The sequence below is a fragment of the Streptomyces sp. NPDC056128 genome (assembly GCF_042263835.1).
Taxonomy (GTDB): Bacteria; Actinomycetota; Actinomycetes; order Streptomycetales; family Streptomycetaceae; genus Streptomyces.
Window position 1 is genome coordinate 54,592 of the sequence record NZ_JBHJVQ010000030.1, and the last position, 46,970, is coordinate 101,561.

A 46,970-nucleotide genomic window follows, 5' to 3' on the forward strand; every position below is an offset into this window, starting at 1 on the left:
CCTGGGGTGCGTGACGTTCACGGGGTGTGCTCCTTGGCTCGTGCGGCATTGGCGGTAGTGGTCGGGGAGGAGGGCGAGGACCCGCCGTCGGGCGGGGCCGTGGCGGGCGAACGGCGGCGCAGGCGGGCGCGGGTGCGGCGGGCCAGTCCGTGCAGGCCGTCGGGGGCGTAGAGGAGGATCACGACGATCGCGGCACCGTAGAGGTAGCGGGACGCCTCGGTCGGGCCGATCGATCCGCCGCCGGAGCCCGGGGTCGCCACCAGCGGCAACTGGTCGGCGTAGCGGGTCATCAGCAGCGGCAGCGCGGTGACGAAGACGGCTCCCGCGGTGGCTCCGGCGACCGAGCCGAGTCCGCCGATGACGATCATGGCGAGGTAGTCGACGGAGAGGGCGAGGGAGAAGTAGTCGGGGACGACGCGGCGGAAGGAGAGCGCGAGCAGGACGCCGGCCAGGCCCGCGTACATGGAGGAGACGACGAACGCCGCCGAGCGGTACCGCGCCACGTGCACGCCCATCACGGACGCCGCGGTCTCGCTGTCGCGCAGCGCCACCAGGGCGCGGCCGGGCCGCCCGCGCAGCAGTCCGCGGGCGGTGAACCAGGTGACGGCGAACAGAACCAGGCCCAGGTACCAGAGCCGTTCCTCGGCACCGAACGGCACGCCCAGGAGCGTCAGTTCGGGGTCGGTCTCGGCGAAGGTGAACCCGCCCAGCTCCAGCGGCGGCACGGAGCGCCCGTTGAAGCCGCCGGTGACCGAGTCCGCGGTGAGCAGGACGTGGTGGCCGAGGAAGACCAGGGCGAGGGTGGCCACGCCCAGGTAGATGCCCTTGACCCGGCCGGCGACGGGACTGAACAGGCCGCCGGCCGCCCCGGCAAGGAGTACGGCGAGCAGCGCGGCGAGGGAGGGCGGCAGCCCGGGGCCCGGTTCGCCCGCCAGCCAGACGTATCCGTACGCGCCGACCGCGAGGAAGAAGGCGTGTCCGAGGGAGAGTTGGCCGGCGGTGCCGCTGAGCAGGCCGAGCCCGACGGCGCCGATGGCCGCGGCCATCGAGAACAGGCCGATGCGCAGCCAGAAGGCGTCCAGGTAGAAGGGCAGGGCGCACAGGAGGAGGACGGGCAGCAGCAGGCCGCCGCGTCGGAGGAGACCGGAGAGTCGGTCAGACACGGGCCGCTCCCTTCGCCGCGAAGAGTCCGGCGGGGCGCACCAGCAGGACGAGCACCATCACGGCGTACGGCGCGACGTCGCCGAAGCCCTCGCCGAGGACGTGCAGGTCGGACTGGTAGCCGGCGACGAACGCCTCGGTGAGGCCGATCAGCATGCTGCCGACCAGGGCGCCGACCGGGGAGGCCATGCCGCCGAGGATGGCGGCCGGGAAGGCCTTCAGGGCGATCTGCCCGGTGGTGCGCTCGAGACCGGGTGCCGGGAAGGCGACCAGGAAGACCGCGGCGAGCGCGGCGAGGCCGCCGGCCAGGCACCAGGCGGCGGTGCGTACCCGGGTCAGCCGTACGCCCATCAGGGCGGCGGCCTCCGAGTCCTCGGCGGCGGCGCGCAGCGAGAGACCCCACGAGGTGAACCGGAAGAGGGCGAAGGCGCCGCCGATGGCGAGGGCGGAGACCAGGATCGCGGCGACGCGGCTGTCGGCGACGGTCACCGGGCCGAGGTCGGTCACGGCGTCGCCCCAGGGGTCGCCGAGCGGCAGCAGGTCGCCGCCGATGCGCCGGGCCAGGTCGGTGACCAGGACGATGTCGATGCCGATCGTGACGATGGTCTGGACGTGCGCGGCGTGCGGGTCGCCGCCGCCGACCGGCTGGAGCAGCAGCCGGTCCAGCGCCCCCGCCACGGCCGCCGTCACGAGGACCGCGACGGCCAGCGCCCCGGCGAAGCCTAGGTCGTCGTGGAGGACCGCGACGAGGTAGCCGCCGAGCAGCAGCAGGGAGCCGTGGGCGAAGTTCAGTACGCCGGACGCCTTGAAGATGGTGACGAAGCCGAGCGCGATCAGGGCGTAGACGGAGCCGAGGGCGAGGCCGTTGAGGAGGTTGTCGAGGAAGCCGCTCATGCCGCGTCCTCCCCGGTGGTGCCGGTGCCGAGGTAGGCGCGCAGCACCTCGGGGTCGCGCCGGACCTCGTCGGGGGTGCCGTGGGCGATGGCCTTGCCGAAGTCGAGGACGGTGACCTCGTCGGCGAGCCGCATCACCAGTCCCATGTCGTGTTCGACCAGGACGACGGAGAGGCCGAGTTCGGCGCGGATCTCCCGGACGACCTCGGTCATGCGGGCGCGTTCGGCGGCGTTCATGCCGGCCACGGGTTCGTCGAGCAGCAGGACACGGGGCTCCAGACAGAGGGCGCGGGCGAGTTCGACGCGCTTGCGGTCGCCGTAGGAGAGCAGGGCGACGGGCGATGCGAAGTGGGCTCCGAGGCCGACGAGTTCGGCGATCTCCCGGGCCTTGGCGAGATGATCGCGCTGTTCGCGCACGGCGCGCGGCAGCCGCAGGGCGCTGGCGGCGAAACCGGCGCGGGACAGGGCGTGGCGGCCGAGCATGAGGTTGTCGGCGACGGTGCCCTGGGTGGTGACGATGTTCTGGAAGGTGCGGGCCACGCCGAGCGCCGCGATGCGGTGCGGGGCGAGGCGCGTCAGCTCGGCGTCGCCGAGCCGCACGGTGCCGGCGGTGGGGCGGTACAGGCCCGACAGGACGTTGAAGCAGGTGGACTTGCCGGCGCCGTTGGGGCCGATGACGGCGTGCAGGGTGCCGGGGGCGACGGTGAAGGAGACGTCGTCGAGGGCGACGAGTCCGGCGAAGCGCACGGTCACCCCCCGGACGTGGAGCGCGTCGGGGGCGGTCACGCGGCCCCCTGATCGTCGGTGGTCTCGCCCAGGTAGAGGCGGCGTACGGCGTCGGTCCGGGCGAGTTCCGCGGCGGGGCCGGAGAGCCGGACCTCGCCGACCTCCAGGACGTATGCGTCTTCGGCTAGGGACAGGGCCATGCCGGCGTTCTGTTCGACGAGCAGGACGGCGGTGCCCTGGGTGTTGATCTCGCGGACCACCCCGGCGATGCGGTCCACCATCATCGGGGCGAGGCCGAGGGAGGGTTCGTCCAGGAGGAGCAGGCGGGGCGCGGCCATCAGGGCGCGGCCGATGGCCAGCATCTGCTGCTCCCCGCCGGACAGCAGTCCCGCGGCTTGGCGGGGGCGTTCGGCGAGCCGCGGGAAGAGCGCGAAGACGCGGTCCCTGCCCTCGCGGACCAGGGCCGGGGCGCGTCGGCCGAGGCCGAGCCCGCCGGCCCGCAGGTTCTCGTCGACGGTGAGTCCGGCGAACACCCGCCTGCCCTCGGGCACCTGTACGACTCCGGCGCGTACGGCGGCGACCGGGTCCCGGCCGTCGAGTTCCGTGTCGCCGTAGCGGACACGGCCGGCCGTGATCGCCCCTCGGTGCAGGCGCAGTGTGCCCGAGACGGCCCGCAGCAGCGTCGTCTTGCCGGCGCCGTTGGCACCGAGGAGCGCGACGACGGCGCCGTGCGGGACGGTCAGGGACACGGAGCGGAGGGCGGACAGCGCGCGCCCGTACGTCACGTCGAGGCTCTCGACGTGCAGCGCGGGCGCACCGTCCGGTGGTGCTGCGGGCATCGCGGCTCCTTGGGACCGGCCGAATCGGCACGGTGACGGGTGAATGGGGGGAGCTCACGACAGCACGGACACGGGTGCCCGTACAGGGCACTTGGGCCGGGTCGCTGCGGCGTCCCAGTCCGGGGGCGGAGAGTCTGTGCGGATGCCCAGGCGGGGGGCGCGATGGGGTGCGGGGTGGTGGGGCGGGTGGGGCTGCGGGAGCGGGCGGGAGTGCGGTGGCGGCGGCGAGGCGCGGCCGTCCGCGCGGCGGAAGCCGGGCGGCCCGCGGGGGCCGCGGGAGCGGGCGGGTCCGCGGCGGCGGTACGGCGGCTTGGCCCACCCGTGGGCTGGAGCGGGTCGGGTCGCCGGGGCGGTGAGCGGGCAGGTCCGGCGCGGGGAGGCGGCGTACCCGTTCGCGCGGCGGGGAGCGGGTGTCGCTCCAGACGGCGCGCGGTGGGAGCGGGCGGGGCGGTCGGCATGCCGTGCGCGGGGGCGGGTGGGGGCCGCCTCGGTGGGACGGTGGGGGTGGTGCGTGTTGGGCGCGGGTGGACGCTCAACGTCGCCGCCACGCCCACCGTCCGTCCGTGATGGGTTCGGGCTCGCCCGGGTCAGTCGTGGAGTACCTGTCGTGCCGTCAGCGCCAGGCTGATCTCGACGACGTCGGCCGGGCGGGCCAGGGAGCGGCCGGTCAGTTGTTCGCAGCGGCGGAGGCGGTTGAGGACCGTGTTGCGGTGGCAGTAGAGGCGTTCGCCGGCCCGCTGGGCCGAACCGTCGCAGTCCAGCCACGTGGTGAGGGTGTCCAACAGGACCTCGCGATCGGCGGGCTCCAGGCGGAGGAGGGGGCCGAGCACCCGGTCCGCGAGGGCGCGGCCCAGCTCGGGGCTGGAGACGACCAGGGCGGCGGGAAGCCGGTCGGCCAGCCGCACCGTGCCGCCGGCCGGCGGGCAGATCTCCAGGGCGGTGTCGGCAAGCCTGCGGGCGTCGCCGACGGCGGCGAGCCCGTCGACCGGGCTGCCGACGCCGATACGGAGGCCGGGGAAGGGGCTGTGTGGTTCGGGGAGCCCGTCGTCGGCGCCGGTCAGGACGATGCCGTAGTCGACCTCCGCCCCCGCGTGCCAGTGGACGCGGGTGTCCGGCGGTACGGCGACGGCGCGGGCGGCGTCGGGACGGGCGGACGGTCCTCCGGTGACCGCGACGACGACGTACCGGCCGTGTTCCGGCAGGCCCAGCGCCTGGGCGGCCTCCGGCAGGTCGGCGATGCGGCTGGTGCCGTCGAGCAGGCCGGCCGCCAGCAGCCGGGCCCGGTTCTCGCGGCGCCGGCCGAGCTGCCACTCGGTCTGCCGGTAGGCGTCCGCGACGAGCGTGCAGTGCTCGTCGACGAAGTTCCACACGTCGGCGGCCACGTGCACGAGCAGGCGGACATCCTCCGGCGCGGTCCTGGACGTCTCCTCGACCAGCCGCTGCCACACCAGGGAGCCGCCGAGGCGGAAGGCGTGCAGCAGCGCGTCCAGCGGGAGGCCCTGCTCGGCGCGGGCGGCGCCGATCCGCCAGGTGCAGCGGCGGGCGGCGTCCCGTGCGCCGCGCGGGTCGAGCAGCGAGGCCACGCTGTGCCGCAGGGAACGGTGGACCTCCTGCCAGGTCGCGGAGGGATCCTTGGTGAGGGCCGTGCGGTACGCCGGTTCCTGCTCCTCCAGCAGGGCCACCAGCCGGTCGGTGAGGTCGGGCAGGTCGTCGAGCAGGGCGCGGGCGGCCCGGTGCAGGACGCGTATGGCGTCGGCGTCCATCAACGACGCGACGCTCGGTGTCCGCGGGCGTGGAACGGGCGTCAGCCCGGTGCGGATCGCTGCTCGTGACCGTACGGCGTGTTGCATCGCGGTCCTCCCCAGGGCAGGGCTTGCGGAGGTGCCCCGCGGCGGGCTGTCCCACCCGCGCCGGGCCTGCCCCCTGACTCGTCCTGCCCCGAAGGATGGCATACCGTCCGGTCGGTCCCTAGGGGCGTGCACCGGTCTTTTCGACGGGTTCGGCCTGTTCGGCCTGCTCGACCATGCGGGCCAGCTCCAGTCGGGACCGTACGCCGAGCGCGGCGAAGACCTTGCGGAGGTGGTAGTCGACGGTGCGGGTGCTGACCGCCAGGGTGAGGGCGACCTCCCGGTTGGTGGCGCCCTCGGCGACGTGCCGGGCGATGCGCAGTTGCTGGGGGGTGAGACGGGTGAGTGTCCCGGTGTCCGCGCCGTCCGACAGCGCCCCCAGCGCGCGCAGCTCGCCGCGCGCCTGCGCCGCCCAGACACCGGCGCCGCAGCGGTCGAAGCCGGCCAGCGCGGTGCCGAGCCGGTCGCGGGCCTCGCGGGGTCGGCGGCGGCGCCGCAGCCACTTGCCGTGCAGCAGTGCGGTGCGGGCCCGTTCGAAGTCGCCGCCCGCCTCGTCGTGCCGGGCGAGGGCGTGCCGGTAGAGGCCGTCCGCGCGGTCGGGCGGGGCGAGGAGGGCGTGGCAGCGGGCCAGTTGCGCGGCGGCCTGCGGGTCGGCGCCGAACGCCGCCCAGCCCGCGAAGTCCGTCAGCACCTCGCGGGCGTCCTCGTGGCGTCCGGCGAGGACGGCGGCCTCCACGAAGCAGGGCACCGCGAGCCGCCACACCGCGAAGTGCCCGCGTCCGGGTCCCGGCAGGACGAGGAGGCCGAGCCGGTCGGCGGCGTCGAAGGGGCGTCCCCTGCCGAGGTCGGCCCGGGCGGTCGCCCACTCCGCGAGGGTGGCCACCTGGGCCAGGCCGTGGCGCCGGGCGGTGTTCAGCGCGGCGGTGACGTGCCGGGCGACGACGTCCGGCTCCTCCTCGATCGACGCGGCGAGGGCGAGGATCGCCCGGTGGTGGGCGGCGGTGTTGCGCTGTCCGGCGCGCAGGGCGGTGCGCAGCCCCTCCTCCGCGTGGGTGCGGGCCTGCGGGTGCCGGCCGGCCCGGAGTTCGGCGTAGGCGAGGTACTCCAGCGCCTGCGGCACCAGCGCGTCCGACCCGAGCCGACGGGCGGCGGCCAGCGACCGGGCCCCGCCCCGGCGGGCGGCGTCCACGTCCCCGAGCAGCAGCGCTGCCGCCGCCGATCGCAGCAGCCCTTCGGGGCGGTCGTCGGTCCTCCCCCGCTCCACCACCTGCCCGAGCGGCACGACGGCCCGATCGATCCGCCCTTCGAGCAACGCCCGCATACCGACGCGGTGCTCACGCACGACGGCGGCGAGGTGTCCTGCGGCGCGCAGGGGGGCGGGGTTCAGGTGGACAGGCAGGTCGTGCCGCGGCTCCGGCGCGAGTGCCGCCAGGCACGCCGGCAGGTCGCCCGCCGCCCAGGCCGCGTCGGCGGCGGCCAGGGTGGCGGTCTCGGCGGCGGTGGGGGCGTCGGGGGCGAGGAGGGACGCGGCCAGCAGCAGGGACTGGTGGGCGTCGCCGACGGGGCCGTCCCGCAGTTCCGTCAGTCCCCGCACCAGTTCGGCGCGGCCCCGGACAACGGCGGGAGCGGCGCTGTCGCGGGCGGCGGTGAGCAGCGGGCGGGCCCGCTCGGGGTGGCCGGCGAGCAGGGCCTGCTCGGCCGCGGCCGTGTACCGCTCGGCACGCGTGGCCGCGTCGGCCGTCAGCTCGGCGGCACGGGCGTACGCCGTCGCGCGCAGCCCGTACGGCGCGGACACCGTGCCGTCGGCCGCCGCCGCCAACCGGTCCGCGAGCCAGGGCGCGGGTGCCGGTCCGGCCAGTGCCCAGGACCGGTGCAGCAGCGCGGGGAGCAGGTCGCCGCCCGTCTCCAGTACGTCGGCCAGCGCGCGGTGCGCGGCGTGGCGCCGGTCCGGCGCGGCGGTGGCGAGGACCGTGCGGCGGACCAGCGCGCCGTGGAAGCGCAGCCGGTCTCCGGACAGGGCGAGTTGGTCGGGCAGCGGTGCCGGACGGGGGCCGGGCCCGGGCTCCGGGCGCAGGCGGCGTACGGCGTCGAGGACCAGCCCTGCGTCGGCGTCCGGCCGGTCCGAGGCCCGTACGGCGGCCGCCACCGTCAGCAGCAGGTCCCGCCCGTCGCCGCACGGGCCGGCCGGCGCATCGCCCGCCACCTCGGCGAGGGTCGCCGCGTCGGCCAGGGGGCCGGACAGGGGCAGGTGCCCACGCAGTTCGGCGGGTGACCGCCGGCGGACCAGGGCGTGCAGCAGGGCCGGGTTGCCCTCGGCCTCGGCCAGGAGCCGCTCGCGGACGGCCGGCGCCACGGCGCCGTCGGTCAGGTCGTCGAGCAGGTCGGCGGCCTCCGGCGGGCTCAGCGGGTCCAGGCGGACGACGGGCAGGTGGGCGAAGTCCGGGTCGACGGCCCGGTGTCCGGCGACGGCGAGGAGGATTCCGGTCGGGCCGGAGGGGCGCAGGCACTGCGTCGCGCGGCCCAGCGCGGTCCGGGCCGGGGCGTCCCACAGGTGGGCGTCGTCCACGCACACGAGCACCGGGGCCGGGCCGGGCACCTCCCGCAGGGTGTCGAGCAGTTGCTCAGTGGTGGCGGGGGCGTCCGCTCCGGGGCCGGGCCCGAGGCGCAGGACGGGACCGGCCCGGAAGGAGCGGGCGGCCCACTGGAGCAGGGTGGTCCGGCCCAGTCCGGGTTCGCCGGTCACCACGAGGTGGCCGCCCCGGCCGGGCAGCCCGTCCAACAGCGCGCGCACCGCGTCCTGTTGTGCGCTCCGGCCGTGGATCCGCACGGCCGTACGTACGGTCGTCTCTCCGGTCATCCCCAGGAGGTTACGCGCGCGTAACCTGGTGCGGAAGGCATCGGTCCGCAGTCGGCGGACGGCACATCACCCCTGCCACCTGCACCAGTGTGCCGGCGCCCAACGGGCCGGAGCCGGGGCCGTGCCCCGGCACAGCGGACCGGCGGCGGCCGCGACGTCCCCGCGACCACCGCCGGACGGTACCGGGCGGACCGTCAGGAACCGTGCGGGCAGTTGCCCCGGTACTCCTCGATGGTCAGGCTCGGGCGGGGCAGCGGGCACAGGAACTGCTCGTAGCGGGTGTCGTTGTCGATGAACCGCTTGAGCCAGGAAATGCTGTACTTCGCGATCGTCGTGTTCGACGTGTTCGGCGAGAAGTGCGTGGCGTTGTTCAGCTCCAGGTAGGCGCGGTCCGTCCCGGACGGCAGGCCGGAGTAGAAGGGTTCGGCGTGGGAGGAGACCGGGGCGATCGTGTCGCCGTCGGCGCCGAAGATCAGCGTGGGTGTGCTGACCTCGGGCCAGCTCTTGTCCGTGTTCCAGGGGGTGAGCGGGATCGCCGCCTGGAGCGACGGCCGGGACTTGGCGGCCTCCAGGCTGCCGCCGCCGCCCATCGAGTGGCCCATGACGCCGAGCCGGCTGCTGTCGATCCGGCTGCGGACGGAGCTGCGTTCGGTCAGGTAGTCCAGGGCGGCGAGCAGTTGCCGGCCGCGGGAGTCGGGCTGGTCCAGGGTGGTGTTGGTGTCGATGGTGAAGACGACGAAGCCCTGTGAGGCCAGCCGCGCGCCGAGCCAGGAGATGGAGGACTGGTACGCGGTGAAGCCCGGCGAGATGACGACGGCGCCGAACGTGCCGTCGCTGGTGCTGGTCGGGTAGTAGACGGTGCCGCCGCCGAAGCCGGTGACCGCGAGCGAGGAGACGCTGGTGTCCGCCACGGAGTACGGTCCGCGCTGTGCCTCGATGCTGGACTCGGTGGGGGCCGGGCCGCGCTCGTAGGGGTTGTCGGCGGCCTGGGCGCCGGGCCCGGTGAGGGTGCCGAGCGCGAGGACGGCGGTCACGGCCGCCGTGAGTCCGGCGAGCCGCCGCCGGGTGCTCCGGAACCCGGGCGCGGCGTGGGTGTGGGGGTTCTGCTGCACGAGGGGTGGTCCTCTCTGTCGTGGCGAGCGGCCCGGCCGGTGGTCGCACACGTTCCGGAACACGTGGGGTCGCGTCCCGGGACATCCGCCGGAGGGTGTCGCCGATGAGCTGGCGGTGCCACTGTCGAGGGGTGGTGCGGCCGGGGGGATCGGCAGAATCACCGGTCTCGTGCGACGCGGTGGGGCGGGGCGGGTCCGCCCCGGGCCCTCGCGGGGCGCTACGCCCGGGGTCCGTGGGGACGCTGTCCGCGCGCCCGTCGGTGTGACACGCTCGGCATCGGCCGGGGGACTGTGGCACGCCGGTCGACATCGAGGAACGTCGGCCGGGCCGTGGGACGCCGGTCGGCATGGAGGAACGCTGCCGGACCCGTCACCGGGCCCGGCACCGTGGAGAGGCGACGGCATGCGTATCGGACTGCTCGGCACCGGCCCCTGGGCCGACATGGCGCACGCCCCGGCCCTGGGCGGGCACGACGGCCTGGACTTCGTCGGGGTGTGGGGGCGGCGTCCGGACGCCGCCAAGGAGCTGGCGGAGCGGCACGGCACCCGCGCCTACGACGACGTCGACACCCTGCTCGCCGACGTGGAGGCGGTCGCCGTCGCGCTGCCCCCGGGCGTGCAGGCCGAGCTGGCCGTGCGCGCGGCACGGGCCGGGCGCCATCTCCTGCTCGACAAGCCGCTCGCGCCGACGGTGGCGCAGGGGCGGGCGGTGGCGGAGGCGGTACGTGCGGCGGGCGTGGCCTCGGTCGTCTTCTTCACCGCCCGGTTCCAGCCCGAGACCGAGGCGTGGATCACCGAACAGGCCGAGGAGGACGGCTGGTTCACCGCGCGGGCGCAGTGGCTCGGCTCCGTCTTCGGCGGCGACGACAGTCCCTTCGCGCACTCGCCGTGGCGCCGGGAGAAGGGCGCCCTGTGGGACGTGGGTCCGCACGCGCTGTCCGTGCTGCTGCCGGTCCTCGGGGACGCCCGGCGCGTGTCGGCGGCGGTGCCGGGTCCTGGGGACACCGTCCATCTGGTCCTGGACCACTCCGGCGGGGCGTCGAGCACCCTCACGCTGAGCCTGACGGCGCCGCCCGCCGCGGCCGGGGCGACGGTGGAGCTGCGCGGCCGGGCCGGTGTGACGCTGCTTCCGGAAGCGGTGGAGGGGCCGGTGCCCGCGCTGCGGCGGGCCGCGGACGCGCTGCTCGGAGCGGCGGGCGGTGGGCGGCGGGCGCCGTGCGACGCCGCGTTCGGGCTGCGGGTCACGGAGATCCTCGCCGAGGCGGAGGCCCTTCTGACCGGTGGCCGGTGACCCGGCTCAGCCGTCGCCGTCCGTCCGTTCGAACGGTTCGTCGCTCCACCGGAACCACGCCCGGTCGCCCTCGATGTGCAGCAGGAACTCGGCGACCGGGCCGTCCGGCGAGAGCAGCCGCACGCGCCGTTCGATCTCGGCGTAGACCTCTTCCCACTCCGCCCAGTGGCCCGCGTCGTCCCGTTCCGCGAGGGCGAGTTCGCGGGCGAACAGGTCCTGGACCGCGGCGTGGGCCGGTCCGGGCCGGAACCGTCCCGACAGCCAGGGGAAGTCGGCGTCGTCGATCAGGATCTCCCCGACCAGCGCGCCCTCTTCCGCCTCACCGGCGTCGCGGGAGCGCACCTGCCAGATCTCGCCCTCGAACCCCACATCGCCTCCGCCGCGCACGCCCGTGATCACCGTCGCGGACAGCATGCCATCCGAGACCGGCCCGGTCCCGGTGCCTACGCCCGACCGGCCGTCGGCGGACGGAAGTTGATCCGCTCGCGCACCACGGGGTAGCCGGCCTTGGCGAAGTTGGCGGCCATCGGATGGTTCCCCCGGTCCGTCGCGGCGGACACGAATTCCGCCCCCTGCTCGACCAGGACGCGGGTGCACTCGACGAGCAGGTCGTAGGCGTACCCCCGCCCGCGGTGCTCCGGCAGGACGCCGATGAAGGCGACGCACGGGCCGGACGGATTGTGCGCGGGGATGTGGATGCCCGCGAGCTCGCCCTCCGCCGTGTACGCCAGTTGCCACCACGCGCGTGGCGAGGGGCACCAGTGGAAGAAGTCCAGCTCGGCCTGGGCGGCCCGGTCGAGGCCGTGCTCCTCGATCTCCATCAGCGCGTGGGCGTCGAGCGTGACGGAGTGGATGCGGCGCAGCGCGTCGAGGAACACCGCGTCGTCCGGTTCGGGCCGGAAGTCCAGCCGTCCGGGCCGGGCGGGGAGCCCGCACTCGGGCGTCCACCGGCACAGGAAGCGCTCGACCAGGGGCGCGTAGCCGACCGCTTCCGCGGCGGTGAAGCGGGCCTCGGCGGCGGCCCGCAGGGCGGGGTCCTCGCGCCAGGTGCCGGGCGCGTTCAGTTCGAGTTCGACCTGCCAGGGGGCGGTGCGCAGGAGTTCGGCTCCCGCGTCCTCCTCGCCCTCGGCCACGTCGAACCAGTTGACGGTGACGGGCTCGGTGTCGTCGGGGCCGCCCCACCAGGCGGCGCGGGCGACCACGGTGCCGTCGCGCAGGGCGACCCGCTTCCAGTCGGGGCGGTGCCGGGTGAGCCGGTGGGCCTCTCGGGCGCCCAGCGGGTCGGGCATGGCGTCGAAGAGAGCGGCGTCGCTCGCGTCGAGCGCGCGGATGACCGGCTCGGTCACGGAACCTCCGGGGTGCGTCGTGCGGCGGGCGCTCGCATCGCCCGTACGGTACGGGGCACCGGGTGCGTGCGGCCACCGGTTTCCGAGGCCGGATTAAGCCGACCTTAACCACCGGTTAAGCATTCGTCCCCGGCGCCCCGGGGCGCCAAGTCCCATCAGGCACAACGCACTTGAGGGCACGCACAGCCGGTTGGCCGGCCCGTCGCCCGTGCGTACCATCGGCGCACCGCGTGAGAGCGCTCTCAGGAGCCCTGCCGGATCCCCACTCCCACGCCGTCATGTCCCGATCACTCTGGAGACCCCCCACATGACTCCTCGTCACCAGCGTCCGCTCGCCCGTCGCAAGCTGCTCGTCGCCCTCGGTGGAGCGGTCGTGGCCGCGCCCGTCGCGGCGGCCGTCGCCCCGCACGCCCTCGCCGGCGTCGGCTCGGACGACTCCGCGGACTCCCCCGGCACCAAGGCCGCCGGTGCCCTGCCGCTGACGATCGTCAACAGCACCGGCACCTTCGGCAACGCGGACGTCCACGTCTACATCGTCGGCAACCTGGACGGCCGGCAGGTGCGTGTCACCCCCGACGGGACCGTCGCCCCGGTGGCGCTGTCGGACAACGGGGCCGACGGATACACCGACTACGCCATCGGCCTCGCCGGCAGCGGTGAGACGAAGCTGAACCTGCCGCACCTCTCCGGGCGGATCTACGTGTCCCTCGGCGAAAAGCTCAAGTTCAAGGTGGTCGCGGACGGCGCCGGAAACCCCGCCCTGCAGTACCCGGCGGGCTGGGTCGAGTCCGACCCCAACCACGGCGTGCTGCACGACTGCGCCGAGTTCACGTACAACTCCTCCGGGATGTTCTGCAACACCACCATGGTCGACATGTTCAGCGTGCCGCTCGCCATCCGGCTGACCGGCGCCAAGGACCAGACCACCGGGACCGTGCGCCCGGGCGGACGGGCGGCGGTGTTCGACGCGCTGCGCCGGGTCGAGGAGTTCGCGCCGCTGGTCGTGGACGACACCCGGGTGATCGCCCCGGGGCACGGGCTGGACGGCGGTCTGTTCGCGAAGGACTACCTCGCCCCGTACATCGACGAGGTGTGGAGCACCTACACCGGCAAGGACCTGCGGATCACCACCAACGCGGGGACCTTCACCGGCCGGGTGCGCGGCGGGCGGCTGACCTTCGACGGTCCCGCCCAGGTGTCCTTCGCCAAGCCGTCCACCCGGGACGTGCTGTTCTGCGACGGCGCCCTCGCCGCACCCAACGACGGCACGACCGGCCCCGTCGCCGCGGTCCTCGGCGCCGGTTTCAACCGCTCCACGCTGGTGTCCTCCGCCGAGCAGCCCACGACCGACCCGGCGACGTTCTACGGGACCGGCCTGACCAACCACTACTCCAAGGCGGTGCACGCGGCCACCGAGGACGGCAGGGCGTACGGCTTCGCCTTCGACGACGTGGCCGACTTCGCCTCCTACATCCAGGACACGGCACCGACCGGCTTCCGGCTCACGCTGACCGCGTTCTAGCCACGCGCCGCGCGCCGCGGCCCGCGCGGTTCGGCGTGCGGGCGGCGGGGTGGCGTAGGAGCGTGGTGGTGTGCGAAAGGTGTCCGGCCCGCCGCTGCGCCCGGGCGAGGACCGGCGGAGCTGGCTGAGCGGGGCCCCGCCGCCCCGCTGGGTGCGGGTGCTGCCGCCGGCCCTCATCCTGCTGATCTGCCTGGCGACGCTGCTCAGCGACGACCGCCTGGACATCGGTTTCCTGCTGGGCGCCATCCCGCCGCTGGCCGTGCTGTCGTACAGCCCGCTGGCGACGGCCGCGCTGTGCGGTGCCGTGATCGCGCTGCTGACCGTGCCGGTCTTCCAGCTCGACCGGCCGGGCGACGCCGACCTGCTGACCGTCGTCTTCGTCGCGGTGCTGAGCGTGTTCGTGTCCTTCGTCCGCAGCCGGCGCGATGCCCAGCTGGGGCTGGAGCGCACGGTCGCCGAGGCCGCGCAGCGTGCGGTGGTGCCCCCGCTGCCCGAGCGGGTGGGGGCGGTGCGCTGCGCCGGGCTGTACCGGGCGGCGCAGCGCGGGACGCTGGTCGGGGGCGACTTCTTCGACGTGCGGGACGGCCCGTTCGGCGTGCGGGTGGTGACGGGGGACGTGCAGGGGCACGGGCTGTCGGCGGTGTCGACGGTCGCCTCGCTGCTGGGCGCGTTCCGGGAGGCGGTGCTGGACCGGCCGGACCTCGCGTCGGTGGCGGGGCGGCTGGACCGCAGGCTGCTGGTGGACTCGGCGGACGCGCGGCACGCGGAGCTGTTCGCGACGGCCGCGCTGCTGGAGTTCTCCGCCGACGGCCTGGAGGTGCGCGTCGTGGTCTGCGGCAACCCGCCGCCGCTGCTGCTGCGGGACGGGCGGGCCACGGAGCTGGAGGTCGCCCCGTGGACGCCGCTCGGGCTCGGGCTGGCGGACGCGGGAGCCATCGAGGTGTGCACGGTGCCGCTGCGCCCCGGTGACCGCCTCTTCCTGGCCTCCGACGGCGTGGTCGAGGCCCGCGGCGACGGCGGCGCCTTCTACCCGCTGGCCGAACGGCTGGCCGCGCTCGCGGGCGCCGATCCGTCCGCGCTCCCGGGGCTGGTCTGGGCCGACCTGCTGCGGTTCTGTCCGGACGTGCAGGACGACGTCACGATGCTCGTCCTCACCCCTTCGCCGCCCGCCCGGGACTGACGCCCACCTCGTGCTCGCCCTCCGCGTCGATGTGCGGCAGGATCCGGTCGAGCCACCGGGGCGTCCACCAGGCGTGCCGTCCGAGCAGCGTCATCACGGCGGGCACCAGGAGCAGGCGGACGATCGTGGCGTCGATGAGCACGCTCACGGCGAGGCCGAGGCCGAGCATCTTGACCACGATGTTGTCGCTGATGATGAACGCGGCGAAGACGCTCACCATGATCAGGGCCGCGCAGGTGATGACCCGCGCGGTGATCTCCAGGGCGTGGGCCACCGAGTCCTTCGCGTTCCCGGTGCGCAGCCAGGCCTCGTGGACCCGGGAGAGCAGGAAGATCTCGTAGTCCATGCTGAGTCCGAAGATGATCGCGAACATCATCATCGGGACGTAGCTCTCGATGGGCACCGTGCCGGAGACCCCGAGCGCGGGTCCGCCCCACCCCCACTGGAAGACGGCCACCACTACGCCGTAGGAGGCGGCGATCGACAGCACGTTGAGGACGGCGGCCTTGAGGGCGACCAGCGGGCCGCGGAAGACCGCCAGGATGATCAGGAAGGCCAGCGCGACCACGACGCCGATGATCAGCGGCAGGCGTTCGGCGACGATGTCGCGGAAGTCCACCTGCGAGGCGGTGGCGCCGGTGACGTAGCCCTCGGCGTCCGTGCCGGCGACGGCGTCGGGCAGGGTGCTGTCGACCAGGCGGTTGGCCAGGTCGGTGGTGGCGGCGCTCTGCGGGGCCTCCTTCGGGTACACCGTGGCGAGCAGGACGTCGCCGTCCTGGGTCGGGGTCACCGGTGTCACCGCGGCCGTGCCGGAGACGCCGTCGAGGCTCTTGGTGACCTGCGAGGAGAGGTCCGAGCGCTGCGACTGGGGTACGCCGCTCTGGTCGACGACGACGGTCAGCGGGCCGTTGGAGCCGGGCCCGAAGGCGTCGGACATCAGGTCGTAGGCCCGCCGGTCGGTGAAGGACGTGGGGTCGGCGCCGTCGTCGATGTGGCCGAGCTGGAGGGAGAACACGGGGACGGCCAGCACGACGAGGGCCGCCACGCCCGCGGCCAGGAAGCGCCACGGCCGCCGCTCCACCCGCCGTGCGTAGCGGTGCCATGTGCCGTGGGGTTCGGTGCCGGGCTCGGCGTCGGTCTCGGCGACCGGGCGGCGTACCCGCAGCCGGTCGATGTGCCGGCCGACGAGCCCGAGCAGGGCGGGCACCAGGGTCAGGGCGCCGAGGACGGCCGAGACGACGGTCACCGCGGCGGCGATGCCGAGCTTGCCGATGAAGGACACCCCGGACGCGTACAGGCCGAGCAGCGCGACGATCACCGTGCAGCCGGAGACGAGGACCGCCCGGCCGCTGGTGCCGGTGGCGTGACCGGCGGCCCGCACCGGGTCGGCGCCGTTCATGAGGTTCTGCCGGTGCCGGGTGATCAGGAACAGGGCGTAGTCGATGCCGACGCCCAGGCCGATCATGGTCGCCAGGGTCGGGGACACGGTGGCGAAGGTGAACGCCGCCGCGAGCAGGCCGAGGCAGGCCAGCCCGCCGACCACTCCGATCAGCGCGGTGACCAGGGGCGCGACCGCGGCGAGCACGCTGCCGAAGCCGATCAGCAGGACGACGATGGCGACGCCGAAGCCGATGAGTTCACTCACCCGGTCGTCGGCCGCCGGACGGGCCAGCTCACCGAGCGATCCGCCGTACTCGACCTCGGCGCCCGCCGAGCGCAGCGGGGCGACGGCGTCGTCCACGCCGTCGAGGTAGCCGTCGCCCAGCTGGGCGGGCTGGATGTCGAAGCGGACGGTGATGTACCCGGTGCGGCCGTCCGTGGAGACGGGGCCCACGTTCTGCTGGGAGGAACCGGACTGCGGGGTGGCGGTGAGCGGGTTCTGGGCGGACAGGACGTGCGGGAGCCTGCCCAGATCGCTCACGGTGGTGGACATCTGGGAGCCGAACGAGGTCAGCGCCTTGTCGTCGTCGTGCACGACGATCTGGCTGCTGTAGCCGCCGGCCGCCGGATCGTGCCGCTCCAGGACGTCCAGGCCCTGCTGGGACTGGGCGGAGGGCAGGTTGAAGTCGTCGGCGTAGTCGCCGCCGAAGGAGCGGTTCGTCAGGGTCAGCGCGACCAGTGCGGCCAGCCAGGCGACGACGACGATCACGCCGTGCCGGGCGCACCACTCGCCCCATCGCCGCAGTCCTCCCCCGCCGCCTGTCCCCCGTCCTCCGGCGCCGGTGCGCCTTCGTGCCATGGCCGTGGTCCTTCTGCCGGGCGACAGGTTCGATCGGTCCGATGTCGCGTGCCCTCCATTACACGCCGGGGTGCCCCGGGCGGCACGTCGGATCGTCCGGCACTCCGGATGCGCGGGCGGAATCCGCATTGAATGGTGTTATCGGGATATTCGGGACCGACAACAGCACGGCACCGAAGCAGCGATCCGGATCCGAGGAGCACTGATCATGTCGACGTCACAGCCCGACGCCTCCCGACCGTCCGAAGCCCGTACCGGCGACGACCGCGCCACGCCGGACGACCTGCTCCACGCGCGCACCGGCACGGAGGTGTCCCCGGAGGACGTCGTCCTGGCGGCCGGCCGGGACGTCACGCCGAAGAACCTGGAATGGGCCAGGCGGAAGCTGGCCGACGAGGGCCCCGCGGCCCTCGACAAGCTGCTGCCCTGATCACAGGGGCCCGGGCCGGCCGGGCCCCGGCGGGTCAGCCCGTCCGGCCGGGGCCCGTCCCGTCGTCCTCGGGGTCCGCGGGCTCCGTCTCGTCCGGTACGACGTGCATGGCGGCCTCCTCGGCGCCGGCGGCTCCGCCGTCGATGCCCACGTCCTCGGCGACCGTCTCCTTGGTGGTGTCGGCGCGTACGCCCTCGTCGGGGGCGACCAGGCGTCCGGACCGTTCCGTGCCCGCCTCCGGGTCGACCGGTTCTCCGTCGCCGCCGGGCTGATCGCCCACGCCGTCGCCGTCCGGTACCGCGACGTCGGGCACTTCCTCGGCGAGCCGCTCGTCGAGGCTCTCGCCGTCGTGCTGCTCGGCGGCCGTGGTGCCGTGCCGGTTCACGCCGAGGGGTTTCTCCGGCGGGGAGTAGCCCTCGTCGAGCGTGTCGTCGTAGGTCCGCTCGTCGACGGCGTCCTGGAGGTCGAGGGGCGCGGCGTCGGCCTGCTCCTCGTTGGTTCCGGTGGGCTGGTAGGCGTCGTCGGCCATGGGGTCGGTGCCCATCGCTGCCTCCCTCTCGCGCTGCGTCGGCCAGGTCGTCTCGTTGCCCGGTTCGCGTTTCCCGATACGCGATCTCTAACCCGGGGGTGCGACGCGGACGCTCAGGTCGGTGATGCGGTGCGGGGTCCAGTCGCGGGCGTAGCCGGGCGCGGTGCCGCCCGGGCCGGTGATCGCGGCGACCGGAATCCTGGAGGCGGTGTCCACGATCTCGGCGGCGGTGGTGTTCCCGTTGTTGCCGCTGGTCTCGCCGGAGGAGCAGCCGGTGTAGTAGCCGATGGGGATCGACTCGTGGCCGGTGATCAGGCAGGGCGGGCGCACGCCGAGCCGGTGCAGCTCGTCGGCGACGCGGGTCCAGTCCTGGCGGCTGTCGACGTTGCGGTTCACGGTGCCCATGAGGACGGCCGTCTGGACCGCGAGATGCCCGGCCAGGGCGAGCGCCACCAGCGGCGCGAGCATCGGCCGCCACCGGCCGCGCCCGTTCCTGACCAGGTGCCACAGCGCGTCGGCGACGGGGATGGCCAGCAGGGCGTAGGCGGGCTGGAGGAAGCGGGGCGCCGCGTACCCGATCATGAACAGGTACGGCAGCGCGGACGTCACGGCGCAGGCGAAGGGGACCAGGGCCGCTTCGGTCCGCCGGGCCCGGACCGCGACGGCGACGCCGAGGGCGGCGACCAGCGGGAGCGCCAGCCACCAGAGGGTGACCAGCGGGTGAGGCATCGCTCCGGTGCACGGGCGGCACAGTCCGCGTCCGCCCAGGCTGCGCATCTGGTCGTCGACGGCGAAGTTCCAGCCGAGGCCGCCCTGGATCTCGGAGGCCCTCGACAGCCGCTCGCCGAGGCCGCCGTACCAGGCGTACGCCTCGATCACCCACTCCAGTCCCCCGGCCGCCAGGCCCCCCGCCAGCGCGAGCAGCAGCATCCAGTGGCGGCGTAGGAGGACGAGCAGCAGCAGGGGTACGGCCACCCAGACGGCGTCGGTCGGCCGCATCAGCGCCATCAGGAGGCCGCCGGCCGCCACGCCCCAGAGCGCACGCCGCCCGGACTCGCCCCGCAGGACCCGGAGGAAGGAGCCCACGCAGATCAGGGCGCCGATGGCGACCCAGTAGTTGGGCATGGCCTGCGGACCGTAGAAGAGGGTCACCCACAGGGTGGCGAAGAAGGCTCCGGCCGTGGCCAGGACGTGGGACGGGAACAGGCCGCGCCAGGCGCGCATTGCGAGATACAGGCCCAGGCCGGAGAGCACGGCCAGGTAGACGCGCAGCAGTTCGGTGGAGGCCGACCAGGAGGCGACGGGCGCCACCAGCAGGGGGACGCCCCGGGAACGCGGCGCGCTGAAGAAGGCGGCGGGGTGATGGGTGGTGACCTGGCTGACGTACACCGTCTCGTCCCAGCCAAGACCCATCGAGGGGTGGACCAGGACCAGTTGGGCGACGGTGAAGACGGCGGCCACTGCCGCGAGCAGGAGGTCCACGGGCAGGCGTCGGGGAGTGCCGGACATCGCCGTCTCGCCCCGCCGTCTGCCCACGAGAATGGCGTTCGCGCCGTCGGCCATCGTGCACCCCTCACCCCCGCACCTCGCGGGGCCGCTCGGTCCTCACCTCCTGCCGCCCGTGGCGGGAGCCCCGGAAACCCGGAAATCAAGGTCAAACTAACCCGCGGCCCAGCGAAGTGCAGGGTGGAACTCGGCCAGTCGGGCAGTGTCGTGCGTCACGGTGTCCGGGGGCCCGCCGCCATCCGGTCAGAGTTCGTTGGGGCGCCGGTGCGGGGGCTGTTCGGGGGTCGGGCGCCGCTTCGGCGCCGGGACGGGGAGGGTGACGGGGCCGTCCCCGTTCACGTGCGCCTCCGTCCCGTGGTGACGGATCGTCAGGGGATCGCCGGTCAGCAGCTTGTACGTCGCCCGGTCGGAGTCGATCTCCACGCTCAGGCACCGGCCGCGGAACTGGAGCCGGAAGGCGAGGCGGCTGAACTTCTCGGGCAGGCGCGGTGTGAACCGGAGGCTGTCACCGTCCCGGCGGGTGCCGCCGAACCCGGCGACCAGGGCCATCCACGTACCGGCCAGCGAGGCGATGTGGAGTCCGTCGCGGGTGTTGTGCTCCAGGTCCGCCAGGTCCATCAGGGCGGCCTCGGCGGCGTAGTCGTAGGCCAGGCGCAGGTGCCCGGTCTGGGCGGCGACGACGGCCTGGCAGCACGCGGACAGCGAGGAGTCCCGCACGGTCAGCGGCTCGTAGTAGGCGAAGTTCGCGGCGATCTGGTCCTCGTCGCAGTGGTCGTCGAACCAGCTGCCGCAGGTGTACATCGCCAGCACCAGGTCGGACTGCTTGATCACCTGCTTGCGGTACAGGTCGAAGTAGGGGAAGTGCAGCATCAGCGGGTACTGGTCGGCGGCGGTGGCGGCGAAGTCCCAGCGCTGGTGACGGGTGAAGCCCGCGTGCTGCTCGTGGACGCCGATCTCGTCGTTGTAGGAGATGTGCACGGACTCGGCGGCGTCCCGCCAGGCGGCGCTCTCCTCGTCGTCGACGCCGAGGTGGGTCGCCTCGTCCGGGTGGCGTTCGCAGGCGTCGGCCGCGGCGAGGAGGTTCGAGCGGGCCATGAGGTTGGTGTAGGTGTTGTCGTCGGCGATGGCGCTGTACTCGTCCGGGCCGGTGACGCCGTCGATGTGGAAGACGCCGTGGTGGTCGTGGTGGCCCAGGGAGCGCCACAGGCGTGCCGTCTCCACCAGGAGTTCCAGGGCGGTGTCGCGTTCGAAGTCGGTGTCGCCGGTCGCCGCCGTGTAGCGCACCGCGGCGTGCGCGATGTCGGCGGCCACGTGGAAGGCGGCGGTGCCGGCCGGCCAGTACGCGGAGCCCTCCGACCCGTCGATCGTCCGCCACGGGAACGCGGCGCCGCGCAGTCCGAGCTGGGTGGCGCGGTCCCGGGCGGCGGGCAGGGTGTCCTGGCGCCAGCGCAGCGCCTCGGCGACGGCCTTGGGGGCGGTGTAGGTGAGCACGGGCAGCACGAACATCTCGGTGTCCCAGAACGCGTGTCCGTCATATCCGGAACCAGTGAGTCCCTTGGCCGGAATCGCTCGTTGCTCGGCGCGGGCCCCGGCCTGGAGGACGTGGAACAGGGCGAAGCGCACGGCCTGCTGGATCTCCTCGTCGCCGTGCACCTCGACGTCCGCGCTGGCCCAGAAGTCGTCGAGGTAGGCGCGCTGTTCGGCGACCAGGCCGTTCCAGCCGCCGTGCGCGGCGGCGGCCAGCGCCGCCTCGACCTGGTCGCTCATCGCGGGCCGGGAGCGGGCGCCCGACCAGCCGTGGGCGACGGTCTTCTGCACCCGCAGCCGCTGTCCCGGTTCCAGGACGGAGGTGATGGTCAGCCGGGCCACGTCGTCGTTGCTCTCCACACTGGTGTCGGTCTCCCCGGGGGCGTCCACCACGTGGTCGGCGGCGACGGCGACCCTGAGCCCGCTGCGCCGGGTGCGGTGGACCAGGCGCAGCCGGGACCCCTGGGCCAGGTGCTCCTCCGGCTCCAGCGGGGACTGGAGCGCCTTGGCCGCCCTGGGGTCGCCGTCGGGGTCGGGCAGGCTCTCGTTGGTGACGAGTTCGGACTGGATGACCACCCGGGTCCGGCTGTCGAGCGGCTCGACCTCGTACTCCACGGCGGCGATGGCGCGCTGGGTGAGGGAGACCAGCCGGGTGGAGCGCACCCGGATGGTCGTACCGGCCGGGGAGGTCCATTCGCAGGTCCGCTCCAGGACGCCGCGCCTGAGGTCCAGGGTGCGTTCGTGCTTGCGGAGCCGCCCGTAGCGCAGGTCGAAGGGCTCGTCGTCGACGAGCAGCCGCAGCAGTTTGCCGTTGGTGACGTTGATGACGGTCTGGCCGGCCTCGGGGTAGCCGTAGCCCGCTTCGGCGTACGGCAGCGGGTGCAGTTCGTACACACCGTTGAGGTAGCTGCCGGGCAGGCCGTTGGGTTCGCCCTCGTCGAGGTTGCCGCGCCAGCCGACGTGTCCGTTGGACAGGGCGAAGACGGACTCGCTCTGGGCCAGGAGGTCGAGGTTGAGGGAGGTCTCGCGCACGCTCCACGGTTCGACGGTGTACGTCCGGTTGGTGATCACGCGCGGCCTCCCAGCTCGGCGAGGTCCTTGACGACGCGGTCGGCGCCGTGGGCGTAGAGGGCGTCGGTCTGGCCGACGCGGTCGACGCCGACGACGAAGCCGAAGTGTCCGGAGCGGCCCGCGTCCATGCCGGCCAGCGCGTCCTCGAAGACGGCGGCGCGGGACGGGTCGACGCCGAGGTCGCGGGCGGCGGCGAGGAAGGTGTCGGGGTGGGGCTTGCCCGGCAGTTTCCGTTCCCGGGCCACCACGCCGTCGATCCGCACGTCGAACAGGCCCTCCGCGTCGATGGAGTGGAGCACGTCCCGGGTGTTGGCGCTGGAGGAGACGATCGCGGTGGCGAGGCCGGCGGCGCGGACCGCGTCGATGTAGCGCAGGGTGCCCTCGTACGGCTCCACGCCGTCGGTGCGGATCTTCGCCAGGAGCAGTTCGTTCTTGCGGTTGCCGACGCCGTTGACGGTGGGCGCGTCCGGTGGGTCGTCGGGTCCGCCCTCGGGCAGCTCGACGCCTCGGGAGGCGAGGAAGGAGCGGACGCCGTCGGCGCGGGGGCGGCCGTCGACGTACTCGTCGTAGTCGGAGTCGGTGAAGGGGCGGAAGTCCGCTCCGTCGCGCTCGCGCAGGAAGGCGTCGAACGTCTCCTTCCAGGCGGCGGCGTGCACCACCGCCGTCCTGGTGACGACCCCGTCGAGGTCGAAGAGACAGGCCTGGATGGCGTCGGGAAGTCCCAGCTGCGTACTCATACACCCCACAGTTCCCCGCCGGGGCACGTCCCATCGGGTGACACACTGTGCGGTGTGCCGCTGACCTTCGACGACCTCCTCGCCCGTGCCCGCGCCCTCCCGTCCGGCGGACGGCGCGCGGTCCTGGGCATCGCGGGCTCCCCCGGCGCCGGGAAGTCGACGCTCGCCGAGCGTCTGGTGCGGGAGCTGAACGGCGCGGGCGGCGAACCCTGGGTGGCGCACGTCCCCATGGACGGCTTCCACCTCGCGGACGCCGAACTGGACCGACTGGGCCGCCGGGACCGCAAGGGCGCGCCGGACACCTTCGACGCGGCCGGGTACGCGGCGCTCCTTGGCCGGCTGCGCGAGGAGGACGGCGACGGCGGCATCGTGTACGCGCCCGGCTTCGAGCGGGTACTGGAGCAGCCCGTCGCCGGGGCCGTGCCCGTGCCGCCGTCGGCGCGGCTGGTCGTGACGGAGGGCAACTACCTGCTCCTGGAGACCGGCGCGTGGCAGCGGGTGCGGTCCCGGCTCGACGAGGTGTGGTTCTGCGGGCTCACCGAGGCGGAGCGGGTCCGCCGGCTCGTCGCCCGGCACGAGCGGTTCGGCAAGTCCCCCGAACAGGCGCGCGCCTGGGCCCTCGGCACCGACCAGGCCAACGCGGACCTGGTCGCCGCGAGCGGGCACCGGGCCGACCTGGTGGTACCGGCGGAGGCGATGGGCTAGTCGGCGCCGGTCACCCGGACGTGGCCGGTCACTCGTCGGCGTAGTCGTCGGGGCGGACGTGCGCCTCCTCCAGGGCCTCGCGCAGGGTCCGGCCGGTGCCGCCCGGCGGGCGCGGCGGCTCGTCCTCGCGCCGGTCCGGGGCGGCGTCGGTGGTGTCGGTCTTCGGCCGGTTCTCTTCCGGGACGGTCATGACGGAGGCTCCTCGTCCGTGTCCGCGTGCTGTTCGTGTCCGCGGGCCGCACGGGCCGGCGGGACCTTCCGTGGCGGCGGGTTCCCGGACGGCGCGCCGCTATCCCTCGCCGGGCGGGCTCGTCGGACCGCCGTGCCGACCACGGGGGGTGAGCTATGTTGACCTTCGTGGGAGACATGGGAGACAAAGGAGGCGCACCCGTGCCATCGCCGCAGCAGGCACGCGCACAGGCATCGGCGATCACCTCGGGACGGGCGGCCCCGGAGGCGGCGGCCTCCCCCACCTCCCGGCTCCGGACGCTGTTCGACCGGCCCCGCCTCTCCCCGGGACAGCGGCGCATCGCCCAGTACCTGATCGAGCACCTGCACGAGGCGGCGTTCCTGTCGATCACCGACCTCGCCGACCGGGTCGGGGTGAGCCAGCCCTCGGTCACGCGGTTCGCGTCGGCGGTCGGCTTCAGCGGCTACCCGGCGCTGCGGGAGCGGCTCCAGTCGATCGCGCTGGGCAGCCGGGGCACGGTCGCGGCCGAGGAGAACCGGGGCAACGAACTCCAGGCGGCCGTGGACGCCGAGATCGAGAACCTGGAGAACCTGCGGCGCGACTTCGCCGACGCGGACCGGGTGATCGACGTCGGCCGCAAGCTGGCCGCCTCGGCGCCGCTGACCGTCCTCGGGCTGCGCATCTCCGTCTCGCTCGCCGAGTACTTCGCCTACGCGGCCCGCCGGGTCCATCCCGACGTACGCCTGGTGACCCGGGGCGGCACCGTCGCCTACGACGCCCTGCTCCAGTCCCGGGAGGCGGGCGGCACCTGGGTGCTGGCCTTCTCCATGCCCCGGCACGCCCACGAGACCCTGGGCGCCGTACGCGTGGCACGCGGTGCCGGGCTCAAGGTGGCGCTGATCACCGACCTGGCGCTCGGCCCGGTGGTGGACGAGGCCGACGTCACCTTCGCCACCGGCACCGGTTCGCGGCTGGTCTTCGACTCCTACGCGGCGCCGGGCGTGATGTGCGCGGCGCTGCTCCAGGCCATGACCGACGCCGATCCGGAACGGACGCAGGCGCGGCTGGAGGAGTACGAGCAGGTCGCCGACCAGCACCACTTCTTCCTGCGGGACTGAGCCGCGGGGACCGAGCCGTCGCCTCGACGAGGGGGCGGCGTGGAGATTGGTCGGCGCATACGGGGGCCATCCCCGGCAAAGCAGGCATGAATGTTTTCATACGTCTTGCAAAGCGGATGGCATATATAAATACTGCTCACGGATCGCGACCCGGCCGTCCCGGACCGCGTCCACACCTGCCGCGAACATCTCCGGACGCCGATTCCTACCCGCTCCGGCGCACCGGGATGTTCCGGTCGGGCATCGCTTGAGCGAGCGCCCGCGGCGGTCCCGGTCGTCCCCTGGACCGGGACCGCCCCCACCCGTCGCCCACCCCGTCGACGCCGCACACCCGGAAGCGATGATCATGCCCCTGACGACCACGCGCATCAGCCCGGACTGGCCCTGCCAGGTCAAGGCCCCCGGCAGCTACGACTGGGAACGCTCGGCGGCCAAGTGGCTGCGCGAACTGGTGCCGGCCCGGTACGCCGGGTATCCGGCACTGATCCGGCACCCCGTGCTGCTCGCCCGCCACGCGCAGATCCAGGTGCAGCACGAGATCCGGGTGGCGCGCACCGCTCTGCAGACCGCGCGGGCGGACCTGCCGCGGCTCGGGCTGCACGAGGGGGTCATCGAGCACACCATCAAGCTGTACGCGGCGGAGGTGCTCCAGCTGCAGCACATCGCGCGCAGCGTGCGGGCCGTCACCGAGGCCCTGGCCGAACGGGGCGCCGCCGGGCGCTGACCTCCGCGCCCGGTCAGTTCACCGGGTGGCCGGGGCGGATGGCGCGGGCGCCGTCGAGGCGCAGCAGCGGTCCGGCGGACGTCTCGCGCCCGCCCCACTCGACCGGTTCGAGGACGAAGCCCACGTGGTCGCCCCCGGGTGCCCGCGCCACCACCCGCCCGACGAACCACGCCTCGGCGTCCTCCAGGACGACGGCCCCGCCGTACCCCTCGCGCCGGCGGACCCCCTGGAACTTGTCGACGTCGTCGCCGGTGCGCCCGCCGAACAGCTCGGCGGTCGCGCGCTGGTCGCGGGCGAGGAGATGCACGGCCAGGACGTCGGCGGAGGACGCCACCCGGTAGGTCCGGTTGACCTCGGAGAGCCACACGACGTACCGGACGGGGTCGATGGAGCACTGCGAGGAGAACCCGACCAGGCACCCGGCCCGCTCCCCGCCCGCCGCGGCCGTCACCACGCACATGTCGGGGTCGAGCCGGTGCAGGAAGACGTCCATGGCGGCCATGACCGCCATGCTAGGTCCTGTCGGCCTCGGTGGGCCGGGTCGCCAGGAGGCGTCGCAGGGCGGTGCGCAGGGCGCCGACGAACGCGTCGCGGCCCGGTTCGTCCAGGGCGTCGAGCGACAGGTACGGGTTGAGGTCCTCCAGTTCGACCAGCAGCAGCTCACCGCCGGGCGCCCGGCAGGCGTCCACACGCTGGACGCCGTGGTCGACGCCGTTCCACTCGATGAACCGCCGCGCGAAGTCGAGGTCGGCCACGGTGGCGTCGTACGGCTCCAGTTGCCAGCGGCGTTCGGGACGCGGCGCGTAGAGGGCGTATTGGAAGTCGTGGTCGACGAAGTAGAAGGACACCTCGTACGCGAAGTCCACGCGCGGTTGGACGAGCAGGTCCCCGGCGCCGGTGCCCAGCGCCTCGCGCACCCGGCTCGCGGGCACGATCCGCAGGCCCGCCGAGTCCGCGCCGAGCCTGGGCTTGACGACGTACTCGCCGGCGGCGGGCAGCAGGTGCAGGTCCTCGGCCCGGTCGGCGGTGGGGATGACCGGGAATCCGGCGGCGGTCAGGTCGAGCAGGTACTGCTTGCCGGCCATGTCGGCCCGGCCGGTGAGCTGGTTGTAGACGAGGGTGCCGCGCTCGGCGGCCCGCTCGCGGAAGGCGTCGTACGCGTCCTTGTGGCCCAGCACCGGGCCGCTGTTGCGCACGACGACGGCGTCGAAGGCGTCCATCAGCGCGGCGGCGTCCCGCGGATGGCACAGGGCCAGGTCGAACTCCTCCCGCAGCCGGGAGGTCAGGAAGATGTCCTCGTCGCAGTAGCGCCGTCCGCGTGCCTCGTAGGCCAGGTCGGTGACGTACAGGAGGCGGGGGCGGGCGGACGGCATGCGGACTCCTCGTTGCTGATCGGAAGTGATCGTATTCGACCGGGACTGCCAGGCGGCGAGCGCACTCAGTTCCCTCTCCCGGCTGCACTCAGTGCCATGCGCGTCGGTGAACTGCTACGTTCGCCCTCATGAGCACCAGCAGTGCGGCGCCCCGCCGCGGGGACGGGACGGACACGGCGGGTGCCCGGCCGCCGATGCGGGAGGCGCTGGTCGCGGCGGCCTTCCGGCTGTTCCTGGAGCGCGGCTACGAACAGACCACCGTCGACGACATCGTCGCCCTGGCCGGCGTCGGACGGCGGTCCTTCTTCCGCTACTTCCCGTCCAAGGAGGACGTGGTCTTCCCCGACCACGAGCGGTGCCTGGCCGACATGACGGCCTTCCTGGCGGCCTCGCCCGAGGACGCCGACCCGGTGCGGCGGGTCTGCGACGCCGCCCGCCTGGTGCTGCGCATGTACGCCGAGAACCCGGACTTCTCGGTGCAGCGCTACCACCTCACCAAGCAGGTCGCCGGGCTGCGCGCCTACGAGCTGTCGGTGGTGTGGCGCTACGAGCGGGCCCTCGCCGAGTATCTGCGCGGGCGCCTGGGCGGACGGCCGGACGGCCGCCTGCGCGCCGACGTGATCGCGGCCGCGGTGGTCGCGGCGCACAACAACGCCCTGCGGAGCTGGCTCCGTTCGGACGGGCGGGACGACGCGGGCGCCGCGGTGGACCACGCGCTGGGCTACGCCCAGTCCACGTTCGGCGACGTCCCGGTGGCGCCCCGGGGCGGGTCGCCCGAGGACCTGGTGGTCGTGGCCGCGCGGCGCGGGACGCCCCTGTGGCAGGTGGTCCGGGAGATCGAGACGGCCTTCACGGACGACCGAACGCTCAATTGAGGGTACGGAGTGCCTTTACGTGTGACACTGAGTGCCATACGCTCTGTCGCGTGCACGGTGGCACGGACCAGCCGCGCACACGCGTGCCCGGTGACCGCGCACGCGGGATTCCGGCCCGAGTGCAGGGAGTTGACCAGCGTGTACCACCACTCAGGAAACGTCGCTCAGCGGACAGCCGGCTCCCCGACGGGCGTGCTCGACCCGCAGGCGCCCGACACCGAGGCCGTCTTCTTCCAGCGCTGCACCTGGTGCGGCACCGCGATGTACCACCGGGTGCTGTGCCCGGTCTGTCGCGGCAGTGAGCTGCGCACCGAACGCAGCGAGGGCACGGGCACGGTGCGCCACGCCACGGTGGTGCACCGCAACAGCCCCGCCGCGCGCAACGTGTCCCTGATAGAGATGGCCGAGGGCTTCGTGCTGCGCGGCCGGGTCATGGGCCCGCTCATCGGCATCCACAGCGGCGACCGGGTGCGGCTGTCCACGGCCCAGGACCCGGTGCGGGGCGAGCCGGTCTTCCAACTGGTCGACGAGCCGTACCGGGCCTGGACCTGAGGGCCGGTCAGGGCGCGGGCGGGGTGGGCGTGATGCGGATGCCCAGGGTGCCGTCCAGCCCCCGGCGCAGCCGGCTGCCGAAGAGGGTGAGCCTGCCGAGGACGCCGTACTTGCGGGCGAGCATCTTCCGATAGCGGGCGGTGGTGGCCGCGTCGCAGATCTCCGCCGTCCCCGGCACCTGGTCGCCGGTCGGCCGGCCGCGCACGTCGCAGGGGCCGATCAGCACGTCGGCGCGGTTGCGGACGCGCTTGACCTTCCAGGAGTCGGCGGCGGTCCAGACGCCGAGCGCGTCGCCGTCCCGTACGACCCACACTGGCGTGGCGACCTGGGTGCCGTTCTTCCGGTAGGTGGTGACCAGCAGGTACTTGCCGGCGCCGAGCCGGTCCAGTGACGCGTCGTCCATGGTCCCGAAGTCTAGGCCCAGGTCCCCCGGTTCACACCGTCCACCGTCGCCCCGTCCTTCACTCCAGGGCCGCCCGCATCCGCCGCACCGCCTCCGTGATCACCTCCGGCGAGGTCGCCAGGTTGAGCCGCAGGTGCCCCGCCCCGCCGGTGCCGAAGGGGATGCCGGAGCTGAGGGCCACCCGCCCCCGGTCGAGGAAGACCCGCGCCGGGTCGTCGCCGAGACCGAGCGCGCGGCAGTCGAGCCACGCCAGGTAGGTCGCCTCCCCGGCACGGTGGACGACCCCGGGCAGCTGGTCGGCGAGCAGGCCGGTGAGCAGCCGCCGGTTCTCGTCGAGCCCCGCGAGCACGGCGTCCAGCCAGTCGGTGCCGTCGCGCAGGGCGGCGGTGTGGGCGAGCACACCCACGTGGCTCGGGCCGTGGCCGACCTCCTCCGGCATCCGGGCCAGGTCGTCGGCGGCGCCGGGTCCGGCGAGGGCGAGCGCCGCCTTGAGCCCGGCCAGGTTCCAGCCCTTGGACGCGGACATCAGCGCGAGTCCGCGCCCGGCGCCGGGCACACTCAGGTAGGGCACGAACCGCGCGTCCCCCGTGACGACCGGCGCGTGGATCTCGTCGGCGACGACCCGGACGCCGTGGCGCTCCGCGAGGGCGGCGACGGCGGCCAACTCGTCGGCGGTGTGCATGGTGCCGGTCGGGTTGTGCGGGCTGCACAGCAGGTAGGCGGCCCGTCCACCGCCGGCCACGGCCCGCCGGAACGCCTCCTCCAGCGCCCCGAGGTCGATCCGCAGGTCCGGGCCGAGCGGCGCCTCGACGATCCGCCGGTCCATGTGGCCGACGAACTGGTAGAACGGCGGGTACACGGGCGGATTGAGGATCACGGGGTCGCCGGGCCCCGTGACGAGCCTGAGCATCTCGACGACGCCCAGCATCACGTCGGGCACGATCGCCGTGCGCTCCACCGCCAGGCCGTCCCAGCCCCACCTCTTGCCGGCGAAGTCCGCGAGGGCCTCGGCGTAGGCGGTGCCGGCGGGGTATCCGGTGTCGCCGAGTTCCATGGCCTCGTTGACCGCGCGCACGACGGCGGGGGCGAGCGGCACATCCATCTCGGCCACCCACAGCGGCAGTACGTCCGCGGGGTGGGTGCGCCGCTTCATGCTCGTACGGCGGCGCAGCTGGTCCAGGGTGAGGGCGTGCAGGGGGTTGGGGTCGCCGGGCCGGTCGTGCGGGATGCGGGTCATGGGGCACAAGATAGGCCGCCCCGCCGGAGCGGGGAAACAAGGCCGCCGGCCCGGTGAACACCCGTGTGTCCGTCCCCGTATGGGAGGAGGGCGCTCGACGTCCGGAGGCCCCCGCGGTGGTGACACCGCGTGTCGGGGTTCGGGAGCGCACGCATGAGGCACGCACGACGACGCATGGTCCGGCGAGTGGCACGGCTGGCGGCCGTCGGCGGACTGCTGGTCGGGGGGACCATGGTCACCCGGGCCGTGGCGAGCGAACCGCCCGACGCGTCGGCGGCGCCGCACACCCTGGCGCAGACGGCGTCCGGTGCCGGTGCCGGTCTGGTGTCGGAGCTGGGCACCGAGCGCACGGCGGGCCACTGGGTGGGTGCCGACGGGCGGCCGGTCGTCGCGGTCACCGACGAGGGCACGGCGGAGACCGTGCGGCGGGCCGGTGCCGAGGCGAAGGTCGTGCGGCACAGCATGTCGGAGCTGAGGTCGGCGACCTCGACGCTGCGTTCGGCGCCCCGGGTGCCGGGCACGGCGTGGGCGCTCGACTACCGGTCGAACGAGGTGGTGGTGCGCGGTGACCGCACCGTCTCCACGTCGGACTGGTCGCGGCTGACGGGGGTGGCGGAGGGCATCGGCGGTTTCGTCCGCATGGAGCGCACCGAGGGCGCGTTCACCACGCGTCTGAACGGCGCGGAGCCGATCCTGTCCACCGCGGGGCGCTGTTCGGCGGGGTTCAACGTGACCGACGGGCGCAGCGAGTTCATCCTGACCGCCGGTCACTGCGGGCCGACGGGGTCGGTCTGGTTCCGTGACGGCGGGGGTGACCGGCAGGTCGGCGAGACGGTCGCGGGCAGCTTCCCCGGGGACGACTTCTCCCTGGTGGAGTACGCGAACGGCAAGGCGGGCGACGGCGCCGACGTGGTGGCGGTGGGCGACGGCAAGGGGGTGCGGATCACGGGCACCGGTGAACCGGCCGTCGGGCAGCGGGTGTTCCGCAGCGGCAGCACCAGCGGGCTGCGCGCCGGGCAGGTCACGGCGCTGGACGCGACGGTCAACTACCCGGAGGGCACGGTCACCGGGCTGATCGAGACCGACGTGTGCGCCGAACCCGGGGACAGCGGTGGGCCGATGTTCTCCGAGGGCGTCGCGCTGGGAGTGACCTCGGGCGGCAACGGCGACTGCGCGAAGGGCGGAACCACGTTCTTCCAGCCGCTGCCGGAGGCCATGGAGTCACTCGGCGTCCGCCTGATCGTCGCCGGGCAGGAGGGGTCCGGGCCGGGCGCCGCGCCCTCGGCGCCGGCCGCCGGTGGCGGCGCTCCCGGCGCCGCGGCACCGGGGGCGGCGGCACCCGTGACGGGCGTCGACGGTTCGACGCTGCTCGCCCGGCTGACGGACCGACGCAACGTGGGCCCGGGTCTGCTGGTCGTGGCGGGCAGTCTCATGGCCCTGGTGGCCACGCGGTGGATCCGTGCCGAGGCGGACCGCAAGGCGTACCGGCGGCACTACTCGGCGACGTGGGGCTGAGCCGGGGGCAACGAGAAGGGCGTCCGCGTGGGGCGGATGCCGCGGGCCGGGGCTCCGATGCGCCGAGGAGCCTCAGGCGGCCTTCGCGGCCTCCGGGGCCGCGCTGGCCCACTCCATGACGAGCCGCTGGTACTCCGCGCGCTGCTCGACGCTCAGTGTCCCGCCCGACCGGAGCCAGAGGGCCCGGATCTCCTCGTTGACCTCGGCAGCCGATCGCTCGGAGGAGGGTTCAACAGTGGTGGACATGCTGTGAAGCATACGGCGCCGGACGTGAAGGCGATGTGAGTAATCGCGAGCCAAACGGACATATCGGACCGTGTTGCTGGTCACGTCGTTTTACTCATCTGTCAAGGCCCACCTGCGAGTTCGTTACCGCCGCGTGTGTTCCACCGCACACGGGTGCCGACTTCAGGCCTGCGCGGCCCCCAGCACCAGTACCTGGATGGCCAGTACGGCCGCGCCGCGCGCCCAGTCGTGGAAGTCGGACACCTTGGTCTCCAGGGCGACCGGTGCGGCCTGCGGGTGCCGGTTGTCGCGGACGGTGTCCTCCACCACCTTTCCGGCCACGTCCATCAGCCCCACCCCCTCCCCCGCGAGCAGGATCTTCTGCGGCATCACGAAGTTGGCGATCTGGGCCACCAGGGTGCCCAGGGCGCGTCCGGCCTCCTCGATCACCCGGGCGGCCATGGGCTCCTCGGCGGTGGCGGCCGCGAGGATCTCCTCCCAGGTCAGGTCATGTCCGGTGGCCGCCCGGACCTGGTAGCGGATGTTGGGGATGGTCAGCAGCGACACGGCGCTGCCGCGCCGCCCGTCCGGGGTGAGCGGGCCGTGCGGGTCGACGATCCAGTGGCGCCCGAAGCCCCGGTCCTCGTCCCCCGCGTACGGCACCCGCCTGCCGCCGAGCACCAGCCCGTAGCCGATGCCGGCGCCGATGGTGAGGACGACGAACCGGTCCAGACCGCGCCCCGCCCCGAACCAGGTCTCGGCCTCCACGAAGGCGGCCGTGTCGTTCTCCACGACGACCGGCAGCCCGGTCCGCTCCTCGACGAGTGCGGCGAGCGGCACACCCCGCCAGCCCAGGAAGGGTGACTCGCCGACCACGGCACGGTCCTCGACGAGTCCGCCGACACCGATGCCGATCCCGGCGACCCCGGGGCGCCCGCGCGACAGCTCGTCGGTCATCCGGGCCAGCAGCGCGGCGGCCTCGCCGGGATCGCGGGTGGTCAGCGGCCGGTCGTGCCGGGCGACGATCTCACTGCGGAGGGTGGTGACGACGCCGTACACCATGTCCTGCGTGATCTTGAAGCCGACGAAGTAACGGGAGTCCGCGACCACGTCGAGCGGCTGGGACGGGCGCCCCTGCCGCACCTCGGCCACGCCGCCCGCCTCGGGGACCTCCACCAGCAGTCGCGACTCGATGAGCGGCTTGGTCAGCCGGGTGAGGCTGCCGGGCGACAGACCCAGCCGCCGGGCGATCTCGGTCCGGGACAACGGGCCGTGCACGAGCACCTCGATCGCCACGGAACGCTCACCGGGGCTCAGCGGGGGCCAGCTGGAAGCGGCTGCGGCCATGACGATCGAACCCCTTTTTTCCGTGCCGGAAACAACATGGCCAGACTACGACCGGAGCGCTGGCCCGGAAAAGATGTTTGCACGCCTCTTGACGACTTAATTGTTCCGCACCAAAAGTATGTGACGCCAGGACGAGCCGCCGCCCCTGCGAGGGAGTCCCCCGATGACCGTCGTCTCCAACAGTCCGCCGTCCCGCCCGCGGGGTGACGGACGCCTCGCCGCCCTGTTCGTCGCACCGGCGCTCCTGGGCTTCGTGGTCTTCCTCCTCTGGCCGACCCTGCGCGGCGTCTATCTGAGCTTCACCAGCTTCAACCTGCTGACTCCCGCGGAGTGGGTGGGCCTGGACAACTACGTGCGGATGGTCCACGACCCCATCTTCTGGGACTCGCTGCGGGTGACCGTCGTCTACGTGGTCATCAACATCGGCGTACAGACGGTCTCGGCCCTGGCCATCGCCGTCCTGCTCCAGCGGCTGACGCAGTCCTCGGTGCTGCGCGGGATCGTGCTCACGCCGTACCTGATGTCCAACGTGGTGGCCGGCGTCGTCTGGCTGTGGATCCTGGACACCCAGCTCGGCATCGGCAACGAGATCGTCGCGGGCCTGGGTCTCGACCGCATCCCGTTCCTGGCCGACGAGACCTGGGCGGTCCCGGTCATCGCGCTGATCAACGTGTGGCGGCACGTGGGCTACACGGCGCTGCTGCTGTTCGCGGGGCTCCAGGCCATCCCCAACGACATGTACGAGGCCGCGAAGGTGGACGGCGCGAGCGAGTGGCGGATGTTCTGGCGGATCACGATGCCGCTGCTGCGGCCGGTCCTCGCGGTCGTCCTGATCATGACGGTGATCGGTTCGTTCCAGGTCTTCGACACGGTCGCCGTGACCACGGCCGGCGGCCCGGCGAACGCCACCAACGTGCTCCAGTACTACATCTACGGCGCCGCCTTCGGCCGCTTCCAGTTCGGCTACGCCTCGGCCATGTCCGTAGCGCTGCTCGTCGTGCTGAGCGCCATCACCTTCGTCCAGTACCGGCTCACCCGGGCCGGACAGACCGACCTCGGCTGACGGGGAGGAGACCGAGATGACCGAGACGACCTCCGTGGCCGACAGGCCCCCGGTGGCCCGGACGGCCCCCGCGGCCGGCCCGGCGACGGCACGGCCCGGCGGGCGCCGCCTCTCCCCCGGGCGGATCGCGGCCTGGACGGTGATGGCCGCGATCGTGCTCATCACCGTGCTGCCGTTCTACTGGATCCTGCGCACCGCGCTGTCCACCAACACCGGACTGGCCGCGCACCCGGCCGATCCGCTGCCGGTCGACCCGACCGCCGGCGGCTTCGAACGGGCCCTGGGTCTGCAGTCCGCCGAGGAGGCGATCGCGCAGGGCGGCGCGGGCGGCGGGCTCAAGTTCTGGCGGTACCTGCTCAACTCGGTACTCGTGTCGACCCTGATCACCGTCTGCCAGATCCTCTTCTCCGCGATGGCCGCCTACGCCTTCGCCCGGCTGCGCTGGCGGGGCCGGGACACGGTGTTCGCCCTGTTCCTGGCCGGGCTGATGGTGCCGGCCATCTTCACCCTGCTGCCGAACTTCGTGCTCATCAAGGAACTCGGCCTGGTGGACTCGCTGCTGGGCATCGCCCTGCCGACGATGTTCATGACGCCCTTCGCGGTGTTCTTCCTGCGGCAGTTCTTCATGAACGTCCCCCGGGAGGTGGAGGAGGCGGCCCTGCTGGACGGCGCGGGCAAGGTGCGGGTCTTCTTCCGGGTCCTGCTGCCGATGGCCTCGACACCCGTCCTGACGCTGTCCGTACTGACGTACATCACGTCCTGGAACGACTACTTCTGGCCGCTGATGGTCTCCTACAGCGACGGCTCACGCGTGCTGACCGTGGCGCTGGCCGTCTTCCGCGCCCAGAACCCGCAGAGCGGCACCGACTGGTCGGGGCTGATGGCGGCCACGCTCATCGCGGCACTGCCGATGCTGCTGCTCTTCGGCGTCTTCGCGCGCCGCATCGTCAGCACCATCGGCTTCACCGGCATCAAGTGAGGGGACGGGCATGCGATTTCGTACGGTCGCGGCGCTGACCGGGGCGCTGACACTGTCCCTGGTGAGCGGCTGCGCGCAGGGCGGCTCCACCGGGGGCTCCGGGAACACGGTCACGTACTGGCTGTGGGACGCCAACCAGCTGCCCGCGTACCAGGCGTGCGCGAAGGACTTCGAGCGGCGCAACCCGGGCCTGGACGTGAAGATCACCCAGATGGGCTGGGACGACTACTGGACCAAGCTCACCGCGAGCTTCATCGCCGGCACCCAGCCGGACGTCTTCACCGACCACGTCCAGAAGTTCGGCCAGTTCGCCGACCTGGAGGTGCTGGAACCGCTGGACGGCCTCGGCATCGAGGACGCCGACTACCAGCCGGGCCTGGCCGCCGGCTGGCTCGGCCGGGACGGTCACCGCTACGGCGCCCCGAAGGACTGGGACACCGTCGCCCTCTTCTACAACGAGAGGATGGCGAAGGACGCCGGACTGAGTGCCGACGAGCTGAACGGCCTCTCCTGGAACCCCGAGGACGGCGGCAGCTTCGAGAAGGCCGTCGCGCACCTGACCGTGGACGAGCGGGGCAGGCGAGGCGACGAACCCGGCTTCGACAAGGACAACGTCAAGGTCTACGGCCTCGCCTCGGGCGGCGGCGGGGACGGCGACGGCCAGACCACCTGGAGCACCTTCGCCGCGTCCGCGGGCTGGACCTACACCGACAAGGAGCGGTGGGGCACCGAGTACCGGTACGACGACGCCACCTTCCAGTCGGTCGTCGACTGGTACTTCGGGCTGGCGGACAAGGGCTACATGGCCCCGCTCAGCGACTACAGCTCCAAGTCCAACCCGGCCAACGCGCAGGTGGCCGCGGGCCGGGCGGCGACGGCCTTCGACGGGGCGTGGATGATCTCGACGTACGCCGGTCTCGAGGGCATGGACATCGCCACCGCCGTCAACCCGGCCGGTCCGACCGGCGAGCGGGCCACGATGATGAACGGCCTCGCGGACTCCGTCACCAAGAACGCCCGCAACAAGCCGGGCGCCCTGAAATGGGTGAAGTACCTGGCCTCCGAGGAGTGCCAGCGCACCGTCGGCCGGTACGGCATCGTCTTCCCGGCCACGCCGGAGGGCACCGAGGCGGCCGTCGCGGCGTACGAGAAGAAGGGCGTCGACGTGTCGGCCTTCACGCGGCCCGTCGACGACCCGGAGGACTTCCGGACCTTCACCTACCCGATCACGGACAACGCCGCGGACGTGCTGGCGCTCATGCAACCCGCCATGCAGGACGTCTACGGCGGCAAGCCGGTCGGCAGCCTCGACGCGACCAATGACCAGATCAATCTCATCCTCGACCAGTGAAGGGCACGCCATCCATGACGTTCTCCCTCGGCATCGTCGGTGCCGGCCAGTTCTCCGGCCAGTTCGCCAGGCTGTTCCTGGCCCACCCAGGTGTGCGCGACGTGTACGTCACCGACCTGCTGCCGGAGCGGGCCGAGCGGCTCGCCGCCGCCGAAGGCCTCGCCGGCACCTTCCCCAGCTACGAGGCGATGCTGGAGTCCCCGGCGGTCGACGCCGTCGCGGTCTTCACCCAGCGCTGGACCCACGGCCCGCTGGTCCTCCAGGGCCTGGGCGCGGGCAAGCACGTGTACTCGGCGGTCCCCATGGCGATCAGTACGCAGGAGATCGCGGAGATCATCGACGCGGTCAAGGCGACCGGGCTGACCTACATGATGGGTGAGACCAGCCAGTACAACCCGGCGACCGTGCACGCCCGCAACAAGATCGCCGAGGGAGCCTTCGGACGGCTCTTCTACGCCGAGGGCGACTACGTCCACGACATGGACCTGGGCTTCTACGAGGCGTACCAGTACAGCGGCGGCGAGGGGTGGAAGGCCACCGCCAGCTATCCGCCGCTGCTGTACCCCACGCACTCGGTGGGCGGGGTGCTGGGCGCGTGGGGGACGCACGCGGTGAGCGTCTCGGCGCTCGGTGTGGTGGACGAGCGCGGCGACGGCGTCTTCGACCGGTCGGTCAGCCGGTTCGACAACGACGTCTCCAACGCGACGGCGCTGTTCGAGGTGGCCGGCGGCGGATCGTTCCGCACCAACGAGTTCCGCCGGGTCGGCTATCCCTCGCACATCCGGGAGTCCCGTTTCCGGTTCTTCGGCACGGAGGCGAGCATGGAGCAGCTGGCGACCGTGGCGCTGTGGCAGGACAAGACCGGGGTCGAGGACATCAGCGAGCTGCTGGAGCCCAAGCCGACCATGGCGCCGGACGACCCCTCGCTCCAGCACATCGCGCCGGAGCTGCGGGCCGCCTTCACCTCGGGTTCGGCACCGGTGCACGACCGGGAGCGTCTGCCGCGGGCGCTCGACCACATGCACAACGGCCACGAGGGCAGCCACCACTTCCTGGTGGACGACTTCGTGACCGCCGTGAACTCCCGGACGCTGCCGTCCGTGAACGCGTGGGTCGCCGCCCGCTACACCCTGCCGGGCATCGTCGCGCACGAGTCCGCGCGGCAGGGCGGGGTCAGGCTGGAGATACCGGACTTCGGGGACGCGCCCCAGCCGTGAGGCCGTCGCGCGAGCCGGGTGCCCGTCGGTCTCAGGTGCCCGGCTTGCGGCCGTACACGTAGACGTCGTCGTTCTTCTTCAGCAGCGACCAGTACTTCTTCGCGTCGGTCTTCGTCATGTTGACGCAGCCGTGCGAGCCCGGCGGGCTCCACACGCTGACGCCGACGGAGTGGAAGGCCTGGCCGCCGTCGAAGAACTGGCTGTAGGGCATCGGCACGTCGTAGATGGTCGAGTGGTGGTTGAGGTTGCGCCAGTAGACCTTCTTCAGGCCGGTGCGGGTCTCGTAGCCGTTGCGGCCGGTGCGGACCGGCACCGGGCCGTAGACCAGCTTCTTGCCGTCCTGGATCCAGCTGAGCTGGAGGGTGAGGTCGACGCAGGCGATACGGCCCTTGTTGACCGGGCATTTGCCGGATTTGTTCGGGTTCTTGCCGACGGCCTTCTGCTTCGTCATCAGGTCCATCACGCCCCACGTGATGGGTCCCGCGTAGCCGGCGTTCGGCTTGATGCCGTGCTTGGTCTGGAAGGCGCGGATGGCCTTGCAGTCGGCGGTGGACTGCTTGCCGTCGGCCGTGCGGCCGAGGAACTTCTCCACCTTCTTCTGGTACGGACCCGTCGTCGCGGTGCAGCTCGCGGCCTGGGCCGGCGCGGCCGTGAGCACGAGCGTGAGCGGTGCCACCAGTGCGGTGACCCCGAGTGCGACGACTGCTCGTCTGCGTATGTCCCCCATGGCCGGCCTTTCGCGAAGAAGCGGTGAGGTGGTGGGAGGTCGCCGTGGTGCGCTCCCGGCCTGATAGACAGCCGCCGGGCGGATTCGGTTGCCCTGTCGCGCCCACTCGCCACGAAAGCGTGACAAACACCACCGGGTTTCCGCCATCCCTCAGTCCGTCTCGCCCCACGCGCGCAGGGCCTGCCGGAACCCCGTGTTGACCGCGGTCAGACCGCCGTCGACCGCCAGGGTGGTGCCGGTGATCCACGACGCGTCGCGCGAGGCCAGGAAGGCGACGGCCGCCGCGATGTCCTCCGGCTCGCCGACCCGGCCCAGCGGGTACAGGTCCCGTACCGCGGCCAGTTCCTCGTCCCGGCCCTCCCAGGCCGTGGTGCGCACCGTGCCCGGCGTCACGAGGTTGACGCGGACGCCGCGCGCGGCGGCGTGTCCGGCGAGGGTGCGGGTCAGCGAGCCGAGGCCGGCCTTCGCGGCGCTGTAGGCGTGGTTGCCGAAGTCCTGGACGCCGTTGACCGAGCCGACGCTCACGATCGCGCCCCGTCCGGTGGCCGCGAGGTGGGGCAGCGCGGCCCGGCAGCAGCGGTAGGCGCCGGTGAGGGTGACGTCGAGGTCGCGGGCCCAGACGTCGTCGGGCTCGTCCTCGAAGAGCGGGGCGTCGGGGGTGCAGGCGTAGGCGTTGTTGACCAGGACGTCGAGGGCGCCGAAGGTGTCCACGGCGTGGGCGACGGCCGCCTCGACGGACGCCCGGTCGCCGACGTCGCAGGCGAACGCCTCGGCGGTGAGCCCCTGTTCGGTCAGCGCGTCGGCCGTGCGCCGGGCCGCGGGCAGGTCGACGTCGGTCAGCAGCACCTGCGCCCCCTCGGTGGCGAACCGGCGTGCGGTGGCCGCGCCGATGCCCCGGGCGGCGCCGGTGACGAGTACTCCGTGGTCCGTGAAACGCCTCATGTCCGTCATGGACCGACCGTAGTACCGGAAAGATCAACGGGCGGCTACCGTGCCGCCATGTCCGCATTCCTGCAGCAACTCCCCGCGCTCCTGGGCGTCGTGATCGGCGCGCTCGGGTCGTATCTCGCCGTGGTCCGCAGCGACCGGGCCCGGCTCCGGCGGGAGACCGAGGCCCGCTGGGAGGAGCGCAGGCTGGCGGTGTACGCCGACTACGCACGGGTCCTGAAGACCTCGGTCACGCTGGCCTACCGGATAGCCGCCCACCTCGGCAACGACCCGCACCCGCACCCCCTCGACCCGCGCGACGCCGCCGCCGCGCAGGCGGAGGCGGCGCTGTCGCGGGATCCCGCCGGGGAGGCGCTGCTGCTGCTGGGCAGCAGGCAGGTGGTGGAGAAGGCGCGGGTGTGGGTCGTCGCGGTGCTCGACATGGAGCGGTTCCTGCGCGAGGAGACCCGCGACCCCGCCGCCTGGCAGGCGCTGCTGGAGCGGCACCGGGCCGCGCGGGAGGGCTACTACGCGGCCGTACGCGAGGATCTGGCCCTGCCGCCGGGTCACGGGGCCCGGTGGGCGCTGCCGCCCGTCAGCGATACCCGGTGACGTCGGCGGGACGGCCGGCGTCCTGGACCTCGACGACGTAGCGCCAGGCGTCCGGGCGGCTGCCGTCGAGGTCGGTGAAGCCGTACTCCTGGGCGAGTCCCCCGCTGGAGAGGGAGCGGCCGTTGAACCGCGCCACGTCCGGGTCTGCGGCCAGCGCGGCCACGGCCCGGCCCACGTAGCGGGGCGTCTCGGAGATGGCGAAGTGCGGGACGCGGTCGAGGGCGTCGCGCCAGTTGTCCTCGCGTACGCCGTAGTGGTCGAGCATGATCTCCGAGCGCAGCCAGCCCGGGGTCAGCGCCACGGCGGTGGCCCCTCGCGGTCCGAGCTCGTGGCCCAGGCCGAAGGCCATGCGCACGACGGACGTCTTGGCCAGGTCGTAGAAGAAGGAGTTGCGGTAGTGGTCGCGGTTGTAGTCGTCGGTGCCGTCGGTGACCTCGACGACCAGCCCGCCTGACGCACGCAGCAGCAGCGGCAGGGCGTGGTGGCTGGTGACGGCGTGCGTCTCGACGGCGAGGCGCAGCAGCCGCAGCCCGTTGTCGAGGTCGTGCTCCCACACGGGGCTGTCCCACTCGAAGAGGTTCTCGCCGCCCCAGATGTCGTTGACCAGGATGTCGAGGCGGGCCTGCTCCCGGGCGATGCGGTCGACGAGCCGGGCGACCTGCTCCGGTTCGAGGTGGTCGGCGGGCACCGCGATGCCGTGCCCGCCGGCCTCGGTGACCAGGTCGGCGGTGTCCTCGATGGTCTCGGGGCGGTCGTACTCCGAGCGCCGGGCGCGGGTGCTGCGGCCGGTGACGTAGACGGTGGCGCCGGCCGCGCCCAGTTCGACGGCGATGCCGCGTCCGGCGCCGCGGGTGGCTCCCGCGACGAGTGCGACCTTGCCGGCCAGCGGTTTCTTCGGTGACCCTGCCATGTACTTCCCGTTCCTCTCCCGCACGAGTGCTGTCGTGTTCGAGAGTGCCCGGGAAGCCGGACATCTTCTGTCACCTTTTCCGCGTGTCCCGCACGGGGTCAGTGTCCCCGGTCGATCCACTCCTTCAAGTGCGGGGCCTCGGCGCCGATGGTGGTCGGGTCGCCGTGGCCGGTGCGGACCTCGGTCTCCGGCGGCAGCACCAGCAGCCGGTCGCGGATCGAGTCGATGATGGTCGGGAAGTGGGAGTAGGACCGGCCGGTGGCGCCGGGTCCGCCCTGGAAGAGGGTGTCGCCGGTGAAGACGGTGCCGAGACCCGGGTCGTACAGGCAGACCGCGCCGGGCGCGTGTCCGGGGGTGTGCAGGACGGTCAGGTCGGCGCCGGCGGCCTCGATGACGAGTCCGTCCGTCAGCCAGGCGTCGGGGTCCCGGTCGGGGTGGGTCTGGTGCCACAGCGGCAGGTCGTCACGGTGCAGCCAGATGGTGGCGCCGGTGCGCTCGGCCAGGGCGGGCGCGGCGTTGACGTGGTCGTTGTGGGCGTGGGTGCACACGATGGCCGTCAGCCGGCGGTCCCCGACGGCCTCGGCGATCGCGTCGGCGTCGTGGGCCGCGTCGATGACGACCACCTCGTGGTCGTCGCCGACCAGCCAGACGTTGTTGTCGACGTCCCAGGTGCCGCCGTCGAGCATGAACTGGCCGGAGGTGACGAGGCGTTCGATGCGCGCGGACATCAGAGCACCACCACCGAGCGGAGCACGTCGCCGGCGTGCATCCGGTCGAAGGCCTGCTCGACCTCGTCCAGCCGGATGGTCTCGGTGACGAACTTGTCCAGCGCGAGGCGGCCCTGGAGGTGCAGGTCGATGAGCATCGGGAAGTCGCGGGAGGGCAGGCAGTCGCCGTACCAGGACGACTTCAGCGAACCGCCGCGCCCGAAGACGTCCAGCAGCGGCAGTTCCAGCTTCATCTCGGGCGTCGGCACGCCGACCAGGACGACGGTGCCGGCCAGGTCGCGGGCGTAGAAGGCCTGCCGGTAGGTCTCGGGACGGCCGACCGCCTCGATGACGACGTCGGCGCCGAAGCCGCCGGTCAGTTCGCGAATGGCTTCGACGGGGTCGGTCTCGCGGGAGTTGACGGTGTGGGTGGCGCCCATGGAGCGGGCGGTCTCCAGCTTGCGGTCGTCGATGTCCACGGCGATCACCTTCGCCGCCCCGGCCAGGTGGGAGCCGGCGATCGCCGCGTCGCCGACGCCGCCGCAGCCGATGACGGCGACGGTGTCACCGCGCCCGACGTTGCCGGTGTTGATGGCGGCGCCGATGCCGGCCATCACCCCGCAGCCCAGCAGACCGGCCACCTGTGCGGAGACGGCCGGGTCGACCTTGGTGCACTGTCCGGCGGCGACCAGGGTCTTCTCGGCGAAGGCGCCGATGCCGAGGGCCGGGGACAGCTCCTGCCCGGTCGAGGCGAGGGTCATCCTCTGCTCGGCATTGTGGGTGTCGAAGCAGTACCAGGGGCGTCCGCGCAGACAGGCCCGGCAGGTGCCGCACACGGCACGCCAGTTGAGGATCACGAAGTCGCCGGGGGCCACGTCGGTGACGCCGGCGCCGACCGACTCCACGACACCTGCGGCCTCGTGGCCGAGCAGGAAGGGGTAGTCGTCGCTGATGCCGCCCTGCTTGTAGTGCAGGTCGGTGTGGCACACCCCGCAGGCCTGGACCTTGACCACGGCCTCGCCCGGGCCGGGATCGGGCACGACGATCGTCTCGATCCGGACCGGCTCGTCCTTGCCCGGTGCGATCACGCCGCGTACTTCCTGCGCCATGCTTGTGACCCTTTCCTCGGCCGTTCAGCGTCCCTCCCGACCCTACGCGCAACGGATCGGTGAGGGGCGCTTCGGCGGCGTGCCGGGCCCACGTAGCCTGAGGCGTCGCCCGCCTGCCGAAGGAGTCCCGTGAGCGCCGCCGATCCGGAAGCCGGTCCGCCAGCCTGGCGGCTTCTCCTGTCGTACGTACGGCCGCACCGGCGCGCCCTGTTCGCGGGCGCCCTGCTCTCGCTGGTCACGGGCGGCACGGGGCTGCTGCTGCCGCTGGTGGCGCGGGAGCTGATCGACGACCTGGCCCACGACCGGGCCATCACCGGTGCGCTGCTCGCCATGTCGGGGCTGGTGGTCGCCAACGCGGCGCTCGGGGCGCTCGGTTCGTACGTGCTGCGGCGCACCGCCGAGTCGGTGGTGCTCGGGGCGCGGCGCACCCTGTCGTCGTATCTGCTGCGGCTGCGCGTCTCGGCGGTGGACCGCACCGAGCCCGGCGACCTGATGGCCCGGATCACCTCCGACACCACCCTACTGCGCGAGGTCACCACCGACTCCCTGATCGGCGTGGGCACCGGCGGGCTCACGCTGGTGGCGACGCTGGTGATGATGGGCGTGGTCGACCCGGTGCTCCTCGGGGTGACGCTGGCGGTGGTCGTCGGGGCCGGACTGGTGCTGGGCCTGATCGTGCCGCGCATCAACCGGGCGAGCCGGCAGGCGCAGGACGCGGTCGGGGTGATGGGCGCCGCGCTGGAGCGGATCCTGGGCGCGCTGCGCACGGTGAAGGCGTCCGGCGCCGAGCCCCGGGAGGAACGGGCGCTGCACGAGGCCGCCGAGGAGTCGTGGCGGCAGAGCGTGCGGGCCGCCAAGTGGTCGGCCGCCGCGGGCAATACCGCGGGGCTGGCGATGCAGATCGCCTTCATCACGGTGCTCGCGGTGGGCGGGGCGCGGGTGGCGACGGGTGCGATCGACGTCGGCACGCTGGTGGCGTTCCTGCTGTTCGTCTTCTATCTGATGTCACCGATACAGGAGGTCGTCGGCGCGGTCACGCAGTACCAGACGGGCCGGGCGGCGCTCGCCCGCATCCACGAGGCGATGCGGCTGCCCGCCGAGCCGACGCTCCACCCGGCCCCGCTGCCCTCGCCGGGCGCGGAACCGGCGTCCGTCTCCTTCCGCGACGTCCGCTTCCGGTACGCCGAGGATCTGCCGTACATCCACCACGGGGTGACCTTCGACGTGCCGGGCCGGGGGCTGACGGCGTTCGTCGGCCCGTCGGGCGCGGGGAAGACCACCGTGTTCTCGCTCATCGAGCGGTTCTACGACCCGGGGTCCGGGGAGATCACGCTGGACGGCCGGAGCCTGGCGGAGTGGGAACTGGCCTCGCTGCGCGCCTCGATCGGCTACGTGGAGCAGGACGCCCCGGTGCTGTCCGGTTCGCTGCGGGACAACCTGCTGCTGGGCAGTCCCGAGGCGGACGAGGACGCCGTCCGTACGGTCCTGAAGACGACCCGCCTCGACACTCTGGTCGGCCGGCTGCCGAACGGTCTGGAGACGCTGGTGGGGCACCGCGGCACCAAGCTGTCCGGCGGGGAGCGCCAGCGGGTCGCGATCGCCCGCGCGCTGTTGCGCCGCCCCCGGCTGCTGCTGCTCGACGAGGCCACCTCGCAGCTGGACGCGGTGAACGAGGCGGCGTTGCGCGACACGGTGGCCGAGGTGGCGCGGACGACGACGGTGCTGGTAGTCGCACACCGGCTGTCCACGGTGACGACGGCCGACCGGATCGTGGTGATGGACGCGGGGCGGGTGCGCGCGGTCGGCACGCACCGGGAACTGGTCACCGCGGACCCGCTGTATGCGGAGCTGGCGGCGACCCAGTTCCTGGCGGCCGGCGGCTGAGCGCGCCGGCCTCGGTCAGCCCAGGGCGGGGACGGCGCCGAACAGCGGCGAGACCAGGTCGGTGACCTGCTGGAGCTGGTCGAGGTCGTTGAGCCGGTTCAGCTGCTGGGAGGGGAGCGGCACCTGGGCGCGGTCCTCGGCGGGCATGTCGTTGACCGCGAGCGAGTCGAGGGTGTTGGTCACGCTGAGCTTGTCGGTGCCCAGCGGGCCCCCTGCCGCGCTCGCCATCGGGGCGGCGAGAGCGGTGACACCGGCTGCGAGCCCGACAACGGCGACCATACGTCGTGTGGAGATCATGCCGTGCGCAACGCCGGCAGGCCGCGGGCGGACACGGGCGGCCCACACCACTCACCCGTGAGGAGCAGTGGCCCGGGTGCCGCCGTCAGCGGGTCCAGGCGCGGTACTCCATGACGTCGCCGGCCCGCACGCCGTACTCGGGCTGGTCCGCGGTGAAGGTGGTCTCCAGGCCGAGGACGGCGCCGGTGGCCGGGTTCACGATCAGCATGCGGCGCACGCCGGTCCCCTCGTACACGTAGGCGTGGCCGGGCCGGCCGAGGCGGTCGGTGACCCGTCCGGCGGGACGCAGCCCACCGTCGTCCGCCAGGAGCCGGGTGAGCGCCGCCGACTCGCGGGCGCCCAGGGTCCAGTTGTCGAGCAGGAGCGCGGTGGCGTCGAGCAGTTCAGGGGTGTCGAGGGTCTCGCTGTGCTGGGCCTCCTCCAGGTAGGCGCGCAGGCGTGCGGCGGCGTGCGGCGGCGGCGACTCGGGCGGGGCGTCGCTCCAGCTCGGCGGGCGGGTCCGGCGGCTGATGACGTGGCCGTCCTCGACCAGGCGGGGCGTGCCGTCCTCGTCCTCGCCGAGGACCGGGCGTCCCGGGTGGCGCGGGTCGGTCGCCACGACCAGCTCGGTGGAGCGGCCGTCGGGCGTCCAGCGCACGACGCGCTCCTCGGGGAGCGTGACCGGGGGCGCGTCGTCGGACATGCCCAGGCTCCAGGACCGCACGTGCGTGCCCTTGCGCAGTGCGGGCCCGCCGTCCGCCGCGGCCCGTTCGGCACGGTCGGCGAGCCGGTCCAGCGGCAGGGGCGTGGCGTCGGCGAGCACGGCCAGCGGGCGGGGCACGGCGACGGCGGGCGCGGTGCTCGGGCCGCCGAGCAGCAGCGCCGACACGGTCACGGTGACGACGGCGCCGGCGGCCAGGCCCCAGGCCGCGCGGACGCGGCGCCGGGCGGGCCGGGCGAGCCACCGGGACGGCCGGTCCGTGGCCGCCGGTCCGTGCAGCAGCCCTTCCAGGTGGCGTTCGGCGCGGGGGCCGAGGGGGCCGTCGCCGAGGTGCGGGGCGTCGGCGGGGACCGGGTTGGCGCGGCGCAGGAGGTCGAGTTCGTCAGCCATGGCCGTGTTCCTTCGCGGGGATGGCGTCGGCGGTGGTCGCCGGGTGCGGGGGCCGCCGTGCGGCGTGCGGGGTGGCCGTGGAGGGCCGGCCCATGCGGTCGATCTCCGTTCTCAGCCGGGCGCGGGCGCGGTGCAGCCGCATCGACGCGGCCCGGCTGCCGCAGCCGAGGGCGACGGCCAGTTCGTCCACGCCGAGTTCCTCCCAGGCGGTCAGCCGCAGCACCTCCTGGTCCTTGTCGGAGAGCCTGGCCAGCGCCTCGTGCACCCAGCCGCCGGGCGGTTCCGCCTCGGGTCCGCAGGTGAGGTGCCGGCCGTGCGCGGCGTGGTCGTTGCCGAGCCGGTCGAGGAGCCGGCGTCGGCGGCCCCGGCCGCGCACCGCGTTGGCCAGGCAGTTGCGTGCCACCCCGTACAGCCAGGGCAGCGGGGTGTGCGGCAGCTCGGCGCGGCGGCGCCAGGCCACCGTGAACACCTCCGCCACCACTTCCTCGACCTCGCCGGTGCGCCCGTCCAGCCGTCGCGCCACATAGCGGCTGACCGCCCAGTAGTGCTCGCGGTAGGCAGCGGCGAAGATCTCGTCGTTGCTCATGTCGTGTTCGTGTCCGGCACCCTCGTGATCGTCACAGGTGATTTCGTGACGCTCGTCTCGTCGTACGAGTGTGACGTCCCCGCGGGGCTCGGACACAGGCGGGGCGTGAGGAACCTCAAGAGCATCAAGTGGTTGACGACCACGGACCACAAGACGATCGGCACGCTGTATCTGGTGACGTCGTTCGCGTTCTTCTGCATCGGTGGCGTGATGGCGCTGTTCATGCGCGCCGAGCTGGCCCGGCCGGGTCTGCAGATCATGTCGAACGAGCAGTTCAACCAGGCGTTCACGATGCACGGCACGATCATGCTGCTGATGTTCGCGACGCCGCTGTTCGCCGGCTTCACGAACTGGATCATGCCGCTGCAGATCGGCGCGCCGGACGTGGCGTTCCCGCGGCTGAACATGTTCGCCTACTGGCTGTACCTGTTCGG

47 protein-coding genes and 1 pseudogene (1 of these 48 running past the window's edge) are annotated in these 46,970 nt (G+C 73.4%); 17 read left to right on the forward strand and 31 right to left on the reverse strand.

Annotation, left to right across the window (positions count from 1 at the left end):
* The 8 genes from ACFC1X_RS33800 to ACFC1X_RS33835 all read right to left on the reverse strand — a co-directional run.
* On the reverse strand, nucleotides 1–21 hold the 5' portion of the coding sequence (locus tag ACFC1X_RS33800) for an ABC transporter substrate-binding protein (protein ID WP_376361351.1). Its footprint begins 1,260 nt before the window's first position; 21 of the gene's 1,281 nt are visible here — the first part of the coding sequence; the start codon lies at nucleotides 19–21; its stop codon lies beyond the left edge, outside the window.
* The gene (locus tag ACFC1X_RS33805) at nucleotides 18–1,163 is read right to left on the reverse strand and encodes a branched-chain amino acid ABC transporter permease (protein ID WP_376361354.1); all 1,146 of its coding nucleotides are present in this window, start codon (nucleotides 1,161–1,163) and stop codon (nucleotides 18–20) included. Before ACFC1X_RS33805 ends, ACFC1X_RS33800 begins: the two co-directional genes overlap by 4 nt.
* Nucleotides 1,156–2,055, reverse strand: coding sequence for a branched-chain amino acid ABC transporter permease (locus ACFC1X_RS33810; protein ID WP_122615493.1), 900 nt, complete (start codon nucleotides 2,053–2,055; stop codon nucleotides 1,156–1,158). Before ACFC1X_RS33810 ends, ACFC1X_RS33805 begins: the two co-directional genes overlap by 8 nt.
* On the reverse strand, nucleotides 2,052–2,840 hold the full coding sequence (locus ACFC1X_RS33815) for an ABC transporter ATP-binding protein (RefSeq protein ID WP_376361358.1): 789 nt from the start codon (nucleotides 2,838–2,840) through the stop codon (nucleotides 2,052–2,054). The genes ACFC1X_RS33810 and ACFC1X_RS33815 overlap by 4 nt, the downstream gene beginning before the upstream one ends.
* A complete protein-coding gene (locus tag ACFC1X_RS33820) occupies nucleotides 2,837–3,619 on the reverse strand; it encodes an ABC transporter ATP-binding protein (RefSeq protein WP_376361361.1) in 783 nt (260 codons plus the stop codon). The genes ACFC1X_RS33815 and ACFC1X_RS33820 overlap by 4 nt, the downstream gene beginning before the upstream one ends.
* 587 nt (nucleotides 3,620–4,206) lie before the next feature.
* Nucleotides 4,207–5,469 (reverse strand): PucR family transcriptional regulator, encoded by a 1,263-nt coding sequence (locus ACFC1X_RS33825; RefSeq protein ID WP_376361364.1) that lies wholly within the window; start codon nucleotides 5,467–5,469, stop codon nucleotides 4,207–4,209.
* A 118-nt stretch (nucleotides 5,470–5,587) separates the two neighbouring features.
* The gene (locus tag ACFC1X_RS33830; protein WP_376361367.1) at nucleotides 5,588–8,323 is read right to left on the reverse strand and encodes a LuxR C-terminal-related transcriptional regulator; all 2,736 of its coding nucleotides are present in this window, start codon (nucleotides 8,321–8,323) and stop codon (nucleotides 5,588–5,590) included.
* A 194-nt stretch (nucleotides 8,324–8,517) separates the two neighbouring features.
* Nucleotides 8,518–9,435, reverse strand: coding sequence for an alpha/beta hydrolase family protein (locus ACFC1X_RS33835; RefSeq protein WP_376361370.1), 918 nt, complete (start codon nucleotides 9,433–9,435; stop codon nucleotides 8,518–8,520).
* A gap of 403 nt (nucleotides 9,436–9,838) precedes the next feature.
* Between ACFC1X_RS33835 and ACFC1X_RS33840 the strand changes: the two genes are divergently transcribed.
* Nucleotides 9,839–10,726: a Gfo/Idh/MocA family protein gene (locus ACFC1X_RS33840; protein ID WP_376361373.1), complete on the forward strand. Its 888-nt coding sequence runs from the start codon at nucleotides 9,839–9,841 to the stop codon at nucleotides 10,724–10,726.
* Between the two features lie 6 nt (nucleotides 10,727–10,732).
* Here the strand turns inward: ACFC1X_RS33840 and ACFC1X_RS33845 are convergent, their stop codons facing one another.
* Together ACFC1X_RS33845 and ACFC1X_RS33850 are read right to left on the reverse strand one after the other, a co-directional pair.
* Nucleotides 10,733–11,095, reverse strand: coding sequence for a hypothetical protein (locus tag ACFC1X_RS33845; RefSeq protein ID WP_376361474.1), 363 nt, complete (start codon nucleotides 11,093–11,095; stop codon nucleotides 10,733–10,735).
* Between the two features lie 74 nt (nucleotides 11,096–11,169).
* On the reverse strand, nucleotides 11,170–12,072 hold the full coding sequence (locus tag ACFC1X_RS33850; RefSeq protein ID WP_376361376.1) for a GNAT family N-acetyltransferase: 903 nt from the start codon (nucleotides 12,070–12,072) through the stop codon (nucleotides 11,170–11,172).
* A 307-nt stretch (nucleotides 12,073–12,379) separates the two neighbouring features.
* On the opposite strand from ACFC1X_RS33850, the gene ACFC1X_RS33855 reads away from it, so the two are divergent.
* Nucleotides 12,380–13,594 (forward strand): glycoside hydrolase family 64 protein, encoded by a 1,215-nt coding sequence (locus ACFC1X_RS33855; RefSeq protein WP_376361379.1) that lies wholly within the window; start codon nucleotides 12,380–12,382, stop codon nucleotides 13,592–13,594.
* A 70-nt stretch (nucleotides 13,595–13,664) separates the two neighbouring features.
* Nucleotides 13,665–14,774, forward strand: a complete 1,110-nt coding sequence (locus tag ACFC1X_RS33860; RefSeq protein WP_376361382.1) for a PP2C family protein-serine/threonine phosphatase — start codon at nucleotides 13,665–13,667, stop codon at nucleotides 14,772–14,774.
* On the opposite strand, the gene ACFC1X_RS33865 is transcribed toward ACFC1X_RS33860, so the two are convergent.
* Nucleotides 14,746–15,711, reverse strand: coding sequence for an MMPL family transporter (locus ACFC1X_RS33865; protein ID WP_376361476.1), 966 nt, complete (start codon nucleotides 15,709–15,711; stop codon nucleotides 14,746–14,748). The genes ACFC1X_RS33860 and ACFC1X_RS33865 overlap by 29 nt on opposite strands.
* A 141-nt stretch (nucleotides 15,712–15,852) precedes the next feature.
* A pseudogene (locus tag ACFC1X_RS33870) lies at nucleotides 15,853–17,142 on the reverse strand (MMPL family transporter); the annotation flags it as partial.
* A 79-nt stretch (nucleotides 17,143–17,221) separates the two neighbouring features.
* Here ACFC1X_RS33870 and ACFC1X_RS33875 point away from each other — a divergent pair.
* Entirely contained in the window at nucleotides 17,222–17,443 is a 222-nt protein-coding gene (locus ACFC1X_RS33875; RefSeq protein ID WP_376361385.1) for a hypothetical protein, read from the forward strand.
* Between the two features lie 34 nt (nucleotides 17,444–17,477).
* On the opposite strand, the gene ACFC1X_RS33880 is transcribed toward ACFC1X_RS33875, so the two are convergent.
* The 4 genes from ACFC1X_RS33880 to ACFC1X_RS33895 form a co-directional block, all read right to left on the reverse strand.
* Nucleotides 17,478–17,987 carry a DUF5709 domain-containing protein gene (locus ACFC1X_RS33880; protein WP_376361388.1) on the reverse strand — a complete coding sequence of 170 codons (510 nt, stop codon included), beginning with the start codon at nucleotides 17,985–17,987 and terminating at the stop codon, nucleotides 17,478–17,480.
* A gap of 72 nt (nucleotides 17,988–18,059) precedes the next feature.
* Nucleotides 18,060–19,535, reverse strand: a complete 1,476-nt coding sequence (locus tag ACFC1X_RS33885) for a hypothetical protein (RefSeq protein ID WP_376361391.1) — start codon at nucleotides 19,533–19,535, stop codon at nucleotides 18,060–18,062.
* A gap of 186 nt (nucleotides 19,536–19,721) precedes the next feature.
* Nucleotides 19,722–22,076: a glycoside hydrolase family 65 protein gene (locus ACFC1X_RS33890; RefSeq protein WP_376361394.1), complete on the reverse strand. Its 2,355-nt coding sequence runs from the start codon at nucleotides 22,074–22,076 to the stop codon at nucleotides 19,722–19,724.
* Entirely contained in the window at nucleotides 22,073–22,813 is a 741-nt protein-coding gene (locus ACFC1X_RS33895; protein WP_361367092.1) for a beta-phosphoglucomutase family hydrolase, read from the reverse strand. The genes ACFC1X_RS33890 and ACFC1X_RS33895 overlap by 4 nt, the downstream gene beginning before the upstream one ends.
* A 54-nt stretch (nucleotides 22,814–22,867) precedes the next feature.
* On the opposite strand from ACFC1X_RS33895, the gene ACFC1X_RS33900 reads away from it, so the two are divergent.
* Entirely contained in the window at nucleotides 22,868–23,518 is a 651-nt protein-coding gene (locus ACFC1X_RS33900; protein WP_376361398.1) for a nucleoside/nucleotide kinase family protein, read from the forward strand.
* A gap of 28 nt (nucleotides 23,519–23,546) precedes the next feature.
* Here ACFC1X_RS33900 and ACFC1X_RS33905 read toward each other — a convergent pair whose 3' ends face one another.
* Complete coding sequence (locus ACFC1X_RS33905; protein ID WP_376361401.1) at nucleotides 23,547–23,708, reverse strand: hypothetical protein; 162 nt, start codon at nucleotides 23,706–23,708, stop codon at nucleotides 23,547–23,549.
* 176 nt (nucleotides 23,709–23,884) lie between these two features.
* Here ACFC1X_RS33905 and ACFC1X_RS33910 point away from each other — a divergent pair, with 176 nt between their 5' ends.
* Both ACFC1X_RS33910 and ACFC1X_RS33915 read left to right on the forward strand, forming a co-directional pair.
* Entirely contained in the window at nucleotides 23,885–24,826 is a 942-nt protein-coding gene (locus tag ACFC1X_RS33910; RefSeq protein ID WP_376361404.1) for a MurR/RpiR family transcriptional regulator, read from the forward strand.
* Between the two features lie 340 nt (nucleotides 24,827–25,166).
* Nucleotides 25,167–25,550 carry a hypothetical protein gene (locus tag ACFC1X_RS33915; RefSeq protein WP_376361407.1) on the forward strand — a complete coding sequence of 128 codons (384 nt, stop codon included), beginning with the start codon at nucleotides 25,167–25,169 and terminating at the stop codon, nucleotides 25,548–25,550.
* 13 nt (nucleotides 25,551–25,563) lie between these two features.
* Here ACFC1X_RS33915 and ACFC1X_RS33920 read toward each other — a convergent pair whose 3' ends face one another.
* The gene (locus tag ACFC1X_RS33920) at nucleotides 25,564–26,052 is read right to left on the reverse strand and encodes a flavin reductase family protein (RefSeq protein ID WP_376361410.1); all 489 of its coding nucleotides are present in this window, start codon (nucleotides 26,050–26,052) and stop codon (nucleotides 25,564–25,566) included.
* Between the two features lie 10 nt (nucleotides 26,053–26,062).
* Nucleotides 26,063–26,923, reverse strand: a complete 861-nt coding sequence (locus ACFC1X_RS33925; RefSeq protein WP_376361413.1) for a hypothetical protein — start codon at nucleotides 26,921–26,923, stop codon at nucleotides 26,063–26,065.
* A gap of 128 nt (nucleotides 26,924–27,051) precedes the next feature.
* Between ACFC1X_RS33925 and ACFC1X_RS33930 the strand changes: the two genes are divergently transcribed.
* Together ACFC1X_RS33930 and ACFC1X_RS33935 are read left to right on the forward strand one after the other, a co-directional pair.
* The gene (locus ACFC1X_RS33930; RefSeq protein ID WP_376361416.1) at nucleotides 27,052–27,798 is read left to right on the forward strand and encodes a TetR family transcriptional regulator; all 747 of its coding nucleotides are present in this window, start codon (nucleotides 27,052–27,054) and stop codon (nucleotides 27,796–27,798) included.
* A gap of 138 nt (nucleotides 27,799–27,936) precedes the next feature.
* Nucleotides 27,937–28,350 (forward strand): Zn-ribbon domain-containing OB-fold protein, encoded by a 414-nt coding sequence (locus ACFC1X_RS33935; RefSeq protein ID WP_376361418.1) that lies wholly within the window; start codon nucleotides 27,937–27,939, stop codon nucleotides 28,348–28,350.
* A 7-nt stretch (nucleotides 28,351–28,357) separates the two neighbouring features.
* On the opposite strand, the gene ACFC1X_RS33940 is transcribed toward ACFC1X_RS33935, so the two are convergent.
* Together ACFC1X_RS33940 and ACFC1X_RS33945 are read right to left on the reverse strand one after the other, a co-directional pair.
* Nucleotides 28,358–28,753, reverse strand: a complete 396-nt coding sequence (locus ACFC1X_RS33940; RefSeq protein ID WP_376361421.1) for a PPOX class F420-dependent oxidoreductase — start codon at nucleotides 28,751–28,753, stop codon at nucleotides 28,358–28,360.
* 58 nt (nucleotides 28,754–28,811) lie between these two features.
* The gene (locus ACFC1X_RS33945; protein ID WP_376361424.1) at nucleotides 28,812–29,990 is read right to left on the reverse strand and encodes a MalY/PatB family protein; all 1,179 of its coding nucleotides are present in this window, start codon (nucleotides 29,988–29,990) and stop codon (nucleotides 28,812–28,814) included.
* Between the two features lie 153 nt (nucleotides 29,991–30,143).
* Here ACFC1X_RS33945 and ACFC1X_RS33950 point away from each other — a divergent pair, with 153 nt between their 5' ends.
* Entirely contained in the window at nucleotides 30,144–31,505 is a 1,362-nt protein-coding gene (locus ACFC1X_RS33950; protein WP_376361427.1) for a S1 family peptidase, read from the forward strand.
* Nucleotides 31,506–31,577: 72 nt separating this feature from the next.
* On the opposite strand, the gene ACFC1X_RS33955 is transcribed toward ACFC1X_RS33950, so the two are convergent.
* Together ACFC1X_RS33955 and ACFC1X_RS33960 are read right to left on the reverse strand one after the other, a co-directional pair.
* The gene (locus tag ACFC1X_RS33955) at nucleotides 31,578–31,763 is read right to left on the reverse strand and encodes a hypothetical protein (RefSeq protein WP_161329510.1); all 186 of its coding nucleotides are present in this window, start codon (nucleotides 31,761–31,763) and stop codon (nucleotides 31,578–31,580) included.
* A gap of 150 nt (nucleotides 31,764–31,913) precedes the next feature.
* On the reverse strand, nucleotides 31,914–33,077 hold the full coding sequence (locus ACFC1X_RS33960; protein ID WP_376361431.1) for an ROK family protein: 1,164 nt from the start codon (nucleotides 33,075–33,077) through the stop codon (nucleotides 31,914–31,916).
* Nucleotides 33,078–33,240: 163 nt separating this feature from the next.
* Between ACFC1X_RS33960 and ACFC1X_RS33965 the strand changes: the two genes are divergently transcribed.
* The 4 genes from ACFC1X_RS33965 to ACFC1X_RS33980 are packed head-to-tail and all read left to right on the forward strand — an operon-like array spanning nucleotide 33,241 to nucleotide 37,687.
* On the forward strand, nucleotides 33,241–34,140 hold the full coding sequence (locus ACFC1X_RS33965; RefSeq protein ID WP_376361434.1) for a carbohydrate ABC transporter permease: 900 nt from the start codon (nucleotides 33,241–33,243) through the stop codon (nucleotides 34,138–34,140).
* 16 nt (nucleotides 34,141–34,156) lie between these two features.
* Nucleotides 34,157–35,119: a carbohydrate ABC transporter permease gene (locus tag ACFC1X_RS33970; protein WP_376361437.1), complete on the forward strand. Its 963-nt coding sequence runs from the start codon at nucleotides 34,157–34,159 to the stop codon at nucleotides 35,117–35,119.
* A gap of 10 nt (nucleotides 35,120–35,129) precedes the next feature.
* Nucleotides 35,130–36,470 (forward strand): ABC transporter substrate-binding protein, encoded by a 1,341-nt coding sequence (locus ACFC1X_RS33975; protein ID WP_376361440.1) that lies wholly within the window; start codon nucleotides 35,130–35,132, stop codon nucleotides 36,468–36,470.
* Between the two features lie 14 nt (nucleotides 36,471–36,484).
* Nucleotides 36,485–37,687 carry a Gfo/Idh/MocA family protein gene (locus ACFC1X_RS33980; RefSeq protein ID WP_376361443.1) on the forward strand — a complete coding sequence of 401 codons (1,203 nt, stop codon included), beginning with the start codon at nucleotides 36,485–36,487 and terminating at the stop codon, nucleotides 37,685–37,687.
* Nucleotides 37,688–37,718: 31 nt separating this feature from the next.
* Here the strand turns inward: ACFC1X_RS33980 and ACFC1X_RS33985 are convergent, their stop codons facing one another.
* On the reverse strand, nucleotides 37,719–38,414 hold the full coding sequence (locus ACFC1X_RS33985; RefSeq protein WP_376361446.1) for a L,D-transpeptidase family protein: 696 nt from the start codon (nucleotides 38,412–38,414) through the stop codon (nucleotides 37,719–37,721).
* 150 nt (nucleotides 38,415–38,564) lie between these two features.
* Nucleotides 38,565–39,365, reverse strand: coding sequence for an SDR family NAD(P)-dependent oxidoreductase (locus tag ACFC1X_RS33990; protein ID WP_376361449.1), 801 nt, complete (start codon nucleotides 39,363–39,365; stop codon nucleotides 38,565–38,567).
* 48 nt (nucleotides 39,366–39,413) lie between these two features.
* Here ACFC1X_RS33990 and ACFC1X_RS33995 point away from each other — a divergent pair, with 48 nt between their 5' ends.
* A complete protein-coding gene (locus tag ACFC1X_RS33995; RefSeq protein ID WP_376361452.1) occupies nucleotides 39,414–39,953 on the forward strand; it encodes a hypothetical protein in 540 nt (179 codons plus the stop codon).
* Here ACFC1X_RS33995 and ACFC1X_RS34000 read toward each other — a convergent pair.
* The 3 genes from ACFC1X_RS34000 to ACFC1X_RS34010 form a co-directional block, all read right to left on the reverse strand.
* A complete protein-coding gene (locus tag ACFC1X_RS34000; RefSeq protein WP_376361455.1) occupies nucleotides 39,937–40,863 on the reverse strand; it encodes an SDR family oxidoreductase in 927 nt (308 codons plus the stop codon). The two genes, ACFC1X_RS33995 and ACFC1X_RS34000, sit on opposite strands and share 17 nt — an antisense overlap.
* Nucleotides 40,864–40,961: 98 nt before the next feature.
* Nucleotides 40,962–41,591, reverse strand: coding sequence for an MBL fold metallo-hydrolase (locus ACFC1X_RS34005; protein ID WP_376361458.1), 630 nt, complete (start codon nucleotides 41,589–41,591; stop codon nucleotides 40,962–40,964).
* Nucleotides 41,591–42,679, reverse strand: coding sequence for an S-(hydroxymethyl)mycothiol dehydrogenase (locus tag ACFC1X_RS34010; RefSeq protein WP_376361461.1), 1,089 nt, complete (start codon nucleotides 42,677–42,679; stop codon nucleotides 41,591–41,593). Before ACFC1X_RS34010 ends, ACFC1X_RS34005 begins: the two co-directional genes overlap by 1 nt.
* Nucleotides 42,680–42,808: 129 nt before the next feature.
* Here ACFC1X_RS34010 and ACFC1X_RS34015 point away from each other — a divergent pair, with 129 nt between their 5' ends.
* Entirely contained in the window at nucleotides 42,809–44,563 is a 1,755-nt protein-coding gene (locus ACFC1X_RS34015; RefSeq protein ID WP_376361463.1) for an ABC transporter ATP-binding protein, read from the forward strand.
* Nucleotides 44,564–44,578: 15 nt separating this feature from the next.
* Here ACFC1X_RS34015 and ACFC1X_RS34020 read toward each other — a convergent pair whose 3' ends face one another.
* From ACFC1X_RS34020 to ACFC1X_RS34030, 3 genes are all read right to left on the reverse strand, one after another.
* A complete protein-coding gene (locus tag ACFC1X_RS34020) occupies nucleotides 44,579–44,860 on the reverse strand; it encodes a hypothetical protein (protein WP_376361466.1) in 282 nt (93 codons plus the stop codon).
* 85 nt (nucleotides 44,861–44,945) lie between these two features.
* Nucleotides 44,946–45,950, reverse strand: a complete 1,005-nt coding sequence (locus ACFC1X_RS34025; RefSeq protein ID WP_376361469.1) for a CU044_5270 family protein — start codon at nucleotides 45,948–45,950, stop codon at nucleotides 44,946–44,948.
* Nucleotides 45,943–46,536: an RNA polymerase sigma factor gene (locus ACFC1X_RS34030; protein ID WP_376361472.1), complete on the reverse strand. Its 594-nt coding sequence runs from the start codon at nucleotides 46,534–46,536 to the stop codon at nucleotides 45,943–45,945. Before ACFC1X_RS34030 ends, ACFC1X_RS34025 begins: the two co-directional genes overlap by 8 nt.
* A gap of 105 nt (nucleotides 46,537–46,641) precedes the next feature.
* On the opposite strand from ACFC1X_RS34030, the gene ACFC1X_RS34035 reads away from it, so the two are divergent.
* A partial coding sequence (locus ACFC1X_RS34035) for a cbb3-type cytochrome c oxidase subunit I (RefSeq protein ID WP_376361479.1) occupies nucleotides 46,642–46,970 on the forward strand: 329 nt, incomplete at its 3' end.

Bases quoted from the DNA above. Each gene is read 5' to 3' on its own strand.
- ACFC1X_RS33885 (WP_376361391.1), bottom strand. From the start codon at position 19,535: ATGGCCGACGGCGCGAACGCCATTCTCGTGGGCAGACGGCGGGGCGAG.
- ACFC1X_RS33915 (WP_376361407.1), top strand. From the start codon at position 25,167: ATGATCATGCCCCTGACGACCACGCGCATCAGCCCGGACTGGCCCTGC.
- ACFC1X_RS34030 (WP_376361472.1), bottom strand. From the start codon at position 46,536: ATGAGCAACGACGAGATCTTCGCCGCTGCCTACCGCGAGCACTACTGG.
- ACFC1X_RS33840 (WP_376361373.1), top strand. From the start codon at position 9,839: ATGCGTATCGGACTGCTCGGCACCGGCCCCTGGGCCGACATGGCGCAC.
- ACFC1X_RS33830 (WP_376361367.1), bottom strand. From the start codon at position 8,323: ATGACCGGAGAGACGACCGTACGTACGGCCGTGCGGATCCACGGCCGG.
- ACFC1X_RS33960 (WP_376361431.1), bottom strand. From the start codon at position 33,077: ATGGCCGCAGCCGCTTCCAGCTGGCCCCCGCTGAGCCCCGGTGAGCGT.
- ACFC1X_RS33930 (WP_376361416.1), top strand. From the start codon at position 27,052: ATGAGCACCAGCAGTGCGGCGCCCCGCCGCGGGGACGGGACGGACACG.
- ACFC1X_RS33895 (WP_361367092.1), bottom strand. From the start codon at position 22,813: ATGAGTACGCAGCTGGGACTTCCCGACGCCATCCAGGCCTGTCTCTTC.
- ACFC1X_RS33820 (WP_376361361.1), bottom strand. From the start codon at position 3,619: ATGCCCGCAGCACCACCGGACGGTGCGCCCGCGCTGCACGTCGAGAGC.
- ACFC1X_RS34005 (WP_376361458.1), bottom strand. From the start codon at position 41,591: ATGTCCGCGCGCATCGAACGCCTCGTCACCTCCGGCCAGTTCATGCTC.
- ACFC1X_RS33995 (WP_376361452.1), top strand. From the start codon at position 39,414: ATGTCCGCATTCCTGCAGCAACTCCCCGCGCTCCTGGGCGTCGTGATC.
- ACFC1X_RS33940 (WP_376361421.1), bottom strand. From the start codon at position 28,753: ATGGACGACGCGTCACTGGACCGGCTCGGCGCCGGCAAGTACCTGCTG.
- ACFC1X_RS33855 (WP_376361379.1), top strand. From the start codon at position 12,380: ATGACTCCTCGTCACCAGCGTCCGCTCGCCCGTCGCAAGCTGCTCGTC.
- ACFC1X_RS33825 (WP_376361364.1), bottom strand. From the start codon at position 5,469: ATGCAACACGCCGTACGGTCACGAGCAGCGATCCGCACCGGGCTGACG.
- ACFC1X_RS33980 (WP_376361443.1), top strand. From the start codon at position 36,485: ATGACGTTCTCCCTCGGCATCGTCGGTGCCGGCCAGTTCTCCGGCCAG.
- ACFC1X_RS33925 (WP_376361413.1), bottom strand. From the start codon at position 26,923: ATGCCGTCCGCCCGCCCCCGCCTCCTGTACGTCACCGACCTGGCCTAC.
- ACFC1X_RS33865 (WP_376361476.1), bottom strand. From the start codon at position 15,711: ATGTCCGACGCCTTCGGGCCCGGCTCCAACGGCCCGCTGACCGTCGTC.
- ACFC1X_RS34010 (WP_376361461.1), bottom strand. From the start codon at position 42,679: ATGGCGCAGGAAGTACGCGGCGTGATCGCACCGGGCAAGGACGAGCCG.
- ACFC1X_RS33985 (WP_376361446.1), bottom strand. From the start codon at position 38,414: ATGGGGGACATACGCAGACGAGCAGTCGTCGCACTCGGGGTCACCGCA.
- ACFC1X_RS33910 (WP_376361404.1), top strand. From the start codon at position 23,885: ATGGGAGACAAAGGAGGCGCACCCGTGCCATCGCCGCAGCAGGCACGC.
- ACFC1X_RS33955 (WP_161329510.1), bottom strand. From the start codon at position 31,763: ATGCTTCACAGCATGTCCACCACTGTTGAACCCTCCTCCGAGCGATCG.
- ACFC1X_RS33970 (WP_376361437.1), top strand. From the start codon at position 34,157: ATGACCGAGACGACCTCCGTGGCCGACAGGCCCCCGGTGGCCCGGACG.
- ACFC1X_RS34000 (WP_376361455.1), bottom strand. From the start codon at position 40,863: ATGGCAGGGTCACCGAAGAAACCGCTGGCCGGCAAGGTCGCACTCGTC.
- ACFC1X_RS33920 (WP_376361410.1), bottom strand. From the start codon at position 26,052: ATGGCCGCCATGGACGTCTTCCTGCACCGGCTCGACCCCGACATGTGC.
- ACFC1X_RS33880 (WP_376361388.1), bottom strand. From the start codon at position 17,987: ATGGGCACCGACCCCATGGCCGACGACGCCTACCAGCCCACCGGAACC.
- ACFC1X_RS33950 (WP_376361427.1), top strand. From the start codon at position 30,144: ATGAGGCACGCACGACGACGCATGGTCCGGCGAGTGGCACGGCTGGCG.
- ACFC1X_RS33990 (WP_376361449.1), bottom strand. From the start codon at position 39,365: ATGACGGACATGAGGCGTTTCACGGACCACGGAGTACTCGTCACCGGC.
- ACFC1X_RS33875 (WP_376361385.1), top strand. From the start codon at position 17,222: ATGTCGACGTCACAGCCCGACGCCTCCCGACCGTCCGAAGCCCGTACC.
- ACFC1X_RS34020 (WP_376361466.1), bottom strand. From the start codon at position 44,860: ATGATCTCCACACGACGTATGGTCGCCGTTGTCGGGCTCGCAGCCGGT.
- ACFC1X_RS34025 (WP_376361469.1), bottom strand. From the start codon at position 45,950: ATGGCTGACGAACTCGACCTCCTGCGCCGCGCCAACCCGGTCCCCGCC.
- ACFC1X_RS33945 (WP_376361424.1), bottom strand. From the start codon at position 29,990: ATGACCCGCATCCCGCACGACCGGCCCGGCGACCCCAACCCCCTGCAC.
- ACFC1X_RS33965 (WP_376361434.1), top strand. From the start codon at position 33,241: ATGACCGTCGTCTCCAACAGTCCGCCGTCCCGCCCGCGGGGTGACGGA.
- ACFC1X_RS33905 (WP_376361401.1), bottom strand. From the start codon at position 23,708: ATGACCGTCCCGGAAGAGAACCGGCCGAAGACCGACACCACCGACGCC.
- ACFC1X_RS33810 (WP_122615493.1), bottom strand. From the start codon at position 2,055: ATGAGCGGCTTCCTCGACAACCTCCTCAACGGCCTCGCCCTCGGCTCC.
- ACFC1X_RS33975 (WP_376361440.1), top strand. From the start codon at position 35,130: ATGCGATTTCGTACGGTCGCGGCGCTGACCGGGGCGCTGACACTGTCC.